Annotated in this window: 51 protein-coding genes and 1 pseudogene; 10 read left to right on the top strand and 42 right to left on the bottom strand. The window is 42.8% G+C overall.

All coding sequences use genetic code 11. The features are described from left to right. Nucleotides 1-205 precede the first annotated feature (205 nt). The 29 genes from FTU19_RS11385 to FTU19_RS11245 all read right to left on the bottom strand — a co-directional run bounded on the left by FTU19_RS11385 (nt 206) and on the right by FTU19_RS11245 (nt 22,711). Complete coding sequence (locus tag FTU19_RS11385) at nt 206-421, bottom strand: hypothetical protein (RefSeq protein WP_218955209.1); 216 nt, start codon at nt 419-421, stop codon at nt 206-208. 87 nt (nt 422-508) lie between these two features. Then, nucleotides 509-1,189: an orotidine-5'-phosphate decarboxylase gene (gene pyrF / locus FTU19_RS11380; RefSeq protein ID WP_166139453.1), complete on the bottom strand. Its 681-nt coding sequence runs from the start codon at nt 1,187-1,189 to the stop codon at nt 509-511. Nucleotides 1,190-1,432: 243 nt separating this feature from the next. Then, nucleotides 1,433-1,798, bottom strand: coding sequence for a lipopolysaccharide assembly protein LapA domain-containing protein (locus FTU19_RS11375; RefSeq protein WP_005236124.1), 366 nt, complete (start codon nt 1,796-1,798; stop codon nt 1,433-1,435). 22 nt (nt 1,799-1,820) lie between these two features. After that, nucleotides 1,821-2,126, bottom strand: coding sequence for an integration host factor subunit beta (locus tag FTU19_RS11370; RefSeq protein WP_005097312.1), 306 nt, complete (start codon nt 2,124-2,126; stop codon nt 1,821-1,823). 164 nt (nt 2,127-2,290) lie between these two features. After that, nucleotides 2,291-3,967 (bottom strand): 30S ribosomal protein S1, encoded by a 1,677-nt coding sequence (rpsA, locus tag FTU19_RS11365; protein WP_004783987.1) that lies wholly within the window; start codon nt 3,965-3,967, stop codon nt 2,291-2,293. 110 nt (nt 3,968-4,077) lie between these two features. After that, nucleotides 4,078-4,761 carry a (d)CMP kinase gene (gene cmk, locus FTU19_RS11360; RefSeq protein WP_180002204.1) on the bottom strand — a complete coding sequence of 228 codons (684 nt, stop codon included), beginning with the start codon at nt 4,759-4,761 and terminating at the stop codon, nt 4,078-4,080. Between the two features lie 14 nt (nt 4,762-4,775). Further along, entirely contained in the window at nt 4,776-5,210 is a 435-nt protein-coding gene (locus tag FTU19_RS11355; protein ID WP_004783989.1) for an SRPBCC family protein, read from the bottom strand. A 62-nt stretch (nt 5,211-5,272) separates the two neighbouring features. Continuing rightward, entirely contained in the window at nt 5,273-5,788 is a 516-nt protein-coding gene (gene tadA, locus FTU19_RS11350; protein WP_104425959.1) for a tRNA adenosine(34) deaminase TadA, read from the bottom strand. Between the two features lie 6 nt (nt 5,789-5,794). After that, nucleotides 5,795-6,916: an enoyl-CoA hydratase/isomerase family protein gene (locus tag FTU19_RS11345; protein WP_180011508.1), complete on the bottom strand. Its 1,122-nt coding sequence runs from the start codon at nt 6,914-6,916 to the stop codon at nt 5,795-5,797. Next, nucleotides 6,913-7,626 carry a uracil-DNA glycosylase gene (ung, locus tag FTU19_RS11340; protein WP_005236130.1) on the bottom strand — a complete coding sequence of 238 codons (714 nt, stop codon included), beginning with the start codon at nt 7,624-7,626 and terminating at the stop codon, nt 6,913-6,915. The genes FTU19_RS11345 and ung overlap by 4 nt, the downstream gene beginning before the upstream one ends. Before the next feature lie 45 nt (nt 7,627-7,671). Then, complete coding sequence (locus FTU19_RS11335) at nt 7,672-8,268, bottom strand: 6-carboxytetrahydropterin synthase (RefSeq protein ID WP_180131229.1); 597 nt, start codon at nt 8,266-8,268, stop codon at nt 7,672-7,674. Between the two features lie 158 nt (nt 8,269-8,426). Then, on the bottom strand, nt 8,427-9,398 hold the full coding sequence (gene gspK / locus FTU19_RS11330; RefSeq protein ID WP_180131227.1) for a type II secretion system minor pseudopilin GspK: 972 nt from the start codon (nt 9,396-9,398) through the stop codon (nt 8,427-8,429). Nucleotides 9,399-9,412: 14 nt separating this feature from the next. Beyond that, nucleotides 9,413-10,039: a type II secretion system minor pseudopilin GspJ gene (gene gspJ / locus FTU19_RS11325; RefSeq protein WP_180131224.1), complete on the bottom strand. Its 627-nt coding sequence runs from the start codon at nt 10,037-10,039 to the stop codon at nt 9,413-9,415. Further along, the gene (gspI, locus tag FTU19_RS11320) at nt 10,036-10,620 is read right to left on the bottom strand and encodes a type II secretion system minor pseudopilin GspI (protein WP_180131221.1); all 585 of its coding nucleotides are present in this window, start codon (nt 10,618-10,620) and stop codon (nt 10,036-10,038) included. Before gspI ends, gspJ begins: the two co-directional genes overlap by 4 nt. Then, the gene (locus FTU19_RS11315) at nt 10,610-11,158 is read right to left on the bottom strand and encodes a Tfp pilus assembly protein FimT/FimU (RefSeq protein WP_180131218.1); all 549 of its coding nucleotides are present in this window, start codon (nt 11,156-11,158) and stop codon (nt 10,610-10,612) included. Before FTU19_RS11315 ends, gspI begins: the two co-directional genes overlap by 11 nt. A gap of 9 nt (nt 11,159-11,167) precedes the next feature. Continuing rightward, nucleotides 11,168-11,782, bottom strand: a complete 615-nt coding sequence (locus FTU19_RS11310; protein ID WP_125279027.1) for a TetR/AcrR family transcriptional regulator — start codon at nt 11,780-11,782, stop codon at nt 11,168-11,170. Between the two features lie 40 nt (nt 11,783-11,822). Next, nucleotides 11,823-12,596, bottom strand: coding sequence for a TatD family hydrolase (locus tag FTU19_RS11305; protein WP_004783999.1), 774 nt, complete (start codon nt 12,594-12,596; stop codon nt 11,823-11,825). 27 nt (nt 12,597-12,623) lie between these two features. Continuing rightward, nucleotides 12,624-12,965, bottom strand: a complete 342-nt coding sequence (locus tag FTU19_RS11300; protein ID WP_004784000.1) for a PilZ domain-containing protein — start codon at nt 12,963-12,965, stop codon at nt 12,624-12,626. 17 nt (nt 12,966-12,982) lie between these two features. Continuing rightward, nucleotides 12,983-13,963, bottom strand: coding sequence for a DNA polymerase III subunit delta' C-terminal domain-containing protein (locus FTU19_RS11295; RefSeq protein WP_180131216.1), 981 nt, complete (start codon nt 13,961-13,963; stop codon nt 12,983-12,985). 14 nt (nt 13,964-13,977) lie between these two features. Next, entirely contained in the window at nt 13,978-14,739 is a 762-nt protein-coding gene (gene kdsB, locus FTU19_RS11290; protein WP_159123998.1) for a 3-deoxy-manno-octulosonate cytidylyltransferase, read from the bottom strand. 12 nt (nt 14,740-14,751) lie between these two features. Further along, nucleotides 14,752-15,756, bottom strand: a complete 1,005-nt coding sequence (lpxK, locus tag FTU19_RS11285) for a tetraacyldisaccharide 4'-kinase (RefSeq protein ID WP_180131213.1) — start codon at nt 15,754-15,756, stop codon at nt 14,752-14,754. Nucleotides 15,757-15,759: 3 nt separating this feature from the next. Beyond that, complete coding sequence (gene msbA / locus FTU19_RS11280; RefSeq protein ID WP_166139429.1) at nt 15,760-17,487, bottom strand: lipid A export permease/ATP-binding protein MsbA; 1,728 nt, start codon at nt 17,485-17,487, stop codon at nt 15,760-15,762. Next, nucleotides 17,487-17,909, bottom strand: a complete 423-nt coding sequence (locus tag FTU19_RS11275) for a biopolymer transporter ExbD (RefSeq protein ID WP_159124000.1) — start codon at nt 17,907-17,909, stop codon at nt 17,487-17,489. The genes msbA and FTU19_RS11275 overlap by 1 nt, the downstream gene beginning before the upstream one ends. Nucleotides 17,910-17,919: 10 nt before the next feature. Next, nucleotides 17,920-18,561 carry a MotA/TolQ/ExbB proton channel family protein gene (locus tag FTU19_RS11270; protein WP_125279032.1) on the bottom strand — a complete coding sequence of 214 codons (642 nt, stop codon included), beginning with the start codon at nt 18,559-18,561 and terminating at the stop codon, nt 17,920-17,922. Nucleotides 18,562-18,598: 37 nt separating this feature from the next. Beyond that, nucleotides 18,599-19,486, bottom strand: coding sequence for a ParB/RepB/Spo0J family partition protein (locus FTU19_RS11265; protein ID WP_004784018.1), 888 nt, complete (start codon nt 19,484-19,486; stop codon nt 18,599-18,601). Beyond that, nucleotides 19,483-20,265: a ParA family protein gene (locus FTU19_RS11260; RefSeq protein WP_004784019.1), complete on the bottom strand. Its 783-nt coding sequence runs from the start codon at nt 20,263-20,265 to the stop codon at nt 19,483-19,485. The genes FTU19_RS11265 and FTU19_RS11260 overlap by 4 nt, the downstream gene beginning before the upstream one ends. 24 nt (nt 20,266-20,289) lie before the next feature. Continuing rightward, nucleotides 20,290-20,922, bottom strand: coding sequence for a 16S rRNA (guanine(527)-N(7))-methyltransferase RsmG (rsmG, locus tag FTU19_RS11255; protein ID WP_166139427.1), 633 nt, complete (start codon nt 20,920-20,922; stop codon nt 20,290-20,292). An 85-nt stretch (nt 20,923-21,007) separates the two neighbouring features. Continuing rightward, entirely contained in the window at nt 21,008-21,697 is a 690-nt protein-coding gene (gene murU, locus FTU19_RS11250; RefSeq protein ID WP_166139424.1) for an N-acetylmuramate alpha-1-phosphate uridylyltransferase MurU, read from the bottom strand. After that, nucleotides 21,698-22,711, bottom strand: coding sequence for an aminoglycoside phosphotransferase family protein (locus tag FTU19_RS11245; protein WP_159124004.1), 1,014 nt, complete (start codon nt 22,709-22,711; stop codon nt 21,698-21,700). It lies immediately after the preceding gene. 121 nt (nt 22,712-22,832) lie between these two features. Between FTU19_RS11245 and lptC the strand changes: the two genes are divergently transcribed. Further along, nucleotides 22,833-25,304: an LPS export ABC transporter periplasmic protein LptC gene (lptC, locus tag FTU19_RS11240; RefSeq protein ID WP_166139457.1), complete on the top strand. Its 2,472-nt coding sequence runs from the start codon at nt 22,833-22,835 to the stop codon at nt 25,302-25,304. Further along, nucleotides 25,304-26,611, top strand: coding sequence for a peptidylprolyl isomerase (locus FTU19_RS11235; protein ID WP_166139422.1), 1,308 nt, complete (start codon nt 25,304-25,306; stop codon nt 26,609-26,611). Before lptC ends, FTU19_RS11235 begins: the two co-directional genes overlap by 1 nt. Nucleotides 26,612-26,714: 103 nt before the next feature. On the opposite strand, the gene hfq is transcribed toward FTU19_RS11235, so the two are convergent. The 4 genes from hfq to tsaE all read right to left on the bottom strand — a co-directional run bounded on the left by hfq (nt 26,715) and on the right by tsaE (nt 30,724). Continuing rightward, nucleotides 26,715-27,242: an RNA chaperone Hfq gene (gene hfq / locus FTU19_RS11230; protein ID WP_180131210.1), complete on the bottom strand. Its 528-nt coding sequence runs from the start codon at nt 27,240-27,242 to the stop codon at nt 26,715-26,717. Between the two features lie 91 nt (nt 27,243-27,333). Then, nucleotides 27,334-28,278 (bottom strand): tRNA (adenosine(37)-N6)-dimethylallyltransferase MiaA, encoded by a 945-nt coding sequence (gene miaA, locus FTU19_RS11225; protein ID WP_166139417.1) that lies wholly within the window; start codon nt 28,276-28,278, stop codon nt 27,334-27,336. 6 nt (nt 28,279-28,284) lie between these two features. Continuing rightward, nucleotides 28,285-30,255, bottom strand: coding sequence for a DNA mismatch repair endonuclease MutL (gene mutL / locus FTU19_RS11220; RefSeq protein ID WP_180131207.1), 1,971 nt, complete (start codon nt 30,253-30,255; stop codon nt 28,285-28,287). Further along, nucleotides 30,248-30,724: a tRNA (adenosine(37)-N6)-threonylcarbamoyltransferase complex ATPase subunit type 1 TsaE gene (gene tsaE, locus FTU19_RS11215; protein WP_034590094.1), complete on the bottom strand. Its 477-nt coding sequence runs from the start codon at nt 30,722-30,724 to the stop codon at nt 30,248-30,250. Before tsaE ends, mutL begins: the two co-directional genes overlap by 8 nt. A gap of 129 nt (nt 30,725-30,853) precedes the next feature. Here tsaE and FTU19_RS11210 point away from each other — a divergent pair, with 129 nt between their 5' ends. The 3 genes from FTU19_RS11210 to FTU19_RS11200 all read left to right on the top strand — a co-directional run bounded on the left by FTU19_RS11210 (nt 30,854) and on the right by FTU19_RS11200 (nt 32,766). Further along, nucleotides 30,854-31,762: an RluA family pseudouridine synthase gene (locus FTU19_RS11210; protein ID WP_166139455.1), complete on the top strand. Its 909-nt coding sequence runs from the start codon at nt 30,854-30,856 to the stop codon at nt 31,760-31,762. Nucleotides 31,763-31,875: 113 nt separating this feature from the next. Next, nucleotides 31,876-32,223, top strand: a complete 348-nt coding sequence (locus FTU19_RS11205) for a type II toxin-antitoxin system RelB/DinJ family antitoxin (RefSeq protein WP_166139413.1) — start codon at nt 31,876-31,878, stop codon at nt 32,221-32,223. Between the two features lie 99 nt (nt 32,224-32,322). After that, a complete protein-coding gene (locus tag FTU19_RS11200; protein ID WP_004784033.1) occupies nt 32,323-32,766 on the top strand; it encodes a GNAT family N-acetyltransferase in 444 nt (147 codons plus the stop codon). 10 nt (nt 32,767-32,776) lie between these two features. On the opposite strand, the gene FTU19_RS11195 is transcribed toward FTU19_RS11200, so the two are convergent. Further along, entirely contained in the window at nt 32,777-33,484 is a 708-nt protein-coding gene (locus FTU19_RS11195; protein WP_166139411.1) for a pseudouridine synthase, read from the bottom strand. A gap of 137 nt (nt 33,485-33,621) precedes the next feature. On the opposite strand from FTU19_RS11195, the gene FTU19_RS11190 reads away from it, so the two are divergent. Then, on the top strand, nt 33,622-34,074 hold the full coding sequence (locus FTU19_RS11190; protein WP_159124011.1) for a DUF441 domain-containing protein: 453 nt from the start codon (nt 33,622-33,624) through the stop codon (nt 34,072-34,074). A 209-nt stretch (nt 34,075-34,283) separates the two neighbouring features. Here FTU19_RS11190 and FTU19_RS11185 read toward each other — a convergent pair whose 3' ends face one another. From FTU19_RS11185 to hrpA, 5 genes are all read right to left on the bottom strand, one after another. After that, on the bottom strand, nt 34,284-35,999 hold the full coding sequence (locus tag FTU19_RS11185; RefSeq protein WP_166139409.1) for an AAA family ATPase: 1,716 nt from the start codon (nt 35,997-35,999) through the stop codon (nt 34,284-34,286). Between the two features lie 87 nt (nt 36,000-36,086). Continuing rightward, nucleotides 36,087-38,093, bottom strand: coding sequence for a hypothetical protein (locus FTU19_RS11180; protein WP_180131204.1), 2,007 nt, complete (start codon nt 38,091-38,093; stop codon nt 36,087-36,089). A gap of 154 nt (nt 38,094-38,247) precedes the next feature. Continuing rightward, nucleotides 38,248-39,006 carry a 1-acyl-sn-glycerol-3-phosphate acyltransferase gene (locus tag FTU19_RS11175; RefSeq protein ID WP_180002185.1) on the bottom strand — a complete coding sequence of 253 codons (759 nt, stop codon included), beginning with the start codon at nt 39,004-39,006 and terminating at the stop codon, nt 38,248-38,250. Nucleotides 39,007-39,020: 14 nt separating this feature from the next. Beyond that, entirely contained in the window at nt 39,021-40,130 is a 1,110-nt protein-coding gene (locus FTU19_RS11170) for a beta-ketoacyl-ACP synthase III (protein ID WP_004784039.1), read from the bottom strand. Between the two features lie 30 nt (nt 40,131-40,160). Next, nucleotides 40,161-44,105, bottom strand: a complete 3,945-nt coding sequence (hrpA, locus tag FTU19_RS11165) for an ATP-dependent RNA helicase HrpA (RefSeq protein WP_180131201.1) — start codon at nt 44,103-44,105, stop codon at nt 40,161-40,163. Between the two features lie 362 nt (nt 44,106-44,467). On the opposite strand from hrpA, the gene ahpC reads away from it, so the two are divergent. Together ahpC and FTU19_RS11155 are read left to right on the top strand one after the other, a co-directional pair. Beyond that, a complete protein-coding gene (gene ahpC / locus FTU19_RS11160) occupies nt 44,468-45,031 on the top strand; it encodes an alkyl hydroperoxide reductase subunit C (protein WP_004784041.1) in 564 nt (187 codons plus the stop codon). A 294-nt stretch (nt 45,032-45,325) separates the two neighbouring features. Further along, nucleotides 45,326-45,532 carry a KTSC domain-containing protein gene (locus FTU19_RS11155; RefSeq protein ID WP_180131199.1) on the top strand — a complete coding sequence of 69 codons (207 nt, stop codon included), beginning with the start codon at nt 45,326-45,328 and terminating at the stop codon, nt 45,530-45,532. 16 nt (nt 45,533-45,548) lie between these two features. On the opposite strand, the gene FTU19_RS11150 is transcribed toward FTU19_RS11155, so the two are convergent. Both FTU19_RS11150 and FTU19_RS11145 read right to left on the bottom strand, forming a co-directional pair. Beyond that, a complete protein-coding gene (locus FTU19_RS11150) occupies nt 45,549-46,139 on the bottom strand; it encodes an O-methyltransferase (protein WP_180131196.1) in 591 nt (196 codons plus the stop codon). A 43-nt stretch (nt 46,140-46,182) separates the two neighbouring features. Further along, nucleotides 46,183-46,401, bottom strand: coding sequence for a DUF1653 domain-containing protein (locus FTU19_RS11145; RefSeq protein ID WP_125279047.1), 219 nt, complete (start codon nt 46,399-46,401; stop codon nt 46,183-46,185). Between the two features lie 233 nt (nt 46,402-46,634). On the opposite strand from FTU19_RS11145, the gene ahpF reads away from it, so the two are divergent. Further along, nucleotides 46,635-48,200 carry an alkyl hydroperoxide reductase subunit F gene (gene ahpF / locus FTU19_RS11140; RefSeq protein ID WP_180131193.1) on the top strand — a complete coding sequence of 522 codons (1,566 nt, stop codon included), beginning with the start codon at nt 46,635-46,637 and terminating at the stop codon, nt 48,198-48,200. Between the two features lie 64 nt (nt 48,201-48,264). Here the strand turns inward: ahpF and FTU19_RS11135 are convergent, their stop codons facing one another. After that, nucleotides 48,265-49,026 carry a serine hydrolase domain-containing protein gene (locus tag FTU19_RS11135; protein WP_373684964.1) on the bottom strand — a complete coding sequence of 254 codons (762 nt, stop codon included), beginning with the start codon at nt 49,024-49,026 and terminating at the stop codon, nt 48,265-48,267. 64 nt (nt 49,027-49,090) lie between these two features. Between FTU19_RS11135 and FTU19_RS11130 the strand changes: the two are divergent. Then, a pseudogene (locus FTU19_RS11130) lies at nt 49,091-49,221 on the top strand (IS5/IS1182 family transposase); the annotation flags it as partial.

Here is a 49,221-nt window from a genome sequence, read left to right as displayed (position 1 = left end):
CTCATGAAATACGGTATTCTGATGTGACAAAACCTGAATCCTGGTCGTTAAAGTGTTTGTTTGCACTCATATTTTAACTGTTAGGACTCAGGTTTTTTTATTTAAAGCAAACTATGGGACAGCAGTGAGGAGAAGTCCCCCTTTCATAAAGGGGGATTTAGGGGGATTCAATTAGAAATAAAATAAACTACGGAATATTAAAAATTCAAATCAACCCTATACTCAATGAATCTCCTACTGTCTCCATCATCTCTGAAGCGAGTTCTACAATATCTATGCTATCAAGGCCTGACATCCAGTCCCATGAACCCGACTGTGCCTGTTGTTTATATTTTTCCTGCTGTTCGAACTGATCTGCTATTTTTTCCATCTCCAGCCTTTGTTCTAGCATCTTTTGTTCTGGTGTCTTTATTATTCTCATTTGAAGTTCCTTTTTATTTTTATACAGCTTTTCTCAATGTATAAAAAAAGCCTTTCATATGAAAGGCTTTTCATCAGGTAACCGGAATTACAATGTTGCCAAAATATCTTTTAGAGTCTGACGAGGATTTTCCGACTTGGTAATTGGTCGTCCAATCACCAGATGTGTTGATCCATCCAGCATTGCCTGTTTTGGTGTCACAATACGTTTTTGATCGTCTGCATTTGAACCTTCAGGACGAATCCCAGGAGTGACCAGTGCAAAGTCTTGTCCAATGGTTTCACGCAGCATTTTCGCTTCTTGTGCGGAACAGACCACCCCATCCAGGCCACTGTCTTTGGTGAGTTGAGCCAGACGTTTTACATGTTCATTAGGCTCGATATCCAAGCCAATATCTTTCAAGTCTTCACGCCCCATTGAAGTCAACACAGTTACCGCAATGAGTTGAGTCTTATAGTTACCTGCTTTTAAACGCTCAACACAGGTCTCCATCATTTTACGACCACCTGAAGCGTGGACATTGACCATCCACACGCCCAAGTCTGCCGCAGCACATACCGCTTGTGCAGTGGTATTCGGAATATCATGGAACTTCAGATCTAAAAACACGTCAAAACCTTTGTCTTGAAGTGCTTTTACAATGATAGGACCTTCATGAGTAAATAACTCTTTGCCCACCTTTACTCGACATAAGGCAGGATCGAGCTGCTCTGCAATCGTTAAGGCATCAAATTGACTTTTAGCATCCAGTGCAACGATGATACTCATGAGAAGACCCTTCAAATTGACAAAATTAAACCATTATACGGATTAGCCCTATAACAACCAAGAATATTTTCGCAAAAATGATTTTTTGATTCAAATTAAGTCATTTATTTATATAATTTTTATATATTTTTTCTAAATATAATTTAACAATAAAAAAACGCCTTAGAAGCTAAGCTAAAAGGCGTTTAATCAAAACAGGCGAAGTAAAAAAATCAGTAGATTACTTCGACTTCTCATTTTTGTCTAAAGCGGTGCCGATGGCCTGTCATTAGAATTAATATCTAATACTGTTTTCTCATGTCGTGTATGAGCTGCCGCTTCTGCTGCCATCATCTTGGCAGTATTCAACTGTTCCTTACGTAGATGTTCAATATCTTTACGTAGTCGTTTAATTTCCCAATTACTCTGAAAAACGCGGAAAACCTGCACACCGAGTAACAAGCCAACCACTATTCCTAAGGAAAGAGTCAAAAGGAGCAATAACCCTAAGCGCATTGCAGGAACTTGAGTAAATAACAAGTCCACTGAGACCTCAGTCCCGTTTTGCAACACCAAAGCTAATGAATAGCCAAAGACGAGCAATAAAAGAATGACCAGAACGTAACGCATGAACACCCCGTAAATATCTTGTTTATTTGTTTGCAGATTCGTTTACTGCATCACGAAGTGCTTTACCTGGCTTAAAGTGTGGAACAGCTTTTGCTGCAACTTCAACAGATTTACCAGTTTTAGGATTACGACCCACACGAGGCTCACGATGATGCAATGCAAAGCTGCCAAACCCGCGAATCTCAATACGGTTATCAGATGATAAAGCTTCAATCATTTGATCAATCATAATTTTAACTGCTTCTTCCACTAAAGGTTCAGCCAAATGCGGATTCTTTAGCGCGATGCGCTCTATTAAGTCAGACTTATTAAGTGCTTCAGTAGTCATCTGCGACCTCTTTAATTATCAAGCTACTCGGGATCTATTTTCCGATAATAACCTGTTTAAATACAAAACGGTAGCGCAATAATTAAATACTACGCTACCGTTTACAGTATTTGTGTAAAAAGTATTACTTAACTTACATTAACAATACAATTCACCATCTACTCTTAGTGATTCATTTGCGCTTTGATCAAGTCACCAATAGTTTTAGGACCATTGTCTTGACCAGCAGCAGCTGTTTTCAGGTTAGCAACAGCTTCTTTCTCTTCAGCTTCGTCTTTCGCTTTGATAGACAAGTTGATAGAGCGAGATTTACGATCTACATTGATGATCTTAGCTTCAACTTCTTGACCAACTTCTAGGAATTTAGTCGCATCTTCAACGCGGTCGCGGTTGATTTCAGATGCTTTAAGAGTTGCTTCAACTTCATCAGCTAACTTAACAGTAGCGCCTTTAGCGTCAACTGCAGTTACAGTACCTTTAACAAGCGCACCGCGTTCGTTAGCAGCTAAGAAATCGTTGAACGGATCGCTGTTCAATTGTTTGATACCAAGGCTGATACGGTTGCCTTCAGCATCTACAGACAGGATAACTGCTTCAACAGTGTCACCTTTCTTGTAACGACGGATCGCTTCTTCGCCTTGTTCGTTCCAAGAGATGTCAGACAAGTGAACTAGACCATCGATACCGCCTGGTAAACCGATGAAGATACCGAAGTCAGTGATTGACTTGATAGTACCTGAAACTTTTTCACCTTTGTCGTGGTTCTTAGCAAACTCTTCCCATGGGTTAGCACGAGTTTGTTTGATACCAAGAGAAATACGACGACGCTCTTCGTCTACTTCAAGAACCATAACATCAACTTCGTCACCGATCTGAACTACTTTAGATGGGTGGATGTTTTTGTTAGTGTGGTCCATTTCTGAAACGTGTACTAAGCCTTCAACGCCTTCAGCGATTTCTGCGAAACAGCCGTAGTCAGTCAGGTTAGTTACGCGAGCTTTAACGATAGAACCTTTAGGGTAACGGCTCATGATCGCTAACCATGGATCTTCGCCTAATTGTTTAAGGCCTAAAGATACGCGGTTACGTTCGCGGTCGAATTTAAGTACTTTAACAGTAACTTCTTGACCCACTTCAACAACTTCTGATGGGTGCTTGATACGTTTCCAAGCCATATCAGTGATGTGAAGAAGACCGTCGATACCGCCAAGGTCAACGAATGCACCGTAGTCAGTAAGGTTTTTGATAGTACCAGTAACTGTTTGACCTTCTTCAAGCTGAGCAAGAAGCGCTTCACGGTCAGCTGAAGATTCAGCTTCCATAACAGCACGACGTGAAACAACAACGTTGTTACGTTTAGCGTCAAGTTTGATTACTTTGAATTCTAACTCTTTACCTTCCAAGTGAGTAGTATCACGGATAGGACGAGTATCAACTAAAGAACCTGGAAGGAACGCACGAACTGGACCGATGTCAACAGTGAAACCGCCTTTAACTTTACCAGAGATAACACCAGTAACGATTTCGCCGTCTTCAAAGATTTTTTCAAGTTTAGTCCAAGTCTCAGCGCGTTTAGCTTTTTCGCGAGAAAGAACTGTTTGACCCATACCGTTGTCAAGTGCTTCAACAACTACGTCTACAGTGTCGCCAACTTGAACTTCAAGTTCGCGCTGTTCATTTAAGAACTCAGCACGGTCAACAACGCCTTCAGATTTAAGGCCAGTGTCAACAGTTACCCAATCAGAGTCGATGCTTACTACAACGCCTTGGATGACTGCACCCTTTTCAACGTTGAGGTTTAATTCGCTTTCTTCAAAGAGGGCTGCAAAAGATTCGGTCATGATATATCCGATAAAGTCAGCGGTCTTGGATCAGACAAGGCCGGTTTAATTAAGCATCTACATAGTCCATATAAAACTGATCAAGCTATGCGTCTGCTGAAATAATAGGGTTATTGAGCTAATTGCTGATCCACATACGTAGTCATCAGCTTGAATACCTCATCGATATTCAAATCTGAACTATCGATAATGTACGCATCAGCAGCAGGTTTGAGCGGAGCGACAGTGCGTTCCATATCTCGTTTATCCCGTGCTTCGATATTAGCTAAAATGTCGTTTATTTTAACATCCAGCCCCATACCCTGCAACTGCTTTACACGTCTTTGCGCGCGGGATTCAGCCGAAGCTGTCAAATAAATCTTGGCTTGTGCCTCTGGGAAGATACTGGTCGCCATATCGCGGCCATCTGCCACCAGACCAGGAGCTTGAGCAAAAGCATGCTGACGGGCTACCAAAGCGGTTCTAAGTTCAGGAATTGCAGCGACTTTTGACGCATACTCACCCACCCGTTCGGTACGGATAGTTTGGGAGACATCTTCACCATTCAGCCATACCTGAACACCTGATTCAGTACTGACAAATTGGATATCCAAATTTGTTGCAATTTGTACGCATTCAGCCAGTTTAGTATCCAGTTCATCGAGTAAATTATGGTGATGCAATGACAGTCCTAATAAACGATACAAAGCCCCTGAATCCAGTAAATGAAAATGGTAATGTGCTGCAAGTTTTGCAGCCAGTGTGCCTTTGCCAGATCCACTTGGACCATCAATGGTAATAATTTGAACTGTCATTACTTTCCCGTTATTTATACAGATTTTGCAAGTTTTGCGAGGCCTAGTTTAATCCCTGTCTTGAGCTGTGCAAGAATTAATTTACTGACAAATGGAAGACGTGCCTGCAATTCTATCGTATAAGTCACCAGACTTTTGTTATCGTCCAATGCTTCAAACTCAATAATACCCAAATGATGTTTAATCAAAGGATTCTTTACGATCTTGTATTCAATACGGGAGTTCGGCTCTAGCAAGGTAATTTGCTCTTTTAGCGGCTTGACTGGACCTAAACCCATGCTACGCACAGAACCCACACCATCTGGGCGCTCAGGGTCTGCCGAATCCTTAATCCGTTCCACCTGCATTGGTGCAAAAGCCACGTTATAAGCATCGTGTTTAGACAGCAATTCAAAAACCTTATCAATCGCTGCTGGGAATTCTTTTTTTACCTGAATCGCATTTTTCATTTTTCTTTTTCCTGAAAATAAATGATTTTAAAGTGAGCAAAGTTTAACGAATTAGATTCGATTTATTTATGAGCATTCAGTAATTTTTCTTGCAATTTCAGCTGGCGTTTTTGTTCACGACGCAACTTGAAAAATGCACTCAACTGCTCAGCACACTGCTGCTGCATACAACCCGAGTCAAATAGAAATACATGATTATAGTAGCCAGTCTCAAAAAGCTTGCGTGCACTCACCAAAGAACCTGCTTTGGGCTCATTTGTACCAAAAACGACCCGTGAAATACGCGAATGCACCAGTGCACCCACACACATGGTGCACGGTTCCAGAGTTACATAGAGGACAGCATCTTCAGGCAGGCGGTAGTTTTTCAGGTTCTGACAGGCTTCACGTAATGCTACGATTTCAGCATGGGCAGTCGGATCATTTAAAGAAATAGGCGCATTGTAGCCACGGCCAATGACCTGATTTTGGCTGACAATCACGGCACCCACAGGAATTTCACCCTGCTCAGCAGCAAGTGCAGCCTGCTCATAAGCAAGCCGCATCCAGTATTCATCGGTAAATTGTGTTTCGGACATTCAGACTTAAATCACATCATAGTGCTTGAGTAGCTCATTCCAGCTTTCAATGGTGGTTACCGGTGGATTCTGAGACAGAATGCCTTTCAGGCTTAAATCACTACCCTTTTGCCATTCTGGAGACAGATCTTTATCAACCAGTCGTGCACGTACACCTTCAACAAAATCAGGATGACGGATTTTCCAATCTGAAATCTGGGTTTCCAGTTCAAAAATTTCATTCCATGAATGAACCTGTTTACCCCATTGCCATAATAACCAGCTTAGAGCAGCGGTTGCAGGTGAACCTTTTTGCAGGTTTTCGCTGGCCTGACGCAACCAGTCACTGCGCGCATCACTTAAACCAATAATCGATTCATAATCGTGCTCGAAGTTTACGCCACGACATACACTGTGGATTACATCCAGTGAGTTTTGCAAAGGACCCGGGCCTACCGGACGGTGCATGCTGTTCAAGGTGTCATCAATCGCACGGAAATCGCCAGCTGGATAATGTTCCCAGTCTATATTTACGACTTTATCTAATACTGAATCACGCTGTGCATCACAGATATGAGTCGCCCAGCCAATCCCATATGCACCAGCAGCGGTCATAATGGAACCCGTTAAACCGGTAAACAGACCAATCGCTCCACGGTCTGCCAGGAAACGGGTCGCACCTACATCTGGATATAAACCGATATTAATCTCAGGCATGGCCAGACGTGAATACGGCGTCACCAAACGGAATGGAGCCGCCATAAACAGGCCTAAACCGCCACCCATGACATAACCTTCCCCCCAGACCAATACCGGCTTGGCATAGTTATGCAGCAATAAATCTAGCGCATATTCCTGTTCAAAAAACTTATTGGCCGTTGCCACTTCATCATTAATTACTAATTGACGCAGCTTACGCACATCGCCACCGGCACAAAATGCTTTAGGTGTAGTTGAATCCAGCCAGATCGCTTTAACGCTGTCATCTGTATGAAAGTCCTGAAAAACTTCCAGTAGTGCAGAAACCAGGGATTCATCTAAAGCGTGTAATGATTTTGGACGATTCAGGCGAACAATGCGCCAGCCATTATTGGCTTGTTCAACAATCAGGTCAGGATGATAAGGTTTAGTTACAGGAGAATAAGTCATGCGTCCAGCTGCCAATCTATAGGCTCAATGCCATGTTGTTTGAGATAATTATTCGTTTTCGAAAAAACTTTACAACCAAAAAAACCACCGCGGTTTGCTGACAAAGGCGAAGGATGTGCCGCCTTTAAGACCAGGTGTTTATTTTGATCAATGCGCTGTCCTTTACGCTGTGCGTATGCGCCCCAAAGAATAAAAACGATATGTTCACGTTGTTCATTCAATACATCAATGACGTGATCTGTGAATTCTTCCCAGCCACGTTTCTGATGTGAAGTTGGCTGTGCTGCCTCTACAGTCAGTACAGCGTTGAGCAGAAGTACACCCTGTTCCGCCCAATGAGTTAAATCACCATGTTTAGGGATTTTTACGCCTAAATCATTATGTAACTCATGAAAAATATTACGTAAAGATGGAGGTAATGCAACCCCTTTTTGCACCGAGAAGCTTAAACCATGCGCCTGATTCGGACCATGATAAGGGTCCTGACCAATAATGACCACTTTAACCCGGTCTAATGGCGTCGTATTCAAAGCATTAAAAATCAGGTGATTTGGTGGATAAATTACCTTGTCTGCTTTTTTTTCTTCAATTAAAAACGTTTTTAACGCATCCATTTTCGGACTCAGTAAAAAATCACTGAGTCCATATTTCCAGCTGTCATCTAACTGAACTTTATTCAGTTTCGCAATTTGCTGTTCATTTAAAGACATGCTTCAATCCTAAATCTATGTCAGTCTGCGTTTATATTCGAATTTTTAAGGCTGGACTTGCAGATCCACAGCCGGATTATGAAATAGAAGACCCTGTTTCAGTTTCGCAAACATCTCTGGATCTGTCCATTCTGCCCGCACCTGCTCCGAGAATTCAATCTGTTCCAGGCTAAGTGGACCCATCTGTTCATTCTGGATATCTTCCAGGAAGCTTTGCGCATAGCCGGTATCAGTTTCATGCACAATCACAGAATAAACTTCAACATCCCCTTCACCATTCTGGGTGACAGTAGATGCCAGTACCTGCTGAGCCAAGAAGAAGAAAATACGTGAAAACTGTTCTGCAGATGGCGAAACCGGCAAAGATACCCAGCGTGCACTAAAGTTTTTACATGCCTGAATATATTCAGGATCATCTTTTTGCCAGAAGCAGATCGCATGGTCAAAAGAATCAAAGAAATCCTTAATCACCCCTTTGAGCAGACCAAAATCATATACCATCTGGCCATGATCCAACTTCGACGCTTTCAGCAATAACTCGACTTTATAACTGTGACCATGGATCGAACGTTTACAGCGATCCGAGGTGCAGTTACGCACAATATGAGCATTTTCAAACTTAAATAACTTACGAATTAACATATGCCGTAATGTCGTCAAAAAATAGGTGAATTAATTTCAATTATAAAGCAAAAGTAAACCTATGAGGATTAATTTTGCAGTTCGTCATGATAGGGAAAAGGAATTGAGGCTACGCCAATCAAATTCAAGAAATGAGAGCATTCTAAAATGGTGATATTTTAAAAAGGCGCCATGCTTCGATAGGCAATATAAACTTTCTTGTCCTGCCGCACTAGATCACTACTAAACTGACGTTTACGTTCACTCAGCATCACTTCGATACGTGCTTTAAAGTGATTGGATTGCACCCCAAGCAGGTTATTAAACAGGTTATGTTTGGCTGCATCCACCTGAGCAAAGGGTTCTAGTGTCCAGAGATCAGCTACATTGGAAAAATATTCCAGATTTGCCTGACGGAGATCCAGCAATTGCTGCACAGCATTCACATCCAACTTTTCATCCATGCTCGCCAAAAGAAATGCAGTGGCGGTATTAATATTGACTGTACTGTCTGCTACAGGCGCAGCACTGAGATAAGGTGCAATTAGTTTGTACTTATTTTCTTCAAAGCCTCGTACCAGTTTCAGCTCTTCAACGCTATGAAATTTGGCATTCGGAGGCAGAGAACCATTCGGCAATCCCTGATAATAATTGGACTCTGCACCCATTGGGCCACTCGGCATTTCATCTTCATCCTGCCAGTCGATCACGGCTTCACTCAACTGCTCTGGCAATCCAGCACGTTTTAATATCAGCTCGAACCAAGCTTTAGCATTTTCATTCACCGTGCCTTCTGCTGTAATCAGGCTATTTAAATTAAACTTACCTGACTCATCTTGCAGTATTCCCGAGACATAACCATCTTCAACCGGAAAAGCCGGCATTGGCTGCGCCCAGGTTTCATTTAAATGATCAACTTCTGCTGCATTCTCTGCGTCATCCACCAGCAATTCAGAAAAAAACGCTTCAGCACTTTTGGCATACATCAAAGACTGGTTTTGTCGCATTAAATAAGCGGTACTTTCAACAGTTGCAGCCTGACGTTTAGCAATAGTCGCAGCCAAAATAGTTGCAAGCGCCACCATCACTAGAATGGTAATCAGAGCAATCCCCTTCTGCTGTTTGATCATCATTGCTTTGTTCATCTGCATTTTATTATTCTTTGTCAGGTTAACTTTTGGGTTTCAAGCAGGAAATCTGTATTCAATAAACTAAAAATCCACTCATAACTAACCCCATTAACCATTAAGTTGATTTTAATGCCTTTGGGTAGACGCTGTTTTTGCTCAATCCGATTTAAATCAAAAGATGAGTCTGGCCATTGGGTCATTTCATTCGGATTAAGCACTACGATCTGAAACTGCTCAACATCGGACAACAACACGCTGGATTCAGGTTGATCACGACCGGTCTGGTTTAAATTCCGGTATTTCAGGCGATAGAGTTTTTGTTCATCTGCCCGGTACTGATATTCAACCCGTTCATCTGGAGAAATCCCCTCTTCCAGAGGATCGGTGACTCCAGTCTTACTAAAGTTAAAACGCCCGTTTTGCAAAACCAGTGCCGGCTGAATATCACCATTAATATTGGCCGTCAAAGGCACCGCTTGTACTGTATCACGCAAGATCTGCTGATAAGTATCTTGCAACTGACTTAAGCGCTGTTCATGCACCGCATTACGGTCTTTGGTTTGCACAATATAATCAAATACTTTCCATCCTAGAGTAGATAATACGGCAAAAATAGCAATAGCAACCAGTAGTTCGACCAGCGTAAATCCCTTAGACTTCATGGCGCTTCATTCATCCGGTGATTAAAGAACATCAAGCTGCTAATTCCATTTTCTGCCTGACCGGTTTCAGTATTGACCAGACTTACCTGTAACTCAATACGCTGCACATTAGGACTTACAGTAGGCTCACTGCGCTTATCAATTTGCCAGGTTTCACCTTGTTGGGTGAGCTGCTTCGATTCTGTACCAGTAAGCCACTGCTGATTAATTTCCATCAGTGCCGCTTCATTCAAGGCAACAAACTGGGCTTGGGTTCTCAAAATGGCATTCGAAGTCGATTGGGTATATTGCATGGCAACCTTAGTCAGGGTCATGGCTGCTGTAGCAAAGATCGCCAGCGCGACCATCACTTCCAGCAAGGTAAATCCTGAGGCACGATTAAGTCGAGTAATCCTCGACCTGAGCGGCATTGTCGCGCAAGAAAGTCCGAAAGCTGTGCTTGATGAGCCGCGATGAGTGAAACGCTGTTTCACCGCTGCGCAAGACGAAGAGCTACGCTCGGAGTGCGCACGATCAGCATTCGGCTTAAACGGCTTGATTACATCAGCTCTGGCACTCTGCTTGAAAACCCTAGCTTTCATGAACTTTACCCAAATGATCAATATCAATCGGATTGCCCACTTCACGATCTTCCAGATAGAACTGGATTCTGACCGGTTTAACTTCACCATTGCCTAACCAGATCAGCTTGGGTGCATTGGCTTCAGTAAGATCCCGATTTTGGGCATTATTATAACGCTGCTCTAAAGGCTGAATCCGGAAAGAGACCTGCTCTGGTAAACTGCGCAGATTAAACTCCGCATAACTTTGCCATTTCTGCTGATTTAAAGTCGATTCTGCCTGATTAGGCAAACGATATTCCACGACTCCGTAGTGAAATGGTGAAACATCAGTGGCAGCCTGAACATCAAGTGCAAGAATACGGGATTGATCATTAGCTTCCCGCAAGATTCTTTGCAAATCCAGTAACAGGACTTCTCGTGCCTGCATTGCCTTGCGCTGATCTACTCCACCAATATTCAATACAACTAGTGATGCCATAATACTCATAATCACAATCACCACCATCACTTCGATTAGAGTGAATCCACGAATGGAGGCGTGATGTGATCTGATCATAGGCAACTCTTAGGCGAACTGCTCGGCAGGATGGACCTGTTTCGGTAAAGCTAAAGCTTGATCAATAAGGGCAACGCGCAAGGTATCGCGTGAACCGAGATAGCGCTGATAAAAACTGGAGTTCAGAATCGCAGCTGCACCATGGGTCATCGACCAAATTGAGGCCAGATAATCACGCACCGACATGCTGCTATTGATTGAAGCCAAATAGCTTTCAGTCATACGGATAATCAAACGTAAGCGCTGTTTGCGCACCTGATAAAGTTCGCTAAACAGGTGCTGAATTCCAACACCTGTTGTAGAAAGACGTTCTTCAATCTGATGAAAAAGGACAGTACGTTCAGGGTGATGCAGATGATGCAACATAAAGAATGCCAGATGTTCAGGAAAAGCCTTATCACTATCCTGGATCATTTCCAGCAACATGCGCTCATTACGGATAATCAGCAATATGTACAATTCATCTTTACTCTGGAAATGCTTATAAAGAGTGCCTTTGGCCAGATCCAGTTCTGCTGCCAGTGCATCCAGGGTCATCCCTGCTTCACCATTTTCTAGCAGTAACTGTTCTGCAACTTGAAAAATCAAGGTTTCTCTTGCTCGAAACTGAGCCTGACGATCCATCTTCACCCTATAACTCTCTTGTACTCTTATCTAACTTTACTTACTTTGAATTCAGAAGATTCTCAAAGTTCTGCTTTGTGATATAAGCCATTTCTTCTAGCGACTTATCATATACATCGCAAAGCGCTTTGGCTACATAAGGAACGTATTTTGGTTCATTAGATTTGCCACGATATGGCATTGGAGCAAGGTAAGGACTATCCGTTTCGATTAAAACCCGATCAAGTGGAACCTGTTTGGCCACGTCACGCAAATCCTGGGCATTTTTAAAAGAAACAATACCGGAGAAAGACACATAGTAACCGCAGTCTAAAACAGCTTTAGCGGTTTCCCAGTCTTCGGTAAAACAGTGCAAAATGCCATGGGTAGATTTCTCTGCACGAATAATATCAACCGTGTCATGCTTGGCAGAACGGGTATGCACAACGACAGGTTTTTTCACAATTTGTGAGGCATGAATATGACGGGCAAAACAGTCTTTTTGCTCGGCAATAAAATCGGTGCTGTGATAATAATCGAGCCCCGTTTCACCCAGCGCCCAGACTTTTTCCGGTTGTGCCAGTTCAACCAGATATTCAGTGGTCGCACGCGCCATTGTCGCCGCATCTTCGCAAGGATGTACACCGACGGTATAACCGACATCAGGATGACGGGCCGCGATTTTCGCCAGCTCGATATGATCATCCAGATCCACCGAGATACTCATAAACTTGGATACGCCTGCTTCACGGGCCTGAGCGAGCGCCTGATCCAGATCACCGTTATAAGGTGTTAAATCGAGCAGCGTTAAATGGCAATGAGTATCTACAAACACAATGAGTCCCTACCAAAGGTAAATTAACTACATAGTGTAACTTTTACGTCCATCAGATTTAAGACCCGCAACCAGACGATCTGCTTCATTTTTGAAGAAAACGCCTTTTTCACCGGTGAGCTGAATCCCAAAACCTTGTGGCTTGATGCCATTCTGCTTTTGAGACACCCAGATCACTTTTCCGGTTAATGGAATTTTCTGCGTCTGTTCAGGCAAAGTCGTCAAAACAAAAACTTCTTCACCCAGCTTGACTGGCTGCTTGGAAGGAATAAAAAGTCCACCACCTACAACATATGGCATATAACTGGCAAATAGTGTTTCAATATCCGGAATATTGGCCTGAATAATACCGCCCATACGTGGTTGCATCTTGTTTTCCCCTTAAGCTAAAGATTCATCAGCTTGATACACAATTCATCGAGCACCAAATTACTTTGTACGTTCTGCTCTAGATATTGCTTGGCTCGCTGAAAATCCTCATAAATTTTAAAAAGTATTTCCAATGAATATTGTTCGGCCAATACATTAAAGTCCAGATCAATGTTTTTTACGGCCTGATTTAGCTTGACACAAATTAAATCGGACAACAAGTATTCAAACATTTGACCAAATTCACCAAAACTCAGGCTTTTATTCCATTTGGTCGCAATTGCTATTGGCATATTTTTTTGAATAACCAGTTTTTTCCAGTCTTCCATGAATTCCTGACGTAGTGGCAGCCATGAACTTTGTGCAACCTCAATCGCTTGCAAAGGCATCTGATTGGATAAATTCATCAATAACTGCTGCTGGCTCGAACCTGCTTCAGGTAACTGCGCTTCTACAAATTCACTGAATTGCACTGATGAAATCCGGTCCAAGGCAAAATGCTGTAAACGGCTGCGAATAGTTGCAGGCAATTTCAGATAATGATCCGCAAGCAGAATAATGACAATATTTTCACCCGGTTCTTCCAGAGTTTTCAGCAAGGCATTGGAAGAGGCAATATTTAATGCTTCAGCGGGTTCAATGACAATGACACGCCAGCCATCGACGGTCTGCTGTACAAAAGGCAGAAGATCACGGATTTTTTCAATTTTAATTTTGGCATTCTGTTTTTTATTATCTTCATCCGTGCTGATATAGACGTAATTCGGATGGGTATCCGCTTTCAGCCACTGACAGCTACCACACTCACCGCATGGCCCATCAGGCTGACGGTTCAAGCATAAAACCCAGGCCAGAAACTGCTGGGCAAAGGCTTCTTTACCACAGCCTTTTTTTCCATAGAACAATAAACCATGCCCAAGCTTAGGAAAACGCCCGGTTAGCGTATCCCAAACCTGTTGCTGCCATGGATAAATCTGTGCATTGACATCAAGCGGCATGGAGAATTCTCAAATTAAGCAAAAGAAGATGGATCCATCTGGTTCAAGCGATCCAGATCTTCCTGCGTATCGACACCTGGCGGTAAATTGGCTTCTGCCACAGCAATGGCAATACGGTGACCATTTTCCAGGACACGTAACTGTTCTAAAGATTCCAGTTTTTCCAGCACACCCATTTCCCAGGTCACATATTCCTGTAATAGTTTCACGCGGTAAGCATATAAGCCCAAATGGCGATAAGCCTGATCATGCAGTTTCTGTTCAGCCAGCTTGGCACCATCACGGTCATAAGGAATCGTAGCACGACTAAAATACAATGCCTGATTGTGCTTAGACATCACAACCTTAACAATGCTGTCACGCTTGAATTCCTCTAAATGATGGATTGACTCACACAGAGTCGACATTGAGCAAGCTGGTTGATCTTCTAAGAGTTGCGCGACCTGTTTAACTAACTGGGCTGGCAATAAAGGTTCATCACCCTGTACATTCACGATAATGTCATCACTCGCCCAGCCCTTGATTCGAGCTACCTCGCTTAGACGATCGGTACCTGATGGATGATCTGCTGAAGTCAGGACCACATCAACACCTTCAGCACGGCAAACTTCGGCAATACGTTCATCATCTGTTGCCACACACAGGTCATCAAAGCCCTGTACTTTTTTGGCCTGATCCACGACACGCAGAATCATCGGACGACCATGGATTTCCAGCAAAGGTTTACCCGGCAAACGTGAACTGGAGAAGCGTGCAGGAATAACTATATGTTTCATCGTAAATAAACCTTAGGAAATAGAAATACCCTGTTGCTCTAATTGCTGCTGCAATATTGTATAACAGGCAGGTGACAAGACTGCATCGACCGGCACCACCCAGATATCCCGCTGATAATCTGGATACTGTTTGAGTAATGCCATAATTTTAACTGCATCTTTTTCAGTAGTAATGATCGGACTATTGTCATCGAATTGCAGATCTTCAATTTCATAATCATGATGATCTGGAAATTCATGACACTGAAATTGCTGCAGCCCCAGATGTTCTAGTGTTTGATAAAAACGCTGTGGAAAACCGATGCCGACTACTGCATAGAAAGCCGCAGTTGGATCAAAGCTTTTGATAACATCCTGATTTAATAAATACGGCTGAGAGGCTGCAAGATGCATATGCAAAGGCGAAACTGGATTTGCTGCATGTTCAATCACGGTACCTTTTTCCAACCGGGTAACGGGTTCACGCAGATAACCTTCTGGTAAAAGTTTCTGGTTGCCCAAGCCTCGGTTATTATCCAGCACAATCCATTCAATCTGACGATTTAAAGCCCAGTGCTGCAAACCGTCATCACAAATAATTAAATCCAGTGCATGCTTTTCTAGCAGAAGCTCAATGCTCTTTTGACGATTTGGCCCTATAGCCATCGGCACACCAGTCGCTTGGACAATTAAGGCTGGTTCATCACCTACCACTTCAGGCAAGGTATTTAAATCTACATAAGCAGGAAAAGGACCTTTACCACCATAACCTCGACTGATTACACCAATCCGTAGGCCTTTTTCAGTGAGGTAATCCACCAGATGAATCAGTAAAGGTGTTTTACCACTCCCACCTACGGTAATATTTCCAATCACCATTACTGGAATAGGTGCGGTATAGCTTTTTTTAATCCCTTTACGGTAAAGCCAGTGGTTACTGACAAAACCCAAGCGGTAAAGCCAGGACAAAGGACGCAGCACAACCAGCCACTTTGCCTGTGTATTCCAAGCATCCTGAATGATCTGTGCCAAAGCCATGACTTAATGTTCCTCGAAATTACGTTGGTGCAGCTGATAATAAGCACCTTGACGTGCAATCAGCTCAGCATGATTACCCTGCTCTATAATACGACCTTGATCCATCACTACAATGCGGTCGGCATTTTCAATTGTTGATAGACGGTGGGCAATCACAATCGTAGTCCGATCTCGCATCGCCTGATCAAAGGCACGCTGAATAAAGTATTCAGATTCATTATCCAGCGCACTGGTCGCTTCATCCAGAATCAGAATCGGTGCATTTTTCAGAATAGCACGGGCGATCGCAATACGCTGACGCTGACCACCTGACAGATTCAGACCTTGAGCACCTAGTGGCGTATCATAACCTTGTGGCAAGGCCATAATGAAATCATGTGCATAGGCAGCTTTTGCCGCTGCAATGATTTCTTCATCACTCGCATTTTCTAGCTGGCCATAAGCAATATTTTCACGAACAGTACGGTTAAACAGCACTACCTGCTGGTTTACCATCGCGATCTGGGTACGTAAAGCAGTCAACTCATAATCAGTAATCGGTTTTTGATCCAGTAAAATTTGCCCGGATGAAGTTTCCTGATAACGTACCAACAGATTCACCAGCGAGGTTTTACCTGCTCCTGAACGCCCAACCAATGCTACAGTCTCGCCCGCTTTCACTTCTAGGTTAAAGTCATGAATCGCATGGTGACCATCGCCATAAACCAGATTGACATCTTTAAATTGAATGTTGCCTTTTAAGGCATCATTGAGTTTGCCGGTATTATGCTCTTCAGGCATATCTAGCAATTCAAACACAGAATGTGCGGCCGCCATACCACGCTGAATTTTTTCATTCACATCAGTTAATGTCTTGATTGGTCGCGCCAACATGCCAGCAGCTGTAATATAAGCAACAAATTCACCCGCAGTCGTATCTCCCAAAATTTGTGGGCGCAATGCAATATACATCACGATACTGAGTGAAACTGACATGATCAGCTGTACCACTGGACTGTTCAGCTGCTGTACTGCCACCATTTTCAAGCCACGGCGTAGATTTTCCAAAGAATTCTGTTTAAAGCGTTCCTGCTCATAAATCTGACCACCAAAACCTTTGACAATCAGATTAGCATTTACCGTTTCCTGAACCACATGGTTCACATCACCCATAGTGTCCTGAACCTGTTGTGATAGCTTGCGCATCCGTTTTGAAGCTTTACTGATCACAAAACCAATCACGGGTCCAAAGATCAGAATACACATGGTTAAACGCCAGTTGGTATATAAAAGATATCCCAATAAGGCAATAGTGATCAGACCTTGCTGAATGATCGTTCTAAGTGCTTCAGTTGAGGCTGCGGTGAGCTGCTCAACGTTATACATAATTTTGGCCGTAATATGACCGCTGGTATTGTCCAGAAAATATTGCGCAGGCAAACGCAATATTTTGGCAAAGACTTCCTGACGAATATTAAATACCAGATTACGGGAGATGACCGCCGTATAATACCCACCGAGGAATAGACCTAAGCCCCGGAAGAACATCAGTACTACCACTAAGAATGGGAAAAGTAAGGTGAAACCCTGGTCTCTGTTTTGTATCGCCTCAATGATATATTCCAGTAATTTGGCTACAGAAACTTCTGTGGCCGCATTCATAGAGAAACCAAGCAGGACAATTAAGGCTGTGCCCCAAAATGGTTTTAAATAGCTTAAAAGGCGAAGATAGACCTTAAAATCGTGCTTCACTAATAACCTCGAGTTGGTACTTTCGTACTGATGTTGACATTAACAAAGCCAAGTTGCCCTGCAACGTCCATGACACGAATAACATCCTGATGTGTCGCTTTTGCATCAGCGGCAATGACAAACATTAAATCACGACGTTCATTCGAAATCTGTTTAATTGCCGTATTTAAATCTGCTGCATCTTTACTGGCAATAGACTGACCATTCACGGCATAGTGGCCATTGGAATCCACAATCACTTCAATTTTCTGATCAAAATTCTTGGGCGGTACACCTTGCGCATCTGGAAGCGTCAGGTTCATTCGGCTCATCTGGTTAAACGTGGTTGAAAGCAGCAGAAAGACCAAAATAAATAGCAGGCAATCAATCATGGGCGTCAGATTGATATGTACATCTTCCACCTGGTTACGTTTAAATTTCATGCCCCTGCTCCTAACTTGCTTTCTTGATGCGTTCTTCTACATCATCTGAAGCATTTAAATAGAACAGGTTGGCATGAAATAACGTTGCTTGCTGCTCAAGTTCCGCTACATATTCCTGAACCAGACGCTGGAAATAACGATGTGCAAATAAAGCAGGAATAGCAATCAGCATACCCGCTGCTGTCGTGATCAGTGCTTTGGAAATACCGGGCATCATTAACACCGGGTCACTATTAGTACCGACATCAATCATTAAAAATGATTCAATAATTCCAATCACTGTACCGAGCAAACCGAGTAGAGGTGCTACTGCACTCAAAGTACCCAGAAAATTAATATTCTTTTCCAGATAGCCAATTTCCTGTGAAGCTACCACTTCCATCTGGGCACGAGCATATTGCTCAGACTGGTGACACGCTTCAAAACCAGCAGTAAATACACGACCCAAAGTACTGTTTTTCAAAGCTGAACTTTGTTGCAGCTTTTGCATAGCTTGGTCTGCATTTTGTGCAGGACCCATCAGAAGTGAGTTGGGCAGTACCAGACTCTTTTTTAAACGAATGAAGCGCTCGACCGAGATCGCTAGCATAAATATCGAACACAATACCAGCGGCAGCATCAACCAGCCGCCTGCTTTAACCAATTCCCACATCTGATTTATTCCCCAATAAAAACAAATTTTAAATTAATTATTCGTCGCCCAGGATCGAAAGAATCCCGTCCAGCTCTTCTAAAGAATGATAGCTAATGACCAGTTTGCCTTTCCCTTGCTTGTTGTAGTCAATTTTAACATCCGCACTAAAGCGCTCAGACAGACGTTGAGTCAACTGCTGAATGTCCGGCGCAATCGCTGCTTTTGGTTTTTCTGTTTTCGGTGCATTGTAGTCGCGTACCAACTGTTCGGTTTGGCGTACTGACAGACTCTTTTCAATGACCATCTCAGCAACTTTAAGCTGATCTTTAGCCTTCAAAGTCAGGATGGCACGTGCATGTCCCATATCCAGCAGGCCCTGCTGCATAAAGTCTTTTACTTCTTCAGCCAGAGTTAGCAGACGCAGTAGATTACTTACTGTAGTACGTGCCTTACCGACGGTATCGGCAATTTCCTGATGGCTTAAACCAAACTCGTCATGGAAACGCTGCAAAGCCATCGCCTGATCAATCGGGTTCAGGTCCTGACGCTGAATGTTTTCGATTAAAGCTAATGCAATTGCGACCTGATCATTCAGCTCACGCACAATCGCAGGAACTTCAGTCAGACCTGCTAACTGTGCCGCACGCCAACGACGCTCACCCGCAATAATCTCGTATGGATAGCGTTCATCATCGACCGGACGGATCACGATTGGCTGCATGATGCCATGCTTTTCAATCGATGCGGCCAGTTCCTGCAGATCCTGCTCATTAATATAACGACGTGGCTGATATTCACCACGTTTCAGCAGATTGACATCAATCTGTTTCAACTGACCATGATCAAGACCTTGTGCTTCGAGTTGTAATTTTTCTTTTTGAATTGATCCCAGCAAGGCATCTAAACCACGACCTTTGGCGAGTCCACGTTTCTTGACGGTCATGCTTTACTTCCTTTTTTCACTTTGCTTTTCTTTAATACTTCAGCTGCCAGATTTAAGTAAGCAACTGCACCCTTTGAACTTTTTTCAAAATAAATAACCGGTAGACCATGTGCCGGCGCTTCAGCTAGACGGATATTACGTGGAATCACGGTTTCATAAAGTTTTTTACCAAAATATTGCTCTAACTCTTCTGAAACATCACGGGTCAAGGCATTTCGAGCATCATACATGGTACGCAATACACCCACGATCTGCAGATCTGGATTAAGTGCTTGCTGAATGCGGTCAATGGTTTGTGTCAGATCAGCCAGGCCTTCGAGAGCATAATATTCGCATTGCATCGGAATAATCACGCCATCCACCGCTGCCAGTGCATTCACGGTAATCAAGCTTAAGCTTGGTGCACAATCAACAATGATATAGTCGAATGAGGATTCAATTTCCTGCAAAGCTTCACGCAAAATAAATTCACGGCCTTTTTGCTCAGCAATCGCCAGCTCCACACCAGCCAGGTCACGGTTTGCCCCTAAAACCTTGTATCCAACTTCAGCCTTGGTGATCGCAGTTTCAATCGGCACTTCACCCAGCAATACATCAGTCACTGAATACAGCAGGTCATTTTTCTGAATCCCCGACCCCATGGTCGCGTTACCTTGAGAATCCATATCCACAAGCAAAACGCGTTTTTTTAGCACAGCGAGAGATGCCGCCAAATTTACTGCGGTTGTGGTTTTACCGACACCACCTTTCTGGTTGGCAATCGCAATAATTTGTGCCATGTTGACCCCGATCCTTCAAAAATTTTAAATACGTTTTAATAGAAGTAAATGACGTTGTTCGTCCAAGCGCGGAACCTTCAGTTCAATAATCTGACAGCTAAATTCATCTTTTAATGCTGCCACTTCCTCTTCAGGAATCAAACCTTTCATGGAAGCAATAATACTCTGCTCATGCATATACGGTTTAGACGCATTCACAAAATCTGTCAATGAAGCAAATGCACGACTGGTAATCACATCAAACTGACCCAGCTCATTGATACTGTCTTCATTTTCCACACGGGTTTGTACTGCAATGACATTTTTTAATTTTAGGTCTGCAATAAACTGCTTGAGGAAACGAATTTTTTTACCATTTGAATCCAGTAGTACGCAATCACGCTCAGGCTGACATAAAGCAATGATCATGCCCGGCATACCACCACCAGTCCCAATGTCGAGCAAACGACCTGCAGGCAAATCCTTCAAAATACTCAGACTGTCAAGCAGATGCTTGACCAGCATTTCTTTAGGATCACGGATTGCAGTCAAATTGTATGCTTTATTCCACAGTACCAAAGCGTCTTGGTACTTGAGTAATAAATTTAAAGCTTCATCCGACAGCTCTAAACCTAAAGCCTGGCTACCCTGCTTTAGTTCTTGAAAAAACGTGTGCATAAACAATCAACGCTCGAAAAAGTTAAGTGGAAGTATACCGTTTTCTCTATATTGGCACAGTAGGGAGTGCTTAGTGAATATTCACTTAAGCAGACTTCCCTTCACGGATCATTGAATCCAGTGCATTCAAACGCTCAGGCGTTCCTACATCTACCCAAATGCCTGTCAATTTAGAGGCAGCAATCTTATTTTCCAGCATTGCTGCTTTTAATAATGGTGCCAAAGGACGCTTTCCAGCCTCTAAGCCTGCAAACATTTTCGGATGAATCACTGATACACCGCTAAAAGTCAGATTTTCACCACTGATCTGCTGATCAAAGGTATAAGCCTTGCCGTCAGCAAGTGTGAAATCACCGTTTGGATGCTGTTCCGGGTTTTGTACCAATACCAGATGTGCCAGATTTTCACCCAGCTCAACATTCAATAAAGGTGCAAAGTCCATAGTCGTCCAGACATCGCCATTGACCAAAATGAAAGGCTCATCACCAAGCAGTGGTAAAGCATTAATAATGCCACCGGCTGTTTCCAGACCTTCACCTTCATGTGACCATAAAATCTTGACACCAAACTGTGAACCATCACCCAACGCCTGAGCCAGTTTTTCACCTAACCAAGCCGTATTGATGACAATTTCATTCACGCCCATCGCAGCCAGTTTTTCAATATGCCAGACAATTAATGGTTTGCCACCTACTTCAAGCAAAGGTTTTGGCGTATGCAAAGTCAAAGGACGCATGCGGTTGCCCAAGCCAGCCGCGAGAATCATCGCTTTCATTTAGGCCGCTACCTCGTATGAACCATATTTTGCTTCAAAGGCAGGCATGACTTTTTCATGAATAAACTGCATAAATGGCTGTAACTCTGGATAATCTTTGGTTTCTTCCAATAGATACCACATCACACGTGGCAGGTCTTTGAGATAACCTGATTTACCATCTCGCTCAAACAAGCGGACAAAAATACCTAAAATCTTGATATGCCGCTGAATGGCCATCATATCCGCATCTTTTTTGAACTGTTCGAAATCACGGTCCTGTTTTGCCGCTGCTGGTAACAGGTCATAGAACACTTTAAACCAGCGATACACCCGATCTGCATTCCACTGCACATAGGCATCACGGGTAATCGAAATCAGGTCATAGGTATCAGCACCGATTACTGCATCCTGAAAATCAATCACACCCAGTTCGGTTTCATTTTCGATTTTCATCAGGTTACGGCTATGGAAATCACGATGCACAATGACTTGTGGTTGTGCCAAAGCAGCATTCGCCAGTATCGCAAATGTGCGCTTGATCAGAGCGGACTCTGATTCTGTTGGCTGAATTTTTAGAGCAGGCAGCATCCAGTCAGTCAGCAGCTCCATTTCAGAAATAAGCTTCTCATAAGAATAAGCAGGAAACTGACCTTCTCCAGGAATGGACTGCAGCTGAATCAGCTGTTTAAAACTTTGCTCATAATAGGCATCAACTGTCTGATCATTTAGCAGATTTGATAACAGCACATCACCAAAATCTTCGAGCAGCAAAAAGCCATTTTCCAGGTCTTTGGCCACAATGTGTGGAACACGTACGCCATGGGCATCAAAAAATTCATCAATCGTCACAAAAGGCACACAATCTTCTTTTTCTGGTGGTGCATCCATGAGCATAAATGTTTTATTATTCAGTTTGATTCGTGCATAACGACGAAAACTTGCATCGCCTGCTAAAAAATGTGTTTCAAATTGATCTGAACCGAGTACAGAAGCAATCCAAGATTGTATCAATTGTTCGCGTTGAGTATTCATTTGCAATAAATTCTAGTACAGGCTGAGTTTTTAAAGTGCTAAGTGTAGCTACTTATCAACTTTTTCTCTATGATGCGACAATAATTAATTGCGATAAAAGCATGATTGGTTAATGAGACAAATGAAGCATCACTTTAAAATAAACCCTCTAGCGACTGCGATCTTAACCCTTTTATGTAGTAGCTCGGTCTCAAGCTATGCTGCATCAAATGACTCATCCAATGTAAATGCGGAACAACTCAAACAGCGCATTAATGAGACCTATCCCGGTGAAGCATTCTTCTCACAATATTATGTGGATAAATCTTCACCAGAAGCACAGCAGCGTCAAGGTAAATATCTCAGTTCAGCCTATTGTGAAGGTGCCTGGGTCACTCCTATTGCACCTGATGCACCGACGATTGACCCTGAACAGGCAACTTCAACCATTACTGCAGACTATGGCCATTATAATCCGGCCGGTGATTCCTACTTAGAAGGCAATGTGGTCATTGATCAGGAAGGTCGCCAGATTCGTGCGGAACGCGTGACGATTGATCAGACTCAAACTTATGCTAAGGCAGAAGGTCAAGTCCAATTGGCTCAAGGTGGCTTGATTTCGCAAAGCGATGATATCAATTACAACCTGAAAACCCAGCAAGGTGACTTAAACAACAGTTTCTTCATTGCCGAAGAACAGCATGCGCATGGTCGTGCTGAAAAGATTGCCAAAACCTCTGACGATACGCTTGAACTGGAAAATGCCACCTATTCCACCTGTCCACCTGAACAGAAACCGACCTGGAAAATTCAGGCAGATCAAATCAAGCTGAATCAGGAAACCGGTCGCGGTGAAACCCGTAATACCAAGCTCTATGTGAAAGATGTTCCGGTACTCGCTGTTCCTTATTTTAACTTCCCAATCGATGATCGCCGTACCACTGGGATTCTGACGCCAACTTTCGGATTTACCAATGATGGCGGCCTGGAATTAGGTGTGCCGGTTTATCTCAATTTGGCACCACAATATGATGCGACCATTACGCCACGTTATATTAGTGACCGTGGTGCGATGCTGGATGGCGAGTTTCGTTATCTAACAGAAAACTATGGTGAAGGCCGGATTTGGGGTGGCTACCTGCCATCTGATGAAAGTTATAGCAATAAAGACCGTAAAGACCTGCACTTCCTGCATAACTGGCAAATCAACGATCAGTTCTTAACAAATCTTGAATATAATTACGCATCAGACAAGGACTTTTTTGCCGATCTGGATAATAACCCAGATTCAAAAACAGACCTGAACTTGCGCCGTGCTTGGGAAGTTAATTATAAAAATGGTATCCCCGGCTTAAAAGCTCAATTTAAAGTTGAAGATTTCCAGACGCTTGATCCTGCCGTTCTGGATGAAGACCGCCCTTATGCGCGTTTGCCGCAGCTTTTGGTGAATTATAAGACCGGTAACCCACTGGGTTTACAATACGAATTTAATAACGATACAGCTTATTTCCAGAAAGACATCAGAAATATCGAAAATATTGATACCGGTGATGAAGCCATCTATCAACCAAGTGGTACACGCATCTATAATGATTTCTCGGTACGCTATAATCACTTTACCCCTTGGTCATTCTTCATTCCTCAGGCAACATTACGCAATATCAATACTTTCTATGATCAAGATACTATTGATCGTATTAATAATAATCAAACCAGCTCATCAAGTGAAAATCATTCTATCGTAGTGCCACAATTTACGCTGGACACCGGTTTAATTTTTGAAAAAGATGGTCGCTATTTACAGACCTTGACGCCTCGCCTGTTTTACGCTTATTCACCGTATGAAAATCAGCGCAATCAGCCAAACTTTGACTCTGTCGTAGCCTCAATTAATTATGACCAATTATTTAGTGCACGCCGCTTCTATGGTAATGACCGCTTAGAAGACAATAACTTCGCTTCTTTAGGTCTTAGTTACAGTTTATTTAATGAAGAAGGTTTAGAGCGATTACGCGCCAGTGTGGGACAAAGTTTCTTCTTTGAAGATCGCCGTGTCACATTAGATCGTGAAGCAGATAAATTTGACCGTGAAAGCCATACTGGTCCAGTTATTCAGCTTAGAAGTCAGTTAAACAAAAACGTGCATGTCAACCTAAATTCTAGCTGGATGTCGAATGGCTCCAATGCCCAGCGTGATGTACAGGTTTATTATACGGGCGATCAGGGCAATCTATATAACGTAGGCTATTTCTATCGTAAAGATATTCCAAACCGCCAGGAAAGTTATGATCAGGTGGTTGGCTCATTTATCCAGCCAATTGCCAATAACTGGCGTCTGGTCGGCCATGCGCAATTTGACCTGGATAATAGTGTCGCACGTGAATATTTACTTGGCGTAAACTATGAGTCATGCTGTTGGGGAGTATCTGTCTATGGCCGCTCATACTACAATGACTTAGACGATATCAATGACCCAGATGTGAAAGCGAAACGTGCAGTAATGGCTGAAGTAACGCTTAAAGGTCTTGGCGGGTTAAGCAACAAGCTAACCTCATTACTAGAAAATCGTATTCTAGGTTTTAACAATATCAATCAAACTTGGACAGAACGTTAATGAAGACAAAACAGTTAAAACAAATTTTTAAAGCGACCGCACTTGCGCTATGTCTTTCTTCAGCGATGACGACTTTTGCTGTTGCCCAACCTAAAGATGAAGTTGTAGCTGTTGTCGACAATAGCGCTATTCTGCGTAGTGATCTGGCACAAAGCGTTGCTGAAATTTCTCACCAGTTACAAAAGCAAAACAAGCCTGTTCCACCGCAACCTTATCTTGAACAACAAGCACTTGAACAGCTAATTGTACGTCAGGCTCAACTGGAACAGGTCAAACGCTACAATATCCGTCCAGATGAAAAATCTTTAAATGAAGCAGTGCTTAAAGTAGCACGTGAGTCAGGCTCTCCTAGCTTGGAAGCTTTCCAGCAAAAACTGGATGCTATCGCGCCGAATACGTATGCCTCTTTACGTAACCGTATTGCTGAAGATCTGGCACTTAGCCGTTTACGCCAGCAAGCAGTAAATTCACGTATCCAGATCAGTGATCAGGATGTGAAAAACTTCCTGAATACACCGCAAGGTCAAGCTCTGTTAGGCAGCCAGGTACATGTTCTGCATTTACGTATAACCGGAGAAAATGCTCAACAGATTGCTGCGCAAGTAAGAAATGATTTAAGCAGCAGCAATGATATTCAGGCGATCAGCAAAAAATATTCAACTGGCGATATTAAAGTAGATGCGTCTGATATGGGCGTGCGAAATTTATCAGAAATCCCAGGCGAACTCGCTGCACGTGTTTCTACTTTGCAAGCGGGTCAAACATCTGAACTGATTCCTGCGGCAGATGGCGTGCATGTCCTGAAACTTTTAGAGCGTAAAGGTGGTGAGCAGAAAGCATTGGTTCCTCAGTACCAGACCCGTCATATTCTGATTCAAACATCAGAAGTGGTTAGCCCAGAAAATGCTAAACAGATGATTGATAGCTTATATACGCGTCTTAAGCAAGGTGAAGATTTTGCAGTATTGGCGTCTACTTTCTCTAATGACACAGGTTCAGCACGTGATGGCGGAAGTTTAGGCTGGGTCAGCCCAGGTGTCATGGTACCTGAATTTGAACAGCGTATGAAAAGTACGCCAGTGGGTCAGATTAGTGAACCGTTCCAGTCACAATTTGGCTGGCATATCCTGCAAGTGACCGATACACGTCAGCAAGATATGACTCAGGAATATCAGGAACGTATGGCACGCCAGATCCTGGGTGAACGCCAGTTTGATGCTGAGCTAGATAGCTGGTTACGTGAAACCCGTAGCAATGCCTATGTAGAAATCAAAGATCCTCAGCTAGATCCTAAACGCGCTCGTTAATTTAAGAAAAGAAAGCCAGTATAATGCTGGCTTTTTTTAATGGCTCAATTTTTTAAGCAATAAAAAAGCCTCTTATTAAGAGGCTTTTTTATTTCAGATCCGATTAACGATTGTTTTCGTCGTCAGAAGAATCTTCAAATTTTGAATCGTTGTCAAAACCAGCGCCTTGACCACCAAAACCAGCACCTTGACCACCAAAACCAGCACCTTGACCACCGAAGCCACCTTGACTACCGAAGCCACCTTGACTACCGAAGCTGCCTTGACCGCCGAAGCCAGCGCCTTGACCGCCGAAGCCAGCGCCTTGACCGCCGAAGCCACCTTGACCGCCGAAGCCACCAGCAGCGCCTTGACCGCCGAAGCCACCTGCGCCGCCTTGACCACCGAAGCCGGCACCTTGTGGACCAGCAGGAGCACCAGCTGGACGAGGGTTACGTGCAGGTACAACTGTAGAAATCGCGTGTTTGTAAACCATTTGGCTTACTGTATTTTTTAATAATACAACGTATTGGTCAAAAGACTCGATGTGACCTTGTAATTTGATACCGTTTACCAGGAAGATAGAAACTGGAATACGTTCCTTACGGAGAGAATTCAAGAATGGATCTTGTAAAGTTTGACCTTTAGACATGTTATAACTCCAAAAATTTAAAAATCAGCGCAAAAAACTATCTCTATTTTTCAATTAAAAATTATAAAAAAGATAGTACTCAAATTTTGCTTTATCCGTGACAGTTTCGCAAGTCTTCTTGGGCCTGCTCGAGCGTAAAATATGTTGTAAATTTATGCTTTTCTTGCAAAGATCTCAACCAGGTATATTGACGTTTGGCAAGTTGTCGTGTCGCAAATAAAGCCTTATCCTCCATTTCCCGTTGTTTTTCATGACTTAGGTCACCTTTTTTTAAGAATTCTATGGCTTGGCGGTAACCTACTGAACGCATTGAGGGTAAATTTTCGTCAAAATCGTATTTTCCCATTAATCCTTTAACTTCATTTAAAAATCCGTTTTTCCACATAATTTCAAGACGTTTTTCAATACGTTTGTGCAATTCTAACCGATCGGGCATTAAGGCATAATTATGGAAACTGTAACGATATGGTAAATTTTTTGGTTGTTCTGCTTGTAGTTTTGTAATCGGCTCTCCTGTTAGCTTAAAAACCTCTAAAGCACGGATAATTCGCTGTTTATCACTGACTTTAAATTTCTGGCCAGCTAAGGGATCTACCTGACATAATTCAGCATACACCGCTTCCCACCCTTCATGAGCGGCTTTCTCTTCAATCTGGGCACGCACCGCATAATCTGCACTTGGTAAATTATCAGACAAGCCTTCAAGTAAGGCCTTAAAATACAGCATGGTGCCACCCACCAAAATTGGTGTTTTACCACGCGCATGAATATCATCAATCAGACGGCAAGCATCTTCGACAAAGTTTGCTGCAGAATAGACTTCGAGCGGGCTAATAATATCAATCAGATGATGCGGATAGCGCCCTAATTCCTCTTTAGATGGCTTCGCTGTACCAATGTCCATTTCCCGATAAACTAGCGCAGAATCGACAGAAATCAGCTCAAAATGACCTTGCTCGTATAGTTCACATGCCAAAGCAGTTTTACCGCTTGCAGTTGGTCCCATTAAATTGATGACCGGCAGTTGATTGGACATGTAAGGCTACTCTCCTCGAGCGAAAAGTTTATCAAGTTGAGACAATGGAAATGCTCGCCAGGTTGGACGACCATGATTACATTGGCTCGCAAATTCAGTTTGTTCCATCTGGCGCAGCAAAGCGTTCATTTCTGACAGACTCAACATTCGATGTGCACGTACTGCACCATGACAGGCCATACCTGCAAGAATCTGGTCACGTTTCTGCATTAAACCCTGTCCCTGATCATTAGGATCCAGATCATTCAATAATTCAGGGATCAAGGCATCAAAATCAGCTTTATGCAAAATGGCCGGTACGCCCCGTACAATGACCTGTTCATCACCATACTGGTCAATTTCCAGGCCTAAACGAGCGAGTTGATCTTTGAGCTCGTCAACACGCATGGCTTGCATACGACTAATGCTCACCACTTTAGGAATCAGCAATTGCTGGGATATCCAGAATTCCGGTTTATCCCAAGCCATTTTCATCTGTTGCAGCAGAATACGCTCATGCGCCGCATGCATATCTACGATGATTAGGCCTTCGGTATTTTGCGCCAGAATATAAATACCATGCAGTTGAGCGATCGCAATCCCCAAAGGATGCTCATCTACTTTACTTTGTAAATGTGACTGAAATGTATCCGATGCTGAATTATTGATTTCCGGTTCAGTTTCTCTTAACGGCGCGAGATAACTTTTCAAGGCATTATTCAGCTGCTGTGAACCCGAATATGACTTATTATAATCCTGCGCATAATGCACAGTTTGTGGACCTGATGACTCGAAATCCGTTAACACATCAGAAGCTTCTTCTTCATGCTGACGATACGGAGATGTGATTGGAATAACCGGTTGAGTGGCTACGGACTGATGCAGGCTAAACTGCTCTTGATAGCGCGGCTGAGGTGTTATCGCAACAGCTTCAGACTCAGTTTTCATCGCCTCAGCCAGATCAGCACTCGCAGTCTGAAATTGCGCCAGAGTTTCCTTGGCATAGTGACGTACAAATTCATGTACTTCACGCTGGTTCAGGAAACGAATTTCGTGTTTGGTCGGATGTACATTGACATCGATGCTTTCTGGATCGATTTCCAGAAATAGTAAATAAGCGGCATGCTGATGGCCATGCAGAATACCATCATAGGCCATGCGCAGGGCGTGCGAAATGGTTTTGTCTTTAACGATCCGGCCATTCACATAGACATATTGCAGATCGGCTTGAGCCCGTGCATCCAAAGGATGTCCGAGCCAGCCTGATAAACGCATATTGATACTGTCTGCATCAATCCAGTAAGCATTTTCAGTAAACTGACGGCCAAGTAATTGTTGCACACGTTGAAAACGCAAAGCACCACTATCGGCAACCGGCAAATTCAGCTTGATGGTTTGGTTATGTTCCAATACAAAGCGAAGATCGAAATGCGTTAAAGCCATACGGCGAACAATTTCTTCGATATGTCCAAATTCAGTGCCTGGCTTTTTCAGAAATTTGCGCCGCGCCGGAACATTGAAGAATAAATCCTGCACCCGGATCTGAGTTCCTTTGGATGCTGCGACCGGTTGAATATCCTGATGATCAAAAGCCGTACCGTTCACTTCGACCTGATAGCCAATGCCATCTTCATTCTGGCTACTGGTTAAAGTCAGGCGTGACACTGCAGCAATCGAGGCCAACGCCTCACCACGAAAGCCCAAACTGGTAATCGCATGCAGCTCTTCAGCCGTTTGAATCTTACTGGTCGCGTGACGCATCACGGCTAGTGGCAAATCCTCATAATGAATGCCTCGGCCATTATCAATGATTTCAATCAGCGTACTGCCGCCCTGTTCCACCCGGATGATCAGCTCGGTCGCACCTGCATCAATCGAGTTTTCCAGCAACTCCTTGACCACAGATGCAGGACGTTCAATCACCTCACCTGCGGCAATCTGGTTCGCCAGCGCAGGATCAAGTGCGCGGATACGGCGTATGCTTAAATCATCAACCATTTGGGAATTCACGCTCCAAAGCTTGCTGTAAAGCCAGATTAGAAGAAATCAGACTTGCAGTACGGGTCAGCTCATCTTCTGATTTTAAAATTTCAATAATTAAATCGGCTTGCGGGATTTCATCACCCCCCTTAGAAGGCCATTCAAATAGAAATAGCGCATTGGGAGTTTCTAAATAATCCCGGATTCCCATCAATTCAAGTTCATAAGGGTCATTGAGACGATATAAATCAAAATGAAAGATATCCTGACCATTCACCTGATACGGCTCCACCAGCGTATAAGTCGGACTTTTTACTGAGCCTTTATGACCGAGTTGTTGTAAGTAATAACGCGTCAGCGTGGTTTTCCCCGCACCCAAGTCACCAATCAGATATATAACGCCCGAAGAAAAATTATTTGCCAGAACTTTGGCCAGATTTTGGGTGTCATCTTCATGTTTTAAAGTGACATTAAATGAATAAGGCATATTACTCACGACATGATGAAAAAGAATAATTATGATAGCATCGCAACGCTTTAAAAGCCTATTCACCTCTGTGAGAAACTGTATTTTTTCACAGCATCCGTTCCAGACCAGAGATAGATCCACGTTGTGATGACTTCGACTGTTGAATTTAGCCCACCCATGCTGAATGGGGTTACGGCAAGTAAAGTATTCCTGCAAGCGACAGCTGATTCACCCAAGACAGTCTATTCCTATCTCTGTGCACAATTTCCACATATTGAGTCGAGCGAATGGCAATCCCGTTTCGATAATGGTCTGGTTTATGATGCTCAGGGCAACACCTTAACCATCGAAAGTTCTTTTCAAGCAAATACTCATTGTTTTTATTATCGTTTTTTGGCACACGAAGTGCATGTTCCTTTTCAGCATCAGATTCTATTTGAAAATGAGCATCTGCTGGTCGTAGATAAACCGCATTTTCTGACCATGAGTCCTACTGGACAATATGTACAGGAAACCTTGCTGGTACGCCTAAAACAGCAAACTGGAAATGAACATCTTACTCCGATTCATCGATTGGATCGTGAAACGGCAGGTGTGGTGCTGATTTCAAAATGTGTGCAATCGCGTGGCGTTTATCAGCAAATGTTTGCGACTCGGCAGGTACAGAAAACCTATCATGCGATTGCGGCTTATCGTGATGATTTAAGTTTTCCGCTCATCACAAAGTTGAAAATGGAGAAAGGCCAGCCCTTTTATACCATGCAGGTGGTAGAAGGAGAACCTAATAGCGAAACCGAAATTCAATTGCTGCAACATGATCAGCAATGGGGCAAATATGAGCTAAAACCACATACAGGAAAGCAGCATCAGTTAAGGGTACACTTAAGTCATTTGGGGATTCCGATCCAGAATGATCCTTTTTATCCGCAGGTTTCCCATAAGGCGGATGATGATTTTTCTGCACCGTTACAGCTACTGGCCAAACACATTCAGTTTACGGATCCAGTTACCCAAAAGCAGATGCAATTTAGCTCTAAACTTGAATTGACACTGTAAATCTCTTGTCATTACAGATTATTTTCTAAAAACGGCAACTTGAGGATTGAAATCCCGAAGTTATCGATTAGAATAAGGCGAAAAGTTAAGTAATTTAAAGCTTTGAAAATATTATGAGAAAAACTGAAGTTTATCAAATTCGCCTGGATTCCCAAGAAAAGAAACAGGCATTTGCAGTATTTAAACAATTGGGGATTACGCCGGCTCAGGCAGTTCGTCTTTTTTTTAAACAGGTGGTTCTGACCAAATCAATCCCCTTCTCGATTGAAAATCAGAATATTAATCTGGAACAGCTGATCAAGTTACGCAAGCAGAAACAGAGTGAACTAAAGTCAGAACAAACTTCAAGTCCAAGTGCTACAGCGATTCCAGCAGATCATCAGGAAATGAATCTGGATGATGATCATTTTGATTTATTTGAAGAACTGAATGCTATTTTAGGTGAAAGCGACAAAATTTAACATTGTTGCATTTACGAACAATTCTTAAGTTTCTCTCCTTTCAAACTTCGCTATGCTTGATGTTAATGATAAATAATAAAATTAACATGGAGTAAGCCGATGATCGTGCGACGCGCCCAGTCAGAAGATCTACCTAACCTGGCCGTTTTATTTGATGAGTACCGTCAATTTTATGGTACTTCTTCCAATCTGGATTTATCTTACGAATTTTTGAAACAGCGTTTTGAAGATGGTCAAACTGTCATTTTTATCAACACTAAGGATGATATTTTTACCGGATTTATTCTGCTGTATTTAAGATTTTCCTCAGTCGCATGTTCTACTTATTATGTGCTGGACGATGTCTATATTAGCCCGCCTTATCGCCGGCATGGTGCAGCCAAACAACTGATTGATACTGCTATTTTATTTGCCCGGCATGAAAATGCGCTTCGAATCAGCCTGGAAACGCAAAAAACCAATTATCAGTCACATAAACTTTATGAGTCACTTGGATTTATTCAGGACAATGAATTCGTGACATTCCATTGTTTCCTGAAATAAATACTAGACTTTATCCGGTACGGAATTTTGCCTGTGCCACTTGTTCTGCGTCCAGATAGGTCCATTCCCCTATTGCCAGCTCATTCAAGGCCAACGCACCAATCTGGGCACGATGCAGCTGTTCCACTTTATTGCCAACAGCTGCCAGCATACGTTTCACCTGATGATAAACCCCTTGATGAATGGTCATTTGCAGACGATTGTCATCCAGACGAACAATATCTGTAGCAGCAAAGGTGCCTTTTTCATTTCTCAATTCCACACCCTGTTCAAGCTGTTGAATCTGCTCATCTGTTACGGGATCGGCAGTAGTCATCTGATAGACTTTCGCTACATGTTTCTTAGGATGGGTCAACGCTTGTAAAAACTGACCATCATCCGTCAGCAATAACAGTCCGGTGGTGTCCTGATCGAGACGACCTACACATTGGATTCCACGGTTTAACAAGGTATCATCAAACAGATCAAATACACTGAAATGATGGGTAGCCTGATGTGAGCATTCATAATCTTGAGGCTTATTGAGCGCGATATATACTTTTTCCCGATAGCGATACTCATGACCATAGACGCTAAAGGTCAGATCTTGCAGATTCAGCTTATGCTTGGGGTTATCGATGAGTTCGCCCTGAATCGAAACAGCACCATTTTTAATCAGTTGCTGACAATGTTTTCGTGAACCAAAACCTTGTGATTGCAACATTTTTTCCAATAGCATCTGTCTAAACCTGTTTAAATGAGCGATAGGCGCATTCTATACTGAAAACTAACCAGATTCAGTTCTTATAAGGTCTTCTCCCTTTAAATGGCTAAAAAGCCTATAATCCTGTGACTTTTCATTTTTCCTATCTCCTCATGTCCCAACTTGATCTGAATCTGCTTGTTCTTCTGGTTCTACTGGCTTGCGGTATTTTTAGTCATAATACTGCTGTGACCATTGCTGCGGCCGTGTTGATTGTCCTGAAAATTACGCCTCTCAATGAACTCTTACCTTATGTACAGCAACATGGCCTAAATATCGGGATTATTATTTTAACCATTGGCGTATTGACTCCGATTGCTAGCGGGAAAATTCCTGGTGACAGTATTCTTAAATCATTTCTGAGCTGGAAATCTTTACTGGCAATTGCAATCGGTCTATTTGTTGCCTGGCTTGGTGGACGTGGGGTGAAACTGATGTCGAGTCAGCCTGATGTCGTTGCAGGTCTATTAATTGGTACAGTCGCAGGTGTCGCGGTACTTCGTGGTGTCCCTGTCGGGCCATTAATTGCAGCCGGGATTTTATCGTTATTGATTGGAACGCAATAAGCCTTTAACCATGATTGTGCAATATTCTTAAAAATTAATATTCTAAAATTAAGAACTGCAAAGTATTAAATCACATGATCAGCGACATGGATGTCGCTCGTTGGATTGAGGTACAGGATGTACCTTCAATCCAACAAAAGATTTTTGTTACTTTTGATCTTTCAAAAGTAAAAGCTCACGTTAAATACTAAAATTTAAAAACTCAAATTTTATTCCACAAACAGCAAAGCCAAACGTACCTGATCATAACCCATACGCGGACTGGTCAGTTCCACGATCGGACGTAATTTAATACTGCCGTCATCATTGAAATGATCTGAGTTTTGACGTTTAGTCAGACGCTTATAAATCTTGCGGACTTGTTCAACAACTTCCTCACCCGGATGAGCTACTGAGATATCCAGCCCTTGCTCTTTATGCAAACGTCCTAAATGATTAATAATAGTGGCAGGTGTCAAGCCACGTTCAGTGGCAATATCGGAAATCTCATAACCTTCTTCAAACAATTCACGGGTTTCATCCAAGGTTGCAGTCGCGTAGTTTTGCTTGCCACCATTTTTGGCAATTTTCTTCTCATTACGCTGGATCTCGACTTCATTCAAAGTACCACCACAATGACGGATAAAGGCCTTATGCTGTACAGTCAAATCCACGTTTTCAAAATTCGCTTCAGCTTCATCCGACAGTTCCCGAAAGCGGCGATCAGCTTTAATGGCAAGACTATCCAGTTCCAGAGCCTGTTCATTAAAGCCTTTCAAACGTAGACCATTTAAGCTTTTCAAACGGGATAATGCTACATAACCTTGACCTTTTTCAAAGGTATGGCTCAAGTCAATCTCAGCAGCTTCTAGCGTCATGCCTTGAGACTTATGAATGGTAATCGCCCAAGCCAGACGTAATGGAATCTGCTGGAAACTGGCAATGGTTTTGCCTGCTTCATTATCCACCGACCAGGTTTCAGGCTCTACAATTAATGTAGTTCCATCTGTCAGTTTGACCTTTGGCAGCACGCCATGCTCATCATCATCTTCAAAGCCAATTACTTCGCCCAAGCTGCCATTGATATAGCCCATATCAAAGTTATTTTTCACGAACATGACCTTGGCATGTTTTTTCAGGGTTAAGGCTTCGGGTGCACGGACTGAAGACTTTAAGGTTTCAATCAGTTTTTCATTACCATCACATTGCGCATCAAACTGGCGTGAATCCTGATCAATTTCATTCAGATGCTTAAAGTTAATGCTGTCGACATCCATATTGTGGGTATAGAGACGTGTATAGGTATCGCCAATATCCTGCTGACGTGTACCCTGTAGCGCTGAACGATGTTCAGGTGAAATGGCCTGCGCACGAATGGCATTCAGAATATCATTCAGATAGTCATTACCCTGACGATGCTGCTCGGTCAGATAACAAATCCGAAACTTGGCTTCAACCCAAGCATCCGACATAAAGCAGAATTTATCGCGGTTACGCTCATCATTTTTCCCAACGGGTGGTAACTGGAAAAAGTCCCCTGCTATAATGACCTGAATCCCACCAAAAGCTTCATCACTTTCCTTGAAATATTTTAGCACCTGATTGACCAGATTGAGCTGCTTGGCATGCAGCATAGAAATTTCATCAATAATCAGAACTTGCGCATTTTCCAAGTGTTCTTTCAGGTATTTACGCTCTTTCATGCGCTTCAGGTCTTCTTCAGACAAAAAGTCTTTGATCCCGATTCCGGCCCAGGTATGAATGGTCATACCATTCATATGCGTTGCCGCAATACCAGTCGATGCAGTAATAGCGACCGACACCTTACGAGCTTTCAGATAATTGATATATTGATTAAGCGTATAAGTTTTCCCTGCACCCGCAGAACCGGTTAAAAAGACATTTTCCCCTGCTTTTAAGAGCTTAAGTGCAGTTTCCTGTTTCATAAAAGAGATACCGTAAAAGAACGGCTATAGCCTAACGATTTTTGCCGGAAAAGTTAAGCTTCACGGACAGAAAAGCACTGAATCAGGTCAAGCCTGCAGGTTTAACCAGTTAATAAAATGCTGGGCAATATTGATATATTCAACTTCCGCTTTTTGATTATTTGGGTACTCAAGCTGATCAAAGATGACTTGGTCATTCTGCAACTGACAGCCTAAAATCAGAGGTAATTTGATTGCAGGATGTGACATGCGAAAAGCCACATATTCACCTTCGACTATACGCTGTGCATAACTTGCAGCCAGACAGTTCCGGAATATTCTGGCCTCTTCAATAATCCGCTCTAGTGTTTTCAACTCCTCAAAACGCCAATTAAAATACAGTAGAAAATGTGCCTGTGTCAGCGGCCTCCAGCTGGCTAAAGCAAAGTCTTTTTTGAGCTTGGCAATAATTTCCTGCTTCTGAATCTGCTCATGCCAGGCAACTGCCTGCATAAATAAACTGGTCCAGCTTAAATTCTTAGGCACTTCTGTTTGAGTAGAAAAATACTCCGGCAGATAATCGCGGATATAACCGTCAAAACAGGATTCCCGCACATGCCGGGCGTGTAAATAAAAACGCTTCCTGAACTCTACAAATGGAATCTGGTTACGTTGTAGCACGTTATAAAAATTACGGTCTTGCTGAGTTTGAGGCCGAATATAAGCCAACACCTCTTCAGGCAAATCACAGGTAATCTTATACAGATGCTGCATATAAGCTTGCATCACCCGACTTAAGTTAGCGTAAACTCTTTTAGTCATCTGATCATCCATTGCCACTACATCCCACAATAATCCGATCCATTCATCCAGATATAAAATCGATGGACTAATCGCAATACGATGATCCTCAATAGCCTGACGCGTCCCTTTGAGAACAACTTTTCGATTCCGCTCATGCTCAAACCAGCAATGCTGAATGGCATATTGATGAACATCATCAATAAACAGACGTGCTGCGATATATTGAAAATACTGTAAGGTGGCTAGAATAATCTGCGGATGAATATGATGCGTATCGATAAAGCTTAAGGCTGTTGCTGCTACCCGCACACTGCTATGTTGAATATTGCTGCTCAGCCAATCCAAGATTTCCGCAGGCTGTTTAAATAGCCAGTTCACTACCCGATGACAATCAAATAAAGGAAGTTTGGCGACTTTTTTTTGCCATAAATACGGATTATTTTCCAGAAAATTGCGTTTGGATAGCAGATCACTCCGATGCCAGCTATCACGATTCATCAGCCGGACAAAGCCCAGTAGATGACTTTGCTCTTCTGCATGCCGATACAGCAAACGGATATCGTCAATATGGTCATTCAGTTCATGCAGATTGAACCGGTTTTCAAAGGATAAAGAGATAATACGGTAGGTCGCTGGGTGCAGAAACTCGGGCGCACTGAAACAGAATGCATCCAGACTATCCATCACTGACTGAATCGATAGAAACTCATCTGGCTGCAAATATTGCAAGGAAAAGATTTGCTGTAGCTGTTTTAAAACATGCGCCGGAATCTCATGTCCACTTTGAAGACAATTACTGATACAAGGCTGAGTATAAACTTCGGCTTTAATCATAAAGGAGTCGATGATTTCAGCCTGCACAAGCGACATCTGTTTTAAGCAATTAGCAACTCGGTCAGGCGCATTAACCCATATATAGACTTGATCAATAATAAGTTGACGGAGCTGTTTGGCTTTATCACGTAAAAACAGGGAATGCTGGGGCTTTAAATCGCCAGTCAGAAAGTAAATATCCTGAAAAAAAAATTCTTCCAAAGCCTCTGCTTTAGCCAGCCTGGAATCAATCTGCATTTCTGCTAAGGCATGGGGACTTTCCAGATTTAAATCTTGAGGTGTATATAGCTGTATATTTAATAAGCCATTAAGCAGATCAATTCGATGCTCATCCTGATGAATCCTGAACAAATTCTGGGCATTCACATGACCAATAAGCGCCATTTGATCCAGATACAGCTGATTTAACTCAGGAAAAATACTGAGGCATTGTTCAGCGAGCTGTCTGAATGGCAGTAACAAACCCTCCTGTTCCATATTCCCCCCTTCGTTTTAACCCTATTGAGTTACAGACCTACTGAATTTCAATCCTTTAAAATCGCTTTTTCCTTTCTATTACAGAAATTGAAGCATGGTGATTTTTTAGACGATTCGATCTCAATGTAAAGCAAAGCAGGAATGATGAAAAGACCTAGACTTCATCTTGCCGACGTCTGTCAGCCAACAGTTCTAGCCCCTGATAGATCTTGTGTTGTAAATACTCACGAAAATCAATCAGATCATTCTCGTGCTGCACATGATGAATTGGCTGCCGCGGCATAAACTGAAAATAAAAAGGCAAGCGTTTGGGAAACAGATTTTTAGGTAAGGAAGGAATCACGTCACCATGACGTAATAATTTATTGAGTTGGGGAATTTTTAATAATTTTTGAAAATACTTATGTTGAATGATCTTATTGGCATCAAATCCAATCTCATAGATTTCATCACCACCCAGTGCAGCAAAAGGGACAATATCGTATTGAAACTCTTGAGCCAGCTTAAGGAAACCGTAACGCTCTTTCCAGATCAGCTGATACTGCTCACCTTCCCTCTTCAGCACTTCACGGCCACCACCCGGAAAGACCAGAATCGAGTAGCCTTGCTGCATGGCCGAGCGGACATAGTCCTGTATGCCATCAATAGCACCAAACTTTTTCACTGCTTCACGCCATAGCGGTACATAAAAATGGCTATGATCAGCAATACTGACCACAGCCACTTGATGTTCGTTGTACAGGTAATCAATCAGCATTGGCGCATCAAAGATGCCATACATGGAATGATTACCCACATACATTGCAGGTCGACTGGCATCAATATTTTCAGCCCCTAAAAAAGTAGGCGTGAAATACAGTTTGGATAAGGCACTTAAGCGCCTGATCCATGCTCCGTCATGCTTGACCTGCAAAATATGCTCCCGGCTTATGCCACGCGTTTTTGTACCAGAATTGAACCTACTGAGTAGCCTGCACCAAATGAACACAGCACGCCATATTCGCCGTCTTCAACTTCATTTGCAGTACGGTGTAAGGCAATAATGACACCTGCTGAAGAGGTATTGGCAAACTCATTCAGAATGATAGGTACCAGACCTGGCTTGGCATTTTCTTTGCCCACTACCAGTTTTAGAATCAATTCATTCATGCTGGCATTAGCCTGGTGCAACCAGAAGCGTTTCACATCTGTAGGTGCAATATGATTTTTCTCAAGTTGAGCAGTAATCATCTTCGCAACCAGTGGACACACTTCTTTAAATACCTTACGACCGTCCTGACGGAAACGTTTGTCGTCGATATCCGCATTTTCAGACGTATTCAGGAAACCGAAGTTATTGCGGATATTGTTTGAGAACTGGGTAAATAATGAAGTATCCAGAATCTCGAAACCGGTTTTAGTTTCAGTATCTTCAATGATCGATGCTGTTGCGACATCACCAAAAATAAAGTGGCAATCACGTGAACGGAAATCGGTATGTGCAGAGGTAATTTCAACATTCACCAGCAATACACGACGTGCACCTGCTTTGATAGCATCAGCAGCCTGTTTTAAACCAAAAGTTGCTGCTGAACATGCGACGTTCATGTCATACGCATAGCCTTGAATACCCAGAGCAGTCTGGATTTCAATCGCAACCGCAGGATAAGCACGTTGCAGGTTTGAACATGACAGGATCACGACATCGATATCTTCAGCAGTGACACCGGCATTTTCCATCGCCTGTTTTGCTGCGATCACACCCCATTCTGCCTGAAGGGAAATTTCATCATCTGAACGTTCACGTAGATTTGGACGTAAACGTTTTGGATCGAGGATGCCAGTTTTTTCTGACACATAACGGCGTTGTACGCCTGACGCTTTTTCAATAAATTCTGCGCTAGAACCACGACGCGCATCTAATTCGCCTGCAGCGATTTTATCTGCATTTTCGTGATTATACAGTTCCACATAAGCATTTAAACTTTCAACTAACTCTTCATTGGTAATGACATCTTCCGGATGGAACAAGCCAGTACCCGTAATACGGATGCCCATGTAAAACTCCTTCTCAAAATGACCTATATCTTAACTGATTCCAAGACGTTCCCATACTTTTTGCAGGCGAGTTGGAGAAATGGGTGTTTTCGTTTTCATCGGTTGAGAAAACAATGAGATCCTTAACTCCTCAACCATAAAATACAATTCTTTAAGGCGAGCGTCATTTTTAAACTTAAATAATTTTTCCATCCACGGATCAATTTGGTCAATGGCGGAATCATCCCTCTGTAGGTTATTTGGCAAGCGCTCTAAACGCAAGATCAGGGCTTTCAAATAACGTGGAAATTCTGACCATACGTCGGAAGGTTTCCGATAAACGAAGTCAGAAAGATTCATCAAATCAAGCTGATCCTCAATGTCATCAATATTTTTTCCAAATATAGATGGGTCTAAAACCAGTAATTTACGACGAATTTCCTGCCACTGGATATAAATATCCGTGATTTCTTTCAGTGCAGTCTGGCCATGAGTCAGGAAAGATTTTTTTACATCCTCTACCAACTTTTGGAACTCTTGCATATTGACAGGCAGCTCATTAATTGACAGGTGGAGTGTGGCATAAACTAACATTTGCTCCAGTTGGGCCTTATCGCCAAGCGGTGAATATGCCAGTGCCAGCGGTTTGGAAATCTGTTTTTTCAGCTGACGCACCAGATCTCCGAGCTGCATATGCACCAGCCGAATGATCCCTTCACGATGCTGTTTGACGGCTTCAGCCTGATCATTAAAGGTCTGAATCACGACACCAGATTCATCTTTCTGTTCCAGTGCAGCAAAGTCTTTGGTAGGAACCAGTGCCTGATATTGCTTAACGACTACACCCGTCACTTTCTGCGATGCTTCAAAGACAAAGTTTTCCGGGAAGGTTTTAAATTCACCTTTTAACTGTTTCACCGGGCTATGAGTTTCAGTACGGCAACGGGCTTTTAGCTCGGCCAGATCACGGCCTTGTTCAATCACGTGACCTTTTTCATCTATCACCTTGATCAAAGGCAAGAGATATTGCTCAACCCGATCCAGACTAAAATCTTTTTCTGTAATCTGCTCGCCACGCAACTGGAAAGCCAGAAAACTGAAAATATACTCACGTAAATTTACCGCATCAATACGGGCTGCTAGCTTTTTCGCAGTATCTGGAATCGGCACCAGACTACGGCGTTTATCTTTAGGCAAAGTCTTTAATAAAGCTTCGATCAGTTCCAGACGCCAGCCTGGAACCCCCCATGACCAGATATTTTCATCGACCTGCGGCAAAGCCTGCAGCGGGATTTTAACCGTTGCACCATCTTCATCATGACTTGGGTCAAAACGGTAACTGGTCGCCAGGCGCAATTCACCATTACGTAAATAATCCGGAAATTGTTGTGTGGTCGGACGATCATTCAGCCACAGCGCATCATCATCAATAAACAGATAACGTGGATCATGTGGCTCTACTGTAGCACGCCAGTCTTCAAAACTGCGGCGACTGGCTACTTCAGGTGGTACTTTGGAGGCATAGAACTGGTAAATGGTTTCTTCATCCACCACCAGATCACGACGGCGCAGTTTGTCTTCGACCCGTTCCACTTCTTCCAGTTTCAGCAAATTATGCTTCAGGAATGGGGGATTAATACCGAGATTTCCAGTGGTCAGTGCATCACGCAGGAAGATTTCATGCGCAGCAGGCTGATCCACTTTCTCATAATTGACCGGACGCTTCGGCTCGATGATCAGGCCGAATAACGAAATCTGATCATACGCATTGACGACACCCGCTTTTTTCGACCAGTGCGGCTCAAAATAGTGATGTTTCAGCAAGTCACGCGCAGCTAGCAGAATCCATTCCGGCTCAATTTTCGCTAGAGTCCGTAAATACACCTGCGAGGTTTCAACCATTTCAAAAGCCATCACCCATGGGGTATTCGTCTTGTGCAGCGTTGATGCCGGGAAAATTCGTGCTTTCTGCTGACGAACTGCCATAAACACATTACGTTCATCAGTCTTGTTGGCAATAAAAGACAGTAAGCCAGTCAATAAAGCGCGATGCAGATTTTCATAACTGGCTTTCTTTTCATTAAAGGACAGTTTTAAGCCTTTAGCCAGATCCACCAGCTGCTCATGAGTTTTCTTCCATTCACGCAGACGTAACCAGCTCAGGAAATGATTCCGTGCAAAAGTACGGCGTTTGTTTTCGCTCATACTTTCACGGTTGTTATGCAGGGTATCCCAGAGCTTGATATAAAACAGGAAATCTGAATCTGCTTCACGGAACAAGGCATGTTTCTGATCAGCCTGCATCTGCTTATCCGCAGGACGTTCACGTGGGTCTTGTACTGCCAGCGCCGCGACAATCACCAAAGCTTCATTCAATGCACCAAAATGCGCACCGCCAAGAATCATTCGCGCCAGACGTGGATCAATTGGCATTTTTGCCATTTGCTGACCGATTTTAGTTAGAGAATCTCCCTTGCCTTGAAGTCCTCCTTTTGTAAAGGAGGATTTAGGAGGATTAGTAGAATCTCCCCCAACCCCTCTTTCAGAAAGAGGGGCTTTACTCTTCTCCACCATTGCCCCAAGCTCAATCAAGAGCTTGCGACCATCATTGACCAGACGGTGATCTGGCGGTTCAATGAAATCGAAATCTTCCAGTGAACCTAGACCCAGACTTTGCATCTGTAAAATGACGGATGCCAGATTGGTCCGTTTAATCTCAGGTTCGGTAAATTCAGGACGACTTAAAAAATCCTCTTCACTGTACAGACGAACACAGACACCTGGCGCAATACGACCACAACGACCTTTACGCTGATTGGCAGCAGCTTGAGAAACCGCTTCGATCGGTAAGCGCTGCACCCGTGAACGGTAGTTATATCGGGAAATACGGGCAAAACCGCTATCAATCACATAACGGATATTCGGAACAGTTAATGCTGTTTCTGCTACATTGGTGGCGATAATAATGCGTCGACCACCACCCGATGGATTAAAGATTTTTTGCTGTTCTGCTAGTGCTAATCGTGCGTAGAGTGGTAACACTTCAGTATGACGTGGACCATGCTTAATCAGGGTTTCCTGCAGTTCACGAATTTCCTGTTCGGTACTGGCAAAAATCAGGATATCGGCATGTTCCGGATGGCCTCTCTCTTGTGCATCCTGAAAACATTCTTCTACTGCTGCAACCACTGCGCGTGGCAGATTTTCTTCAAAATCATCAAACTCGTCGTCATCACTGCCGACAATGCTCATTTCAGAAATTGGACGATAACGCACTTCTACCGGATAGCTACGCCCTTCCACTTCATAGATCGGCGCACCATTGAAGTAGTTACTGAAACGGTTTACATCCAGCGTTGCCGAAGTAATGATCACTTTTAGATCTTTACGACGCGGCAACAGCTGCTTGAGATACCCCATGATGAAGTCGATATTTAGCGAGCGTTCATGCGCTTCATCAATAATAATGGTGTCGTATTTGGTCAGGAACCGGTCATTGGCCAGCTCTGCCAATAAAATACCATCCGTCATCAAACGGACAATTGAATCCTGCGAGCCCTGTTCATTAAAACGGACTTTAAAGGAGATTGATTCACCCAGTTTCTCGCCAACTTCTTCCGCAATACGCTGTGATACGCTACGCGCAGCCAGACGACGTGGTTGAGTATGACCAATCAGACCAGTCAGGCCGCGACCTGCCAACATGGCGATTTGTGGTAATTGTGTGGTTTTACCGGAACCAGTTTCACCAGCCACAATAATAACCTGATGCTGCTGGATCGCTTCAATCAGCTTGTCTGCATACTGGGTAACAGGCAGATCCTGATTCAGCTTGATATTGGGAATGCGTTCGATACGCTGCATGACTTTGGCATGCGATTTTTCAAATAATTCTTGATATTGCTTTTGGTTGGCATCTTTACCTTTTTGGAGTCGATTTAAACGATGACGGTCACGCGCCATAACGAGCTGATCTACATTTAAAGGACTCTGCACTGAGAAAACACCTGATATAAAAAAAGACAATAGGCAACTATTTTACGCTGTATTGCCCCTAAGCGAAAGAACGGCCATTTTGAATATTTTTATAATTTTTTAATTTTTACCCTTGAATTTTACTGCTTGCGGCATCATGTCTGAAGAGGCATTAAACCGGGGTGAGTCTTGTCATGATGTATTCACCATTTTACGGTTGAATCATTTATATCAAGAGCAATGCTGTTTGCGCTGATGGTGTTTTATTTTTAGCTTAATTCGGTTTTTCCGATGTATGTTATGTAAAAATACTGTTTCAGCAAGAAAAATAATTTCTGTACCCTATTGGAAATTAAATACAAACCTCAATCATGGAGACAATGATGAGCTTAATTAATACTGAAGTTAAACCGTTCAAAACAACTGCGTTCCAGAATGGTAAATTCATTGAAGTAACAGAAGCTGACCTTAAAGGTAAATGGTCTGTAGTATTCTTCTACCCAGCTGACTTCACTTTCGTTTGCCCAACTGAACTTGGCGACCTTGCTGACAACTACGAAGAATTCAAAAAATTAGGCGTTGAAATCTACTCAGTTTCTACTGACACTCACTTCACTCACAAAGCTTGGCACGATTCTTCTGAAGAAATCAAAAAAATCCAATACGTAATGGTTGGCGATCCTACTTGGACTCTTGCTAAAAACTTCGACGTATTAATCGAAGCTGATGGCCTTGCTGACCGTGGTACTTTCGTGATCGATCCAGAAGGTAAAATCCAAATCGTTGAAATCAACGCTGGCGGTATCGGTCGTGATGCTCAAGAACTTCTTCGTAAAGTTAAAGCAGCTCAATACGTACACGCTCACCCAGGCGAAGTTTGCCCAGCTAAATGGAAAGAAGGCGACGCAACTCTTGCTCCTTCAATCGACCTAGTTGGTAAAATCTAATCTGCATTAGATTGAACTGATTCAAAAAAAACCACGCTTTTAGCGTGGTTTTTTATTTGAACGTTTATTTGATTGCTCTATTGGCCAAACGTTTTATTTTCCCTTTTCTTGTATCTAAAGCCATCCTATTAAATCTTTATTTTTCACTTTAAAGATCATATAAAAATCAGGCATGCATATTGCATTCTCTTCATAACAATCCCCTACTTATGCTTACAATTCAGTTATACATCTTCAATGTCAGTTGGCATAAGTTCAAGACATAAGATAATAATATTCAGTGGAGGAAAACGTATGCAAAAACTGCTAACCGTGATCTCATGGGCTTATAGTCCTTCTAGCCACCACCTGAAAATCATTTATAGCAATGGCGATATAGAGCTCTACCATCCTGTTCCCGAATTTGTTTATGACAACCTGTTAAGACGCCAAGATAAAATGGCCTTTGTACAGAAATATCTTGAATACAACTTACATTTTGACCGGGTTTGCCTGTTTTAATTTAACTAATTTCTGCTTAACGATAAGTCACCATGAGTAAGCCAGCCCCAATCGGCAACGTACTCATGATAAAACGTGAATTCTGCTGGATGAGCTGAATAAATTCTTCTACTTCCGCAGCATGTGAAATCACATTATCCACCAGTAATACTCCACCTTTTGGCTTGAGTAATCGGGCCAAATGGGTCCAATAATCCACATAAGCATCACGTTCCGCATCTAATAATATAAAATCAAATACGTCCTGTTCAGCTTGCAGATAATGCAATGCATCTGTCACTTTAAAATCAATCAAATCCTTCAAGCCTAGCTGACTTGCATACTGCTCAGCCTGCGCAACTCTTTCTGCATCTATTTCTAATGTTGTAATCGTCGCTTGAGTCTGCCGGGCGGCTTCGGCAAGCCATAAAGTGGAATAGCCTGTAGAAGTACCAATTTCCAGAATACGTTTGGACTGCTGGGCACGAATGAGTAATGATAAAAATCGGCCTGATTCAGGCTCAATATTTCGATAGCGTTGCAGACGTTCAGTTTGCTGAAGATCATGCGCATGAAAAGTCTTATACAGTTCCTGCATGAAACTTTCAAAATGTTGTAATTGATTCATTGCTCTTCCCTGAGGTTATCTAAATAAATTTTTTATGGATTGATTAAAGTGCCTGAACCAATTTAAAGCGTTCTACTTCACGATCATCACTGGTACTAATACTTTCCGTAAACATGGATAGCGGTCGAACCCAAATCGAATAGTCACCATAAAGACATTGATAAACCACCAGCTTTTCTTCCGTTTCACTATGTGTTGCCACATGCAGGACCTGATAAAGTTTACCCTTATAATGTTGATAAATACCGCGTTGTAATTCCATCGTTCAACTCTCAAATGCAGAATTCCAATCTTAACTGAAAAAGACCAATCACACTTTAAACTACTTGAAAATTCATGCTAAGCACCCATATATAAGCTTGAAATTAATCATGAATTCTTCAATACATTTGCAAAACCGATCAAATTTATAAAAACAAACTGTTTTATCTATTTATCGATTTAGCTTAGTATCTACTTATCGAATGAATTCTTACTCCTTTGGAGACGTTAGCAATGTTAGATCAAAATACTTCAGCTCAATTAAAAACACTACTTGAACGTTTGGAAGGCCCGATTGAATTAGTGGCAACTCTGGATGGCTCTGACAAATCAGCCAAAATCAAAGAACTGGTTGAGGAAATCGCTCAGCTTTCTGATTTAGTCACTGCCCGTTTTGATGGTACCAACAAACGTGCACCAAGCTTTGGTGTTGCAAAAGCCGGTGAACAGCCTCGTGTGTTCTTTGCAGGCTTGCCGATGGGCCATGAGTTTACTTCCTTGATTTTGGCATTGCTTCAAACTTCAGGCTATGCACCAAAAGTCTCTGCCGAAGTTCTGGAATCGATTAAAGGCTTAGGGATCAAATCTGACTTTGACGTATTCGTATCACTGAGCTGTCATAACTGTCCGGATGTGGTGCAGGCATTGAACCTGATTGCCATTTATAACCCGGGTACAACAGCAACCATGATTGATGGTGCCTTCTTCCAGGACGAAGTGGAAGAACGCAAAATCATGGCCGTACCGATGGTCTTCCAGGACAATGAACATATCGGTCAGGGTCGTATGACTTTAGAAGAAATCATTGCCAAACTGGATACCAATGCGGCAGCCAAAGATGCGGAAAAACTCAATGCCAAAGATGCATTTGATGTGTTGGTGATTGGTGGTGGACCTGCAGGGAATACTGCAGCGATCTATGCAGCACGTAAAGGCATCAAAACTGGGATCGTGGCTGAACGCATGGGCGGTCAGGTGATGGATACCATGGACATTGAAAACTATACGTCAGTGCAAAAAACCCAAGGTCCGAAATTTGCTGCTGAGATGGAAGCACACGTTCGTGAATACGGTGTTGACATCATGAACCTGCAACGCGTTTCTGACATCAAAGGTGCAGATAGCACAGCCAATGGTCTGGTAGAGGTGACTTTAGAAAATGGTGCGAAACTTGAATCTAAAACAGTCATTCTGTCTACCGGTGCACGCTGGAGAGAAATGAATGTTCCAGGTGAAGCAGAATACAAAACCCGTGGCGTTGCATACTGCCCACACTGTGATGGTCCATTGTTCAAAGGTAAACGTGTTGCGGTAATTGGTGGTGGTAACTCCGGTGTAGAAGCTGCGATTGACCTTGCGGGTATTGTTGAGCATGTAACGCTGGTTGAGTTTGATACCAAACTGCGTGCGGACCAGGTATTGCAGGACAAACTGAACAGCTTGCCAAACACCACCGTAATCAAAAATGCGCTTTCTACCGAAGTGATCGGTGATGGTTCACAAGTCACAGCGTTGAAATACAAAGACCGTGCAACTGATGAAGAGCATACTGTTGAGTTGGCTGGGATCTTCGTTCAGATCGGTTTGTTGCCAAACACTGACTTCCTGAAAGGAACCGATGTTGAATTAACCAACCGTGGTGAGATTGTGATTAACGAGCGCAACGAAACCAATGTCAAAGGTGTGTTTGCTGCAGGTGACTGTACCACTGTTCCTTACAAACAGATCATCATCGCGACTGGTGAAGGTGCCAAAGCATCATTATCTGCCTTCGATTACATCATCCGTTCTGGTCAGTAATCCTTAAAATTCATGAATTAAAAAAGCCCGCGTAATGCGGGCTTTTTTATATCTTAAAGCTGATTTATTCCTGTAGTAATTGAGCAGCCAGTTTTTCAATATTTCCCATTTCAGGATGTACAGCAGCAATATTAGCTAAAATCGTGACTGCTTTCTTCTTGTTTAAATCAATCATCAAAATAGCAGAATGCCCTGCGGTATTCCCGCCATGCCAGATGATTTTGGTGCCATTGTCCTGTTCTCGTATAAACCAGCCCAATCCCAATTGGTAGCTACCTGCTTTTTCTGTGGTTGCTTGCTGAGTTAATTGTATTGCTGCATTTTTTGCATCGAACTGGGCTTGTGCAAATCTGGTTAAATCTGAAGCTGTTGAGAATACGCCGCCCGCGGGTAAAAAGGTATTAAATGACCAAGTGGTAATTTCTTTTCCCTTGGCATCAAATGCAGGTACAAGCTGCTTAGCTGCTTGATCAGGCGAGGTATAGCTATTTTTCATTCCATACTTTTTAAAGACATATACATTGAGTAACTCAACAAAATCCTTATTTTGCGATTGACTCAAACTCTGTCCCAATAAAGCCACAGCCAAATTAGAATAATGTGGCACTTTTCCACTGTTATTTGCATGTTCAAGCTCTAAGGAATTTTTTAAATATTCTTCCAGTTTAGCTGCATCATATTCCTTATATGGATCAGTATCATCATCTACTTCCAAATTACTCGGTAGTCGTGGCAGTCCAGACGTATGATTGGCTAAATCCTGAAAGCGAACCTGGATATTGTCCTTAAATGGAAAGGCATAATAAGGATTAGGGTGTGTTGACACTTTTAGCTTAAAAAAATAGCGAAGTAGTAAAATCAAATCGCCAAACCCAATTTTACTATTCGCTATGCCTCGTACCATGCTGACAGATCAACACTGGCAAAAGTTGAAAGTTATTCTGCGTAATTTATCCATTCACCACAACTCAAATTTACGCAATTTTATTGAAGCTATTCTCTATAGAATTAGGACAGGTTG

Source organism: Acinetobacter sp. YH12072 (genome assembly GCF_013419565.1).
GTDB lineage: Bacteria > Pseudomonadota > Gammaproteobacteria > Pseudomonadales > Moraxellaceae > Acinetobacter.
Note: the sequence above shows the minus strand (reverse complement) of the source record. Positions and strands in the feature narration are given on the sequence as shown.

Bases quoted from the DNA above. Each gene is read 5' to 3' on its own strand.
- lpxK (WP_180131213.1), bottom strand. From the start codon at position 15,756: ATGGCTTTGGCACAGATCATTCAGGATGCTTGGAATACACAGGCAAAG.
- FTU19_RS11145 (WP_125279047.1), bottom strand. From the start codon at position 46,401: ATGGAATTACAACGCGGTATTTATCAACATTATAAGGGTAAACTTTAT.
- FTU19_RS11275 (WP_159124000.1), bottom strand. From the start codon at position 17,909: ATGAAATTTAAACGTAACCAGGTGGAAGATGTACATATCAATCTGACG.
- tsaE (WP_034590094.1), bottom strand. From the start codon at position 30,724: ATGCCTTATTCATTTAATGTCACTTTAAAACATGAAGATGACACCCAA.
- FTU19_RS11195 (WP_166139411.1), bottom strand. From the start codon at position 33,484: ATGCTATTGGAAAAAATGTTGCAATCACAAGGTTTTGGTTCACGAAAA.
- gspK (WP_180131227.1), bottom strand. From the start codon at position 9,398: ATGCAGATGAACAAAGCAATGATGATCAAACAGCAGAAGGGGATTGCT.
- FTU19_RS11185 (WP_166139409.1), bottom strand. From the start codon at position 35,999: ATGAAACAGGAAACTGCACTTAAGCTCTTAAAAGCAGGGGAAAATGTC.
- kdsB (WP_159123998.1), bottom strand. From the start codon at position 14,739: ATGAAACATATAGTTATTCCTGCACGCTTCTCCAGTTCACGTTTGCCG.
- FTU19_RS11260 (WP_004784019.1), bottom strand. From the start codon at position 20,265: ATGGCACAAATTATTGCGATTGCCAACCAGAAAGGTGGTGTCGGTAAA.
- mutL (WP_180131207.1), bottom strand. From the start codon at position 30,255: ATGGTTGATGATTTAAGCATACGCCGTATCCGCGCACTTGATCCTGCG.
- cmk (WP_180002204.1), bottom strand. From the start codon at position 4,761: ATGACAGTTCAAATTATTACCATTGATGGTCCAAGTGGATCTGGCAAA.
- rpsA (WP_004783987.1), bottom strand. From the start codon at position 3,967: ATGACCGAATCTTTTGCAGCCCTCTTTGAAGAAAGCGAATTAAACCTC.
- FTU19_RS11150 (WP_180131196.1), bottom strand. From the start codon at position 46,139: ATGAATCAATTACAACATTTTGAAAGTTTCATGCAGGAACTGTATAAG.
- murU (WP_166139424.1), bottom strand. From the start codon at position 21,697: ATGAAAGCGATGATTCTCGCGGCTGGCTTGGGCAACCGCATGCGTCCT.
- gspI (WP_180131221.1), bottom strand. From the start codon at position 10,620: ATGAAAGCTAGGGTTTTCAAGCAGAGTGCCAGAGCTGATGTAATCAAG.
- FTU19_RS11245 (WP_159124004.1), bottom strand. From the start codon at position 22,711: ATGAATACTCAACGCGAACAATTGATACAATCTTGGATTGCTTCTGTA.
- FTU19_RS11265 (WP_004784018.1), bottom strand. From the start codon at position 19,486: ATGACCGTCAAGAAACGTGGACTCGCCAAAGGTCGTGGTTTAGATGCC.
- FTU19_RS11200 (WP_004784033.1), top strand. From the start codon at position 32,323: ATGATCGTGCGACGCGCCCAGTCAGAAGATCTACCTAACCTGGCCGTT.
- FTU19_RS11295 (WP_180131216.1), bottom strand. From the start codon at position 13,963: ATGCCGCTTGATGTCAATGCACAGATTTATCCATGGCAGCAACAGGTT.
- pyrF (WP_166139453.1), bottom strand. From the start codon at position 1,189: ATGAGTATCATCGTTGCACTGGATGCTAAAAGTCAATTTGATGCCTTA.
- FTU19_RS11370 (WP_005097312.1), bottom strand. From the start codon at position 2,126: ATGACTACTGAAGCACTTAATAAGTCTGACTTAATAGAGCGCATCGCG.
- FTU19_RS11385 (WP_218955209.1), bottom strand. From the start codon at position 421: ATGAGAATAATAAAGACACCAGAACAAAAGATGCTAGAACAAAGGCTG.
- tadA (WP_104425959.1), bottom strand. From the start codon at position 5,788: ATGTCCGAAACACAATTTACCGATGAATACTGGATGCGGCTTGCTTAT.
- FTU19_RS11270 (WP_125279032.1), bottom strand. From the start codon at position 18,561: ATGTGGGAATTGGTTAAAGCAGGCGGCTGGTTGATGCTGCCGCTGGTA.
- FTU19_RS11310 (WP_125279027.1), bottom strand. From the start codon at position 11,782: ATGGATCGTCAGGCTCAGTTTCGAGCAAGAGAAACCTTGATTTTTCAA.
- gspJ (WP_180131224.1), bottom strand. From the start codon at position 10,039: ATGAAGTCTAAGGGATTTACGCTGGTCGAACTACTGGTTGCTATTGCT.
- FTU19_RS11375 (WP_005236124.1), bottom strand. From the start codon at position 1,798: ATGCGTTACGTTCTGGTCATTCTTTTATTGCTCGTCTTTGGCTATTCA.
- FTU19_RS11315 (WP_180131218.1), bottom strand. From the start codon at position 11,158: ATGATCAGATCACATCACGCCTCCATTCGTGGATTCACTCTAATCGAA.
- FTU19_RS11190 (WP_159124011.1), top strand. From the start codon at position 33,622: ATGTCCCAACTTGATCTGAATCTGCTTGTTCTTCTGGTTCTACTGGCT.
- FTU19_RS11210 (WP_166139455.1), top strand. From the start codon at position 30,854: ATGACTTCGACTGTTGAATTTAGCCCACCCATGCTGAATGGGGTTACG.
- ahpF (WP_180131193.1), top strand. From the start codon at position 46,635: ATGTTAGATCAAAATACTTCAGCTCAATTAAAAACACTACTTGAACGT.
- FTU19_RS11235 (WP_166139422.1), top strand. From the start codon at position 25,304: ATGAAGACAAAACAGTTAAAACAAATTTTTAAAGCGACCGCACTTGCG.
- rsmG (WP_166139427.1), bottom strand. From the start codon at position 20,922: ATGCACACGTTTTTTCAAGAACTAAAGCAGGGTAGCCAGGCTTTAGGT.
- ung (WP_005236130.1), bottom strand. From the start codon at position 7,626: ATGTCTTTAAATGAACAGCAAATTGCGAAACTGAATAAAGTTCAGTTA.
- FTU19_RS11300 (WP_004784000.1), bottom strand. From the start codon at position 12,965: ATGCAACCACGTATGGGCGGTATTATTCAGGCCAATATTCCGGATATT.
- FTU19_RS11155 (WP_180131199.1), top strand. From the start codon at position 45,326: ATGCAAAAACTGCTAACCGTGATCTCATGGGCTTATAGTCCTTCTAGC.
- FTU19_RS11355 (WP_004783989.1), bottom strand. From the start codon at position 5,210: ATGAAAAATGCGATTCAGGTAAAAAAAGAATTCCCAGCAGCGATTGAT.
- FTU19_RS11180 (WP_180131204.1), bottom strand. From the start codon at position 38,093: ATGGAACAGGAGGGTTTGTTACTGCCATTCAGACAGCTCGCTGAACAA.
- ahpC (WP_004784041.1), top strand. From the start codon at position 44,468: ATGAGCTTAATTAATACTGAAGTTAAACCGTTCAAAACAACTGCGTTC.
- hfq (WP_180131210.1), bottom strand. From the start codon at position 27,242: ATGTCTAAAGGTCAAACTTTACAAGATCCATTCTTGAATTCTCTCCGT.
- miaA (WP_166139417.1), bottom strand. From the start codon at position 28,278: ATGTCCAATCAACTGCCGGTCATCAATTTAATGGGACCAACTGCAAGC.
- FTU19_RS11170 (WP_004784039.1), bottom strand. From the start codon at position 40,130: ATGGGCATCCGTATTACGGGTACTGGCTTGTTCCATCCGGAAGATGTC.
- lptC (WP_166139457.1), top strand. From the start codon at position 22,833: ATGAAGCATCACTTTAAAATAAACCCTCTAGCGACTGCGATCTTAACC.
- FTU19_RS11345 (WP_180011508.1), bottom strand. From the start codon at position 6,916: ATGACTTATTCTCCTGTAACTAAACCTTATCATCCTGACCTGATTGTT.
- FTU19_RS11335 (WP_180131229.1), bottom strand. From the start codon at position 8,268: ATGTTAATTCGTAAGTTATTTAAGTTTGAAAATGCTCATATTGTGCGT.
- FTU19_RS11205 (WP_166139413.1), top strand. From the start codon at position 31,876: ATGAGAAAAACTGAAGTTTATCAAATTCGCCTGGATTCCCAAGAAAAG.